The sequence below is a fragment of the Sphingomonas sp. S-NIH.Pt15_0812 genome, from assembly GCF_003951315.1.
In the GTDB taxonomy this organism is placed as follows: domain Bacteria; phylum Pseudomonadota; class Alphaproteobacteria; order Sphingomonadales; family Sphingomonadaceae; genus Sphingomonas.
Genome location: NZ_QLJH01000027.1, coordinates 1 through 42,941 on the forward strand (window position 1 = coordinate 1; position 42,941 = coordinate 42,941).

Consider the following 42,941-nt stretch of genomic DNA (forward strand, 5'->3'; position numbering starts at 1 on the left):
GGGCGGCGGGGGCGGTGCGCCGTCCCGCAGTTCCTGCGCCTCGACCATGGTCGGCCGCGTCGCGTCGCCATAGCTCGGCCAGCCGGCGAGCACGTCGGTGCGGCAGACGCGCGCGGTCGGATCGATGATCTTCACCTGACCCAGTCGCGTGCCGCTGGCCTCGGCCGCCGTGCGGGCGCGGCGGGTGGCATCGCGGATCGCTTCGTTCGCCAGCGCCGAGCGGGTCTTGTTGTCCGGCTCCAGCGTGAAGAACACCGTGCCGACCGAGGTCGGCTGCGCCGCCAGCACGTTGTTATAGGTGGATTCGAGCGCGGCGATATCGCGCACCTCGATCTCGATCGCGGCCGTCACCTCGTAACGGTCGATCCGGTCGGCGCGTTCGTTGTCGACCATATTGCCCGCCTTGTCGCGATACTGGTCGTAGAGCGGCCGGGTGTCGACCGTGGTGGTCAGCCGCACCCGGTCCGCGCCGGTGGCCCGCAGCGCCGCATCGAGGCTGGCGACCTTGCGCATCGCGGCGGCGGCGGCGCTGGCCGAATCGCGATCGACCGCGCTGAACCGGGCGGTGAAGCGCGCACGGTTGGCGGGCAGGTCGACCCGCACCGCCCCCAGCGAGGCGATCACCGGCTCGCGCATCCACCAGGGCGCGGGGATGTAGCGCGATCCGATCTCGGCGGGGGGCGGCTGGACCTGCGCCAGGGCCGGGGCCCCGAGGCCGGACAGCGAGCCGATCCCCATCATCGCCGCCGCTTCGATTCGCCGCATCGCCATGTCCCTCCTGATGATCCGGCGAGACTAGGCAAGCGCCTAGCCGCCGCCTAGCGATTTCATGGCTGCCGCGCGGCAACCCCTGGCCTATGATCGCGTTGACCTATGATAACAGGAGGACCCGATGACCCGTTTGCTCGTGCCCGCCGCCGCCCTGCTGATGCTGAGCGCCTGCGGATCACCGCAGCAGAATACCGCCGTGGCGACGAACACCATCGCCGCACCCGAGGACGACTATGTCGCCAAGGTCCGCGCCTTGCCAAAACGCCAGCAGCAGGGCGTCTTCCTGCGCGCGATCCGCGACGACGGCCGCGACTGCCAGGACGTAACCGCGGCGCAGGAAGTCGGCACCATCGACAGTGCCCCGACCTGGGCGGTGACCTGCGACAAGCAAACGCGCTGGCTGGTCGCGATCAAGGCCGACGGCATCGCCACCGTCATCGCCCCTTCCGAATTGCCGCCCACCCAGCCCAAGGACTGAGCCGGGGTCAGTCGAGGCGTTCCAGGGCGTTGATCCCGCGATGGATCAGCGCCTCCGCCTCGCGCCGTGGCAGACCGGCGGGCACCGCCTCGCCATAGCGGAGCGTGATGACGCCCGGCCGCTTCAGCCCCTTGCGCGGCCAGCATAGCCCGCTGTCGGTGGCGATGGGCACGCAGGGCAGGTCAAGCGCGCCGTAGAGGCCGGCGAAACCGGGTTTCAGCGGCGGCGTCTCGCCCGGTGCGACGCGGGTGCCCTCCGGGAAGATCAGCACCGAGCGCCCGTCCGCCTTGGCGTGGCGCGCAGCCTTGATCATCTGGCGCAGCGCCCCGGCCGAGGCCTCGCGGTCCACGGGGATCGCGCCATAGCGCAGCGCGGCCCAGCCCCAGACCGGGATGTTCGCCAACTCGCGTTTCAGCACCATCGCCGCACCGTCCAGCCGCATCTGCAACTCCAGCGTCTCCCACATCGCCTGGTGCTTGGCGGCGTAGAGCACGGGGCTGGCCGGCCGCACGCCCTCCACGGCCACGCGGATGCCCAATATCCAGCGGACCATATGATGGTGGAACCGCGTCCAGGCGGTGGCGTGGCGGATCATCGCGCGCTGCCCGAACAGCGCCGACACCGGCGCCAGCCCGACGATCACGAACGAGCCGATGCCGAAGAACAGGGTGAAGAGGAGATTGCGCAACAGGATCACAGGCCGATCCATAAGGCGATGCGGCGCAGGAGCAATTTGTTATATTCGTTGACCAGCGTGGCGAGGCGCGGCGTCCCCGGCACCCCGTCGCCCAGCACCACGACATTGCGGCCGAGCGCCGCGGCCAGCTCCATCCTGGCGCGCGGCAGATGCCAGTCGGAGGTGACCAGCCGGATGCTGCGATAGCCGTGCCGCCGCACCCAGCCGGACGTTTCCTCGGCATTGGAGCGGGTGTCGACCGCCTCCGCGCCCAGATCGACGCAACAGGCGAACAGCGCCGTCGATCCGGGATAGGTGCGCGCCAGGTCGACGGCGCGGACGCCGGGGGCGACGCCGGTGATCAGCATCCGCCGCGCTTCGTGCCGGCGCATCAGCGCGAGTCCGCGATCGATCCGCCCCGCGCCGCCCGTCGGCACGACGATGGCGTCGGTGGTGTTGCCCTCCAGCGGCTTGGGGAGGAGCAGCATGAACGCCGCGAAGCCCAGGCACCAGCCGATCGTGGCGAAGGCGAACAGCCGCGCGATCACAGCGTCCGCCGCAACGCCCGGGTGACGGTCCAGCGCGCCGCCAGCGTCGCCACCCCCATGAACAGGAAGGGTAAAGTGGCGAGCAGCGCCCAGTCGAGTGGCGCCAGCAGGATGCCGCCGAGCAGTTCGGAGCCGAGCCGCGACAATTGCCCACCGACCAGCGCGGCCATCCCCATGGCGGCGGCGGTGCCGACCAGTCCGCCCAGCGCCGCGTCGCGCACGATCCGCCGCTGGAACAGCCGGGCGACCTGGATATCGGTGGAGCCGAGCATATGCATCACCTCGATCGTCGCGCGATGCGCCTCCAGCCCGGCGCGCGCGGTCAGCACCACGACGATCGCGGTGGCCAGCGCGAGCAGCGCGACCAGCGCCGCCGCCAGCCAGGTCAGCGTCCGCATCAGCCCGCTGACCGGCGACATCCAGCTCTGGTGCCGGTCGACGCGCGCCAGCGGGCTCGCGGCGCGAACCCGATCGGCGACTCGCGCCACGCTGGCGTCGGTCGAATCGCGCAGATCGACATCGATCATCGCCGGCACCGGCAATTCCCCATCGTCCGCCGCCTCGCCCAGCCAGGGGCGGAGCAGCTGGACCAGATCGGCGCGGGGCACCGGCACGGCGCGCGTCACCTCCGGCATCCGCCGCAGTCGCGCCAGCACCATGGTCGCGGCGGCATCGCTGGCGCGCGCATCGCCGCCGACCAGCTGCACGGTCAGCCGCCCGGCCAATTGCCGGTCGAGCAGCCGCCCGGCGCTGGCGGTGCCAAGACCCAGGGCCGCGGCCAGCACGGTCAGGAACAGCATGATCGCCATCACCCAGACCATGGCGCGCAGGCCGCGCGCCTCGTCCAGCACCCGCGCGGTGCGATTTTCGCTCATGCCGCCGCCGTCGGGAAGCGCAGTACCCCGGTCGGGTCGTGCAGCCGGCCGCGATCCAGCCGCATCATCTGCGCCTGGGGCAGGCGGGTGAGCAGGTGCAGGTCGTGGGTGGCGACGACGACCGTGGTGCCCAGCTTGCCGAGCGAGCCGAACAGATGGATCAGCCGGTCGGCCATTTCGGGGTCGACATTGCCGGTCGGCTCGTCGGCGACGAGCAGTTCGGGCCGGGCGATCACCGCGCGCGCGATGGCGACGCGCTGCTGCTCGCCGCCCGACAGCGTCGCCGGCCGCGCCTCCGCCCGGTCGGCGAGACCGACCCAGGCCAGCATCTCGCGCACCGCCTCGTTGATCTCGGGCACGGGCATCCCGGCGACGTGCAGCGGCAGCGCGATATTGTCCCAGGCGGACAGATGCGGGACCAGCCGGAAATCCTGGAACACCACGCCGATGCGGCGGCGAAAGCCGGGCAGCCGGTCGCGCGGCAGCACCACCGCATCCTCGCCGAACAGGCGGATGATCCCCCGGCTGGGCCGCTGCGCCAGATATATGAGTCGCAGCAGCGAGGTCTTGCCCGCGCCGCTGGCCCCGGTCAGGAAATAGAATGCGCCGGACTGCAGCGAGAAGCTGACGTCGCTCAGCGTTTCCGCGCCCGAGCCGTAGCGCAAGCCGACATTTTCGAACTGCACGATCGTCGCCATGGGTGGAAAGGGCCATTACATGCCCGTGGCGAGGCTTCAAGCCGGTGGCTGCGCTGCTTGAACGCTTGCCACGCGCGGCACGGGCATGGCACATCGGCCGGATCGTGCCACGGGGGGTGGCCCATCGGCGAAGCGTGCATCCATAATGATCCTCGAATGTCCCGAATGCCGCACCCGTTACCTGGTGCCCGACAGTGCGATCGGGGCGGAGGGGCGGACCGTCCGCTGCGCCAATTGCCGGCACAGCTGGTTTCAGGAATTGCCGCCGCCCGATGCGCCGCCATCGCCACTGGTGCCCGACCTGATCGCGGCCACGGCTCCGGGGGCGGGCGATTCGGAGCCGCAGGGCTATGCGCCCGCGCCAGCGATCGCACCGGGCAGCGAGACCTGGACCGCGCCGGCCCCGACGCGTCCCTTCTCGCCGCCGCCGCCGATCGTGCCGCCGCCCGGCGGCTATGACGCGCATGTCCAGCGGCCGCAGCCCCGCCGCCCGCGCCGCAACCCGGCGCGGCGCTGGACGATCCTGGCGGTGCTGGCCGGCCTGTTGATGCTCATCGGCGCGGGGGCGATCCTGTGGTCGGGCGCACCGGGCCTCGCCAGCCGCATCGGTCTCGCCTTCGGGACGGATCAGACGCCGCTGCGCTTCGTGCGCGGGCCGGTCGAGCGGCGCGAGCTGGAGAACGGCTCCGAATTGTTCGCGGTCAGCGGGCAGGTCATCAACCCGACCGGCAGCGAACAGCGCGTCCCCGACATCCTGGTCGAACTGAAGGACGCGCCCGGCACCAAGGGGCGCACCGTCTATAGCTGGACGATCACGCCGCAGCGGCGGATGCTCGCCCCTGGCGCCAGCCTGGATTTCAACTCCGCCAAGCTCGACGTGCCGGCCAATTCGCGCCAGCTCGACCTCAGCTTCGTCGGCGACGGCAGCTGAGGCCCCAAGAAAAACGCATTGGGGGGAGTTGCGGGGGTGCGGATGCCTTGCTAAAGGCACCCGCCTACCGAATGCCGGGTTGCCCGGTGTTCTGACATGTGCGGTCATGGCGGAATTGGTAGACGCGCAACGTTGAGGTCGTTGTGGCCGAAAGGCCGTGGAAGTTCGAGTCTTCTTGACCGCACCATCGCCCCGCATGACGGGGACGCCGGCCGGGCCGGATCGTCACAGTGATACACGCAGTTCGACAGCGCGCCGGATGGGGCGTGGCGAGTTCCGGCAGGTCGTCATGCTATGAAGCGGCTGGTCCCGTTGCGGCGGATGCGACGCCCCGGATCGCTCCGCCATGCGCGCGGAGGCGATCCGCGCTGAGGGGGGCAGACGCTATCGCATCAGCCCCGCCGCCCGCAGCGCCTGTTCGATCGTCGCTTGGACGCCGCTCGCGACCGGCGCCGGATCGACTTTCCGTGCACCGGGCCGGGGTGCGGCCCGCTCCATTTGCGCGCTGGCGGCGGGGATCAATCCCCAGTCCCGCGCCAGCCGCGCGGTGCTTGCGACACCGACATCGATCATGTGCGGTCCGGCCGCGCCCAGTTCGTCCGGTCCATGCGGGTCGATCGGCACGCCATGGCCCAGGCCGGTGATCGTCCACTCCTCGACCAGCGGTTTGCCATCCGGCCCGGTCCAGGTCCGGTGCGACCAGTTGCGATCGGCCTCCACCGTGGCCGGGGCGGGCGGCAGCTCATAGGCGGCCAGCCATTGCCGGGTCAGCGCGTCGCGATTGGCGAGCACCACGGTCGAATCGCTGGTGCCATGCCAGATCGCCACGCGGGGCCGCCGCACGGGGCGGGGGGCGGCCCCGCGCACCGCGGCCCCGGCCGCCGCGTCGCCGGGCAGGCCGTGGCCGCGCATCCGGTCCAGCGCCTGCGGCACGGTGGCGGCGGTGGCATGGGGCAGGCCGGCGAAGATCGCGCCGGCCACGAACAGTTCCGGCCAGGCGGCGAGCATGGTGGCGGTCATCGCCCCGCCAGCGGACAGGCCGGTGACATGGACGCGGGCCGGGTCCAGTCCGTGCCGCAGGATCATCGCCTGGATCATCTGCGCGATCGATTCGGCCTCGCCGCCATGCCGGGCGATGTCGGACGGCACGAACCAGTTGAAGCAGAGATTGGCATTGTTCTCGCGTCGCTGCTCGGGGAACAGCAGGGCGAACCCGGCCGCGTCCGCCAGCGTCGACCAGCCCGTGCCCCGGTCATAGACGCTGGCGGACTGGGTGCAGCCATGCAGGCACACGACCAGGGGAGCACCCGGCGGCAAATCGGCCGGCACATGGCAGCGCGCCCGTAACGCGCCAGGATTGCTGCCGAAATCCGTCATATCGGTCAGGTGGTCGCCGCCGGTGTCCCCGGGCATGGTCATGCCGGATTGTCGCGCCAAGCGCGAAAGCGTATCGGATAGGTTGCGCATGACAGTCTCCTCGACCGGCCAGCCAGGGTGCATCGCATCGGCCCGCCCAATCAAAGGATATGGGGCTTATGCTGCGCTGCACAATAGCCGCAGCACGATGTCATGATGGTGCTCATGGACTCGGGGCCATCCGACGGGGTGTGTCGGACCTCCATATCCTGTCGTGATGATCCGATTCGAGGGCAACAGATCGCAGGACGTCGGCGACGGGCGGACGCACCGCTCTTCCAAGCGTCACCCAAGCTGGTAAGGATCGTGATCGATCGCCCGCCCCCGTTTCCGGAGTATCCCTTGGCCCAGAGCCCGATTGCCGACCCTGCCGCCGAGGATGCGGTGCGGGCGCGGTTCCTGCAGCAGATGCGGTTGGTGCCGGGGGCCGTGGCGATCGTCGCGACCGCTTTGGGCACGCGGCGGACCGGGCTGGTCGCGACCGCCTGGAACTCGCTCTGCGCCGATCCGCCGATGCTGCTCGCCTGCATCAACCGCCGCTCCAGCGCGCATCCGATCGTCGCCGATGCGCGGGCGTTCAGCATCAACCTGCTCGCCGCCGATCATGCCGAGACCGTCGCGATCTTCTCGGCCCGGCGGGGGCTGGACGGCGCGGACCGCTTCGTGCCCGGCGCGTGGACGGACGGGCCGGGCGGGCAGCCGCTGCTCAACGATGCGGTCGCCGCGTTCGAATGCGAACTCGACGACCTGCATGATTATGGCACGCACAGCATCCTGATCGGCCGAGTCGGGGCGATGCGATCGCGCGCCGATGCCCCGGCCATGCTCTATCTGGACGGCGGCTTCGCCTCCGCCGTGCTGGCCCCGCGCGATTGACCATTCCACGTTGAAATCTTCGCAACTGCGGCAAGAATTGGATCGGAAGGCGGATTGCCCCTGATCGGCACTCTATTGCGCCAGCGAAGATGAGGAGCCGTTATCCGTCTCGGCCAAGATTTCGTCAGACTCCGCTTGCCAGTCGGACAATTTACGCGCAGCATCCCCATTCCAACAGAACCAATGGTTCGGGGGAGAGGATTGCCCATGATCTATGTCGAGATCCTGATCGGATGTCTGGCCGCCGCGACGGTGCTGACCCCGGTGGTGATGGCCGTGACGATGAAGAAGGCGGACAAGGCGGGAACCCGCCCGATCCCCTGATCCCCGGTCAGCGTTGCGCCAGGGTGCGCGCGAACAGGGCGAACATCCAGCCGGTGGCCTGCGCGAACAGCGCCGGGTCGTAGCGCGGCCCTTCGTCGCGCAGAAAGGCGTGGGCGGCGTTCACCTCATGCCATTCATAGCGGGCCTCGACCGCCTCCAGCCGTGCGCGAATCGCCTCTCGGCCGGGGAAGGGCACATGCGGGTCCTGTCGCCCCCAGACGAACAGCGTCTCGCCGCTCAGCTCGCCTAGCCGGGCCAGGCTGTCGTCCTGCTTGCCCGCGCCGAGCGTGCCGGAATGCACGTCGGTGGGATAGAAGAGCGCCGCCGCCCCAACGCGGGGGTCGAACGCGGCCCGCAGCGCCAGATGTCCGCCCAAGCAGACGCCGACGCTGCCCAGCCGCCCGGTGCAGGCGGGATGCCGGGCCAGCAGGTCGAGCACCAGCGCCGCGTCCGCGTCGAACCCGGCGACGGGCTTCGTGATCTTCAGCGCATTGCCGCGATCCGTACCCGGCTGGTCATAGGCGAGCACGGTGCCCGGCGCTTCATATTCATGATAGACTTCGGGCACCGCGACGACGAAGCCATGGCCGGCGATATAGGCGGCCAGCCGCCGGATCGGCGCGGTCACCTGATAGATTTCGGAGAACAGGACCAGCCCCGGAAACCGGCCGGGCAAAGCGGGGCGGAATAGATGCGTCCGCATCACCCCGCCATCGCCGGTGGGGACATCCTCATGTTCGTCGCTGCGCAGGATCATGGCCGTACTCCTTGTGGTGGGGAAGCGGGGCCGGCCCCTACAGCACGCCCGGATAGGCGCCGCCATCGATCAGGATCGACTGTCCGGTGATATAGCCGGCCTGGTCCGAGCAGAGGAACGCGCAGGTCGCGCCGAACTCGTCCGGCTCCCCCAGCCGCCCGGCCGGAATGGCGCGGCGGCGGCGCTCCAGCGCTTCCTCGGGCGAGATGCCGGCGGCGTCGGCGGCGGCGCGATTGAGCGTGTCGATCCGTCGCGTCGCGAAGGCGCCGGGCAGCAGGAAGTTGATCGTCACGCCCGATCCCACCACCTGCCGCGCCACGCCCGCCAGGAATCCGGTCAGCCCGATTCGCGCGCCGCTTGACAGGTCGAGCCCGGCGAGCGGCTGCTTCACCGAGGCGGAGGTGATGCACAGGATGCGCCCCCAGCCGCGTGCCGCCATGCCGTCGACGGTGCGGCGGACCATGTCGATCGGCACGACCATATTGGCCTCCACCCCGGCATGGATCGCCGCGCCGTCGAGCTGGCGGAAGTCGCGCGCGGGCGGCCCGCCATTGTTGTTGACCAGGATGTCGACCGCCCCGCCCGCCGCCTCGACCAGCGCGGCGCGGACATCGGCATCGCCCAGGTCGCCGGGCACGAAGGTGACGGTCGCGCCGGTGTCGGCGCGGATCGCGGCGGCGCTGGCCGCGCCGTCATCGGCATCGCGGCCATTCACCACCAGCGTGCAGCCCGCCCGGGCGAGCGCCGTCGCGCAGGCACGGCCCAGGCCGTGGCTGGAGGCGCAGACGATGGCGGTGCGGCCGGCAATTCCCAGATCCATGATCGCTCCTTGGTCAAGCTCAACCTGCCTTGGCGCAATCCCGCAGCCGCGACCAGCCATGGCGCGAAATCGCGATGCCGGAGCCTGCTCGGCGCCGCAGCCCGACCAAAGACCTTGTCCCAATTTGAAGCAGAATCGGGAAGGGGTTCGGTTAAAAATTTCCGGCATGTTGATGACGGGCGGCGCGTTTTCAGCGTGGCAGAAATACGTGTCCATTTTCAGTGACATGGAATAGTTGTCTACCAAGATGGATCTTGGCATTCAAAGGTGCCGAGCGCTAAGGAATTGATAATACGCCGTTTCGGAAATGCGGCTGATCCGGGTTCGACTTGAACCGCATGACAATAGTATGACGTTGTTTTCGCGACATTTCCTAAAAACAACAGCACCATTGAGCGGTCAATGTGAGGAGTCCAATCGGGACGCCAGGGATGCTTGACATGCGTTAGGTAAGATGACTTATTTCGATCGCAGAGCAGAATTGGAAGTTCGGGGGCATTCTTCAGGTCGAGGGGGGTGAGGACAAGACGAGACTCGGACATTGCCGCTTGGATACAGGTGATGATCAATGTTGACGTCCGTATTGTCATAGGGCCGTGAAGAGAAATACTGGATAGATCGGAAATCGATCCATCATATGCGAGGTCAAATTGGTTCTTCGGAGCGATGCTGTCGCTCCGATCGGATCGGTGCGCGCCAACGTCGCGCGTCGCACCGGTCTAGCATCAGGTCCACGAGGATTCAGCGCAAGGAAGTGTATTGATGACGACGCACACGACATCCGCCGTAAACATCGGCGACATCGATCCGCCAGCCGGCATCAGCTATGACGCCAACACGGGCAAGGCCATCGCGTTGGACATGAATCTTTATTCGCCGGGTTTCTATAGCAGAGAGGCCGGCTCGATGTGGCACCTTCGCTATCTGGGCGACCTGACCAAGATCTGGGCGGACTATACCGGCCGCGGCGTCAGCGTCGCCGTCTATGACACCGGCATCCAGGGCGAGCATTGGGATGTCGCCGCCAACATGGACACGTCCAAGGAGATCGTCGACAAGAGGGGCAATCGCCTCAGCGGCGAGCCGGTCTTCACCTCGGGAGATCCCGATGATCAAGCGCACGGCATATCCTGCGCCGGTCTGATCGGTGCCGCGCGCAATGGCCGTGGCGGCGTCGGCGTAGCCTATGATGTCAAGCTGACCGGCGTGAACATCTTCGACAGGACCTCCGACGCCTCTGATCTGCCCTTCTCGATCGGGCAAGGCGGCAAGTTCGACATCCTCAGCAACAGCTGGGGCTTTGGCATGGTGACCGCCGGCCTGGGCAACTCGCGCGACACGGAGGGCGGCGAGTTCGCGGCCATGGCCAAATCGGTCGAGCACATCGCCGATACCGGGCGGGATGGGCTCGGCTCGATCTTCGTCAAGGCGGCGGGCAACGACAGCCGCGACGGTACAGCCGACGCGATCAACGGCGCCCGGCACGTCGTGACCGTCGGCGCCTACCGGCAGGTCGATGGCATCGCATCCTCGTATAGCAACAACGGGTCCTATCTGCTCGTATCCGCCCCGTCGAACGACTCGGCCTATCTCGGCGGAACCGGGCTGTTCGCGGCCGATCTGCTCGGCTGGCGGGGTTATAATTTCAGCGGGGATCCCGGTGCGCCCGCCGACTATACCGACAGTTTCGGCGGCACGTCGGGCGCGACGCCGATCGTGGCCGGCGTCACCGCGCTGATGCTCGACGCCAATGAAGGGCTGGGCTGGCGCGACGTGCGCAACATCCTGGCCGCCTCCGCCAAGATGCCGATCTCGTTCGACACCGGTCCGGTCTTCATCAACACGGTCCTTAACAGCGGCGTCTACTACACGTCGATGAACGAGCAGTCGTTCAAACTGGCCGGTCATGCGGCCAATTGGAATGGCGGCGCGATGCACTATAGCAATGATTATGGCTATGGCGCTGTCGATGCCTATAGCGCCGTGCGGCTGGCCGAGGTGTGGTCGCTGTTCGGCCCGGCCAAAGTGTCAAGCAACGAAGCCCATGCGGCGGTCTCCGCCAATGTCGGCCTGACGGCGACAGGCACCAACGCACCGGTCGATATCGACTGGTATTACCGGCAGCACGACTTCATCAACAAGCCGGTCCGCTTCCAATTCGAGGTCAAGGACGCCATCGATCTCGAACATGTCGATTTGGCGATCGATTTCACCCAGCTGACCAACTGGTCCGGGAGAGAGTCTTTTACCGACTTGTTCAACGTACAGTTGAAGTTGATCGCTCCCGACGGCACCGAGTCGTTCACGTCTCTCGGTGAGATTGGGACTTTGGAGAGCTACAAGGATAATCATTTCCAGTTCGGATTTTCGAATTTCCATGGTGTCGATAGCAAGGGCGTGTGGACGCTCGAATTCTCAGCCTTCAATGTCGAAATGTATGGGGAGGCATATAATTCTCTCACCATTCACAGCCTGAAGATGGATATGTACGGGTCGACGCCATCGAACGATGATGTCTACACCTACACCAACGAGTTCTTCAAAATGGCTGCGATCGACGGTGAGGGTGCGCGCCGCACGTTGGTCGACACCAATGGCGGCGCCGACTGGATCAACGCGGCAGCGGTGTCGAAGGACGTGGTGATCTCGCTGGTGGGCGGCCAGACCGCGACCTTCGGCGGCAAGGCGGCCTTCACCATCGATCGCACCAGCGTGTTCGAGAATGTCGTGACCGGCGACGGCAACGACACATTGGTCGGCAATCGCGGCAATAATACCCTGGTCGGGATGCGCGGCAACGACGTGCTGAACGGCGGCATGGGCGACGATATCCTGTTCGGTGGCGCCGGCGGCGATCGCTTCGTGTTCGATGCGCGCAGCGGCCATGACACGATCGTCGACTGGACCAGGAGCGACATCATCCAGACGGTCAAGGCGCTGAAGGGCGTCGGGTCGGACGGCACGCTGATCGTGGGGGCGAACGCCACCCTGCTGCTGGACGGCACCGCCAACGGCAACACCGTGCTGCTGAGCGCCGAGTCGGGCGCGAAGCTTCAGTCGATGGGCCAGAAGGACGGTTATTACTGGTACGCCTATGTCGCCGATGCGGCAGCGAATGCGGGCAAGGTGGTGCAGGAGTTCGCCAGCAGCCCTGCCGCCGCCGCCGCCAGCATGGTCGACCACATGGTCGCCTCCGCCAGCGGCGCGGTGGAGGACGGTGCCGCGGCCTTCGGCGCATATGACGCGGCGTCGACGGCGCATCCGACCGACACCGGCTTCTTCCTCTACGACGCGATGGCCGGGTCGATGAACGGCGGCGTCCAGCTCTTCGCCTGAACCTGCGGAGCGGCCCGTGCTGGGGGGCGCGGGCCGCTCCCTCCTCCATGATTGCTAATCGAAAGACCGTGACATGACCGTCCAAACGTCTCCTCTGCCCGGTTTCCAATTACCCAGGAACGTCTCCTTCGACATGCGGACTGGGCAGGCGGTGACGCTGGCGATGCCCATCCATGATCCCGGCGCGGTCGACGCCGAATATGGGGCGCAATGGCATCTGAGCTACCTGGGCGACATCGCCAAGGTCTGGCAGGACCATACCGGTAAGAGCGTGAAGGTTGGCCTGTTCGACGACGGCGCGCAGGGCCGGCACTGGGATTTGGCGGCCAATTACGATTATTCCAACAATCTCAACGTCAACGGCTGGGTTCTCGGGGGCAGTTGGGACGGTCCGTATCACGGCACCGCGTGCGCGGGAATCATCGCCGCGGCGAAAAACGGCCGGGGCGGAATGGGTGTCGCGTATGACGCCAAGCTGACGGCGGTAGCGATCTATGCGAACTGGTCGCCCGCCTATGTCGATGGTCCCGACTTCTGGTTGGCGCTGAAGGCGGCAGCCTATCAATATGATGTCGTCAACCACAGCTGGGGCGGCGGCGACGTCCCCATCACCACCGTCTACTCGCGATCCGTGGACAGCTATGCTGCTCGCTATGCGAAGGGCTTCGCCGCGCTTGCCGAACTGGGGCGTGGCGGGCTCGGTACGATCACCGTGAAGTCGGCGGGCAATAGCGCGGTCGACAACCAGGGCAGCGGCGAGGACATCACCCGGCACACGATCGTGGTCGGTGCCTATCGCCAGGTCGATGGCGTTGCATCCAGCTATAGCAATTGCGGCCCCAACCTGCTGGTCACCGCGCCGTCGTCCGATCGCGCCTCGATGGGGGGCACCGGGGTCGTGACGACGGACATACTGGGGGCCGGCGATGACGGGATCAACTGGTGGGACGATCTGAACGACGCCAGTCCCAATGCCGAAAAGTCGGATTACACCAACTGGTTCAGCGGCACCTCCGCCTCCGCGCCGATGGTGTCGGGCGTCGCCACGCTGATGCTCGACGCCAACGAGGGGCTGGGCTGGCGCGACGTGCGTACGATCCTGGCCCAGTCCGCCATGATGCCGATCGCGTTCGAGACAGGGCCGGTGGCCTATAAGGGCTTTATCGCGGGTGCCGAGCGCACGGTGCTGATGAACGAGCGCCAGTTCGCAATCGGCGGCGTCGCCGGTCATGTGAACGGTGGCGGGCTGCATTACAGCAATGATTACGGATACGGCGCGGTCGACGCCTATAGCGCGGTGCGGATGGCCGAGGTGTGGTCGCTGTTCGGCCCGGCCAAGACCTCCGCCAACGAAGCCCATGCCGCCGTGCAGACCGATATCGGCCTGACCGCCCATGCCGACACCAGCATCCTGTCGGCGGGACGCGACGCGCAGATGGGCTTTGTCGGCACGCCGGTGCGCGTCACCTTCCAGGTGGGCGATGCGGTGGACCTGGAGCATGTCGACCTGACGCTGCGCTTCTCCAGCATGGCGATGCTCGACACAGGCGACCATTCCACCACCCGCTACGCGTCCGACATGAGCAACGCGCAATTGCGGCTGATCGCGCCCGACGGGACGGAGGCGTTCACCACCCAGCCCGGCCAGCGTCAGGGGGCCGATGGCGTGCAGGAATTCACCTTTGGCTTTGCTGGGTTCCAGGGGGTGGAGAGCAAGGGAACGTGGACGCTGGAGTTCGCCACCTATGCCCGGTCGGTCACCGTCGATGGCAAGCCCGCGATCCTCAGCACCGAGCTGACGGTGCACAGCCTGACGATGGACCTGTACGGCTCGGCCCCGACGAACGACGATGTGTACAGCTACACGAACGAGTTCTTCACCATGGCGGCGATCGACGGCGAGCAGGGCCGGCGGGTGCTGAGCGACACCAATGGCGGCACCGACTGGATCAACGCGGCGGCGGTGTCGAAGGACGTGGTGGTGTCGCTGGTCGGCGGCCAGGCGACCAGCTTCGGCGGGAACAAGGCCTTCACCATCGATCGCGCCGCGCTGATCGAGAATGTCGTGACCGGCGACGGCGACGACGTGCTGATCGGCAACCGCGCCGGCAACAGGCTCTACGGGATGCGCGGCGACGACGTGCTGAACGGCGGCATGGGGGACGACATGCTGTTCGGCGGCACCGGCCGCGACCGGTTCGTGTTCGATGCGCGCAGCGGCCATGACACGATCCTCGACTGGAGCCGGGGCGACATCATCGCGACCGTCCGGGCACTGAAGGGCGAGGGGGCGGACGGCACGCTGACGGTGGGCGCGAATGCCACCTTGCTGCTCGACGGCGCCGCCAACGGCAATACCGTGCTGCTGGAGGGGGCCTCGGGCGCGACGCTCCAGGCGCTGGGGCGGCAGGACGGCTATTTCTATTACGCCTATGTCGCCGACGCCGCCGCCGATGCCGGGCGGGTGGTGCAGGAGGCGGCCGGTCAGCCGGGCGTGGTGGCTGCCGGCCTGGTCGACCAGCTCGTTGCCGCGTCCGGCGGGGCCGCCAGCTTCGATGCGCAGGGGACGCATACACCGGCGAACGACGTGGAGGCGGGCTTCTACCTCTACGATGCCATGGCCGGATCGATGAGCGGGGGCGTGCAGCTGTTCGCGTGATCCCGAGCCTGCAATCCTGGATCATGACAACTGTGCCATTTTGGTAATGTAAAATCCATGATCCAGGATAATTTTCGTTGATCGTTGCGATGCAGCGCCATAACCTTGCTCCAGATCAATGAGGTTGACGACGAGCTTCTGCTTAGATCGTCTTGCTTATCCGCTTTCGTGGAGGTGTATCCTTGCTCCGAGTCCTTGGCGTTGCTTCGATCCTGCTCTGCGCGACCACCCCGGTCCGCGCCGAGACATTGGTCGATGCGATTGTCGATGCCTATCGGAACAGCCCGCAGCTCCAGGCGCAGCGCGCCCAGTTGCGGGCCCTGGACGAAAGCGTGATCCAGGCCGGGGCGCCCTATCGGCTGAGTGTCGGCATCACTGCGACGATCGGCTATAATGACCGGCTGCAGCGCAGCGCGATCGATCCCGGTTTCGCGCAGTTCCAGCAGCGTTCGATGGGCACGTCGCTGTCGGTGGGCCAGTTGCTGAGCAGCGGCGGCCGCACCGCCGCGCAACTCTCCGCCGCCGAGGCCGATGTGCTCGCCGGCCGCGAACGGCTGCGCCAGGCCGAGAACGAGATCCTCTACCAGGTGGTCGACGCCTATATGGCGGTGCTGCGCGACGGCGATCTCGCCGACATCCAGGCGCGCTCCGTCGCATCCTATGAGCGGCAGGTCGCCCAGGCGCGGGCGCGCGAGGCGGAAGGCGACCTGACCAGGACCGACATCGCCCAGGCCGAGGCGCAGCTGCTGATCATCCGCGCCGCCCTGGCCCAGACCCAGGCCAGCCTGGAGCAGAGCCGGTCGCGCTTCGCGGCCCTGGTCGGGCGCAATCCCGGCATGCTGGTCGCGCCGCCGCCATTGCCGGGCCTGCCCGCATCGATCGACGCCGCCTATCATGCCGCGACGCAGGACAGCCCGCTGCTGTGGCAGGCGGTGCTGGCCGAGCAGGCCAGCCGCCACCGCATCGCCGCCGAACGCGCCGAGCGCAATCCGACGATCAGCGCGCAGGGCAGCTATGGCTATGTCAATCCGCTGGGTTTCCAGACCCGCGACCTGGGCCGCACCTTCTCGGGCGGGATCACGGTGACCATGCCGATCCTGGGCCAGGGCGTGATCGGATCGCGCGTCCGCGCCGCGATCGCCAACCAGCAATCCGCTGAATTCCAGGTCGAGGACACGCGCCGCTCGGTCGCCGCCGGGCTGCTCAACGCCTGGAACCAGACCGTCACCGCGCAACGCCAGATCGCCCGCGGCGAGGCGGCGGTGGCCGCCGCCCGGCTGGCGCTCGACGGCGTGCGGCGCGGCTTTGCCGAGGGATTCCGCTCCAATTTCGAGCTGATCGATAGCGAACAGCGGCTGCTCAACGCGCAGGTGCTGCTCGCCAATGCCCGGTTCGGCCTCTACACCGGCCAGGCGCTGCTGCTGGCGCAACTCGGTCGGCTCGATGCCGCGGCGCTGACCCCCGACGCCCCCCGCTACGACGCCGGGGACAATCTGCGCCGGCAAAAGGCCGCACAGGTCGGGCCGTTCGTGCCGATCGTCCGCGCCTTCGACCAGCTTCAGGTGTCGAGCGGCCATTCGCGCCCCGCACCCGTGCCCGCCATCGGGCCGGACGTCCGTTTCGCCCCCGCATCGCCCGCCGCGCCCAGCGATGGCGGCGCGCTGGCCCGGGGCCTGCCCTTTCCGGCCGATGGCCGGTCTGATCGCTGAAATTGGGTTCAAAAAAGGAGGAGAAAGCCATGAAGTACAACCTGACGCTCGCCGCAGTCGCCGCGCTCGCTTCGGTCGCTTGCCCCGCCGCCGCCTCGGCTGCCGACTACAAATTCGCCCTGACCGGTGATTACACCGCCAGCTGGATCCTGTCGGACGCCCCGGAACTGGTAGCCGCATCCGACCAGGGTCTAAGCATCGCCGATGTCACCGGGACCTTCCCAGGTTCGACCGCGGGCAGCGCCTATCTGGAATTCTTCTCGGCGGGCAATGGCGGCGGCCTGAGCATCTTCGACAACGACTCGCCCGCGCTTCTGGCGAGCCTGGCGGGCACGCAGCTCTACACCGGGATTTACAACGGGGCGGACTGGAAGCCGACCTGGAAAACCGGCAGCTTCACCATGGCCAGTGGCATCGGCGCGGGTGCCTATACGCTGACCATCTCGGCGGTGCCGGAGCCGTCGACCTGGGCGCTGGCGATCCTGGGCATGGCGCTGGTCGGCGGCGCGCTGCGCAGCCGCCGGACGCGGGTCAGCGTCCGCTACGCCTGATCGGCGGACTTCGATCGGGGGCGGCACGCGTCGCCCCCGGCACCCCGGCGGACCGCTCTTTGGATCAGACACGCACCATGAATCACGTCCTCGGCCGCAACCATCCGGTCGACTCCGCGCTCGGCGCCGCGCGCCGGCATCTGGTCTATGCCGCGGTCTTCAGCGGGCTGCTCAACCTGCTCTATCTCGCCCCGACGATCTTCATGCTCCAGGTCTATGACCGGGTGGTGCCGACGCGGGGAACGACGACGCTCTATGCATTGATCGTGATCCTCGCCGTGTCGCTGATCGTGCTGTCGCTGCTCGACCTGGCGCGTATGCGCCTGCTGCTGCGCGCCAGCATCCGGCTGGAGAAGCGTGCGGCCGAACCGATCCTGCACCGCATCCTGGGCGCGACCACCGCCAGTGCGGGCGAGCGGTCCGCCGCGATCCGCAATCTCGACACGCTGCGCAGCGTCATGACCGGCCCGGCGATCCTGGCGCTGTTCGACGCGCCCTGGGCCCCCGTCTACATCATCGTCTGCGTCCTGCTGCATCCGGCGCTGGGGGCGTTCGCGCTGTTCGCCTCGCTGCTGCTCGCCGCGATCGCGCTGGCCAGCGAGCATGCGACCAAGCGCGGCGCGGCCGAGGCGCAGATGCGCGCCGGCATCCAGACCCGCATCCAGGATTATGCGATCCAGACCGCCGAGGTCGCCCGCGCGCTGGGGATGCGCCAGGCGGTGGTGCAGGTGCAGTTGCGCGACCGCGCCGACCTGGTCGGACGGCAGGCGCAGCTCGCCGCGACCTCGGGCGGCTATCTGGCGGTGACCAAGTTCCTGCGCCAGCTCTTCCAGTCGCTGGCGCTGGGCCTGGGCGCGTGGCTGGCGGTGCGGCAGAGCATCTCCATGGGATCGATCTTCGCCGCCTCCCTGCTGGTCGGGCGGGCGCTGGCCCCGGTCGAGCAGATCCTGGGGTCGTGGAAGAACGTGCTGGCGGCGCGCAGCGCCTATGCCGGCCTGTCCGACTTCCTGCGCCGGCCCGATGATACCGCGCCGCGCACCGCGCTGCCGACGCCCAGGGGCCATCTGAGCCTGAGCGGCGTCAGCGTCCAGGCGCCGGGCAGCGACCGGATGCTGCTGCGCGACATTGATTTCACCGCCACGCCGGGCGAGATCGTCGCGCTGGTCGGCCCGAGCGGGGCCGGCAAGTCGACGCTGCTGCGCGTCATGGCGGGCGCGTTGGCCCCCGACAAGGGCGAGGTTCGGATCGACGGCGCCAGCCTGACCGACTGGGACCGCGAGGCGCTGGGCCGCGCGGTCGGCTATATGCCGCAGAGCCCGTCGCTCTTCCCCGCGACCGTCAAGACCAACATCTCGCGTTTCGCCGCCGTGCATCTTGGCGTCGGGCCGGAACTGGACGCGATGGTGGTCGACGCCGCGCAACGCGCCGGCGCGCATGAGGTGATCCAGCATTTCCCGCAAGGCTATGACACGATGCTGGCGATCCGCGAGGCGGGCGGCCTGTCCGCCGGTCAGCGGCAGCTCGTGTCGCTGGCGCGGGCGCTGTTCGGTCGACCGTCGCTGCTGCTGCTCGACGAACCCAATGCCCATCTGGATGTGAATGGCGAGGCGATGCTGATGAAGACCCTGGCGGCGCTGCGTGCGCAGGGGACGACGATCATCGTCTCCACCCATCGCAACAGCCTGCTCCAGGTCGCCGACCGGATGCTGCTGCTGCGGGACGGTGCGATCGAGGCGGTGAATGCCCGGCCGCCGGCGGCGAATGCGGGCGGGGGTGGGGTGCCCGGCGGGATCGTGTCGAGCCTGTCGCCGGTCGCCGCCTCCGGGGAGGCGCGGGCATGACCGCCGCGACGCTCTCCGCGCCCCAGATGACGCCGCGGCCGGCGGGCCCCGTCCTGGACGATTCGCCGCGCCGAGCGCTGCTGCTCGGCGGCATCACCGCCTTCCTGTTCTTCGTGGTGCTGGGCGGCTGGGCGGCGCTGACCCGGCTCGATGCCGCCGCCTTCGGGCAGGGGCAGGTGACGGTCGCCGGCAACCGCCAGCTGGTCCAGAACCGCGCCGGCGGCAATGTCGAGGCGGTGTTGGTCCATGACGGGCAGTTTGTGAAGGCCGGGCAGGTGCTGCTCCGCCTCTCCGCCGCCGAGGCGGTGGCGACCGAGCGGGCGCTGGCGGCGACGGTGATCGACCTGCAAGCACAGCGCGCGCGCCTGGAGGCGGAGCTGGAGGGGCGGCCGATTCGCTGGCCCGCCGAATTCTCCAACGTCGCGTCCGCCGATCGTCCGCTGGTCGAGCGCGCCGAGCGGCTGCAACTGGCCCAGGCGCGGGCGCGTCAGGCGCTGCTCGGCGCGACGCGCGGCGTGCTGCGCAAGCAGGAGGACCAAGTCGCCCAGCAGGCGCGCGGCTATGCGGCGCAGGTCGATGCGACCTCGGTCGAGCGCGCCTCGCTGCGCGCCCAGCTCGACAGCACGCGGCGGCTCGCCGAACAGGGCGTCGTCTCGCGCAACAGCGTCCGTGCGCTGGAACGCTCGATCGCCGAGCTGGACGGCAGCAATGCCGATTTTGCCGCCCGCACCGCCGCGATGCGCGAGCAGATCGCCGGCGCCGAGCAGCAGGTGGCGGAAACCGCGCGCCGGTCGATCGACGATGCCGCGCAGCAATTGCGCGACACCCAGTTCAAGCTGAACGACGCGCTGCCGCGACTGGCGGCGGCGCGCGACCAGGTGGAACGCACGCTGGTCCGCGCGCCGGTCAGCGGCCGGGTGGTCAATCTGCACCTCTTCTCGCCGGGCGCGGTGGTGACGCCGGGCCAGCCGATCCTGGAGATCGTGCCCGACCATGTGCCGCTGATCGTCACCGCGCATTTCGCGCCCGACGACATCGACGGCGTCCGCGCCGGTCTGGCGGCGGAGGTGAAGTTCCTGTCGATCCACCAGCGTGACCTGCCGATCCTGACGGGCCGGATCCGCACCGTCTCCGCCGACAGCCTGCGCGACGAAGCCAGCGGCGCCAGCTACTTCACCGCCGAGATCGTCGTGCCGGACAGCCAGCTCGCCTTGCTGCGCCGGGTCCGGGGCGGGGATACCGGGGTACGGCCGGGCGTGCCGGTGCAGGTCACGGTGACGCTGCGGCCCCGCACCGCGCTCGATTACCTGCTCGAACCGCTGACCGAGGCGACGACCCGCTCCTTCCACGAGCGATAGGGTGAGGGACGGGATGGCGTGCACCGAGCGGCCATCCCGTTCCGATCGGCCGCTTGCGTCCGTCGCCGCGCGTCGTCTCTGGCGCCACGACCTACCCGGTGCGCGGCGTGCCTCTTCCTTCAGATCGAATGTATCGATGGTTCCGGATCGACCTCAACGGAGCTCCATCGAAATCGATCGCGGCGGCCTCCGAATCGGCTTCCACCCTTGCCGCACCGCCCATGCATGTTAGGGTGGCGTCATGTTGAAGACACGAATGAAGCGGCTGAACATCAGCCGTGAGCGCGCGGCGGCGCAACTCACGGCGATCGAGACTTCGATAATCGCGCTGGCCGATGAAGATTTGCTTGATTTTGCCGATATCTTTCGGTCCAAGCCGGATTCGGTGCTTGGCCAATTGGCCTTGGCCGAAATGAAGAAGCGCAATATCAGGCTTTGATCGCGCCGACGACTTTCGCGACGACAACATGAGTATGATGCATGAGTGATGAACTGAACGCCGTCGAGCTCGCCACCGAGCTGACCATCGCCTGGCTGGGCAATCCCAACACCCGCACCACGCCGGACGATGTCCCCGCCTTCCTGCAATCGATGCACGAGGCGGTGTCGAAGCTGGCGACCCCGGTCGAGCCGGTCGCGGAATCGGGCAGCCAGGAGCATGTGCCGGCGGTGAGCGCCCGCAAGTCGCTGGCCTCGCGCGAGCACATCATCTCGATGATCGACGGCAAGCCGTACAAGACGCTGCGCCGCCATCTGGCGACCCATGGCCTGACCCCGGACGATTATCGTCAGCGCTATGGCTTGCGCGCCGATTATCCGATGGTCGCGCCCGCCTATAGCGAGAGCCGCAGCGCCATGGCCAAGACCATCGGCCTGGGCCGCAAGAGCAGCCGGTCCGACGAGGCCGGCGAGGCGTAAGATCGTCGATTTCCTGCGGCAGGGCTGATCCCTGCCGCGCGGTCGGGAGCGGTCGGATGGGAAGCCACCGGCCGCACCGACATGCGGGCACTCGGTCGGCGTCCGCACAGGGCCTTCCCGCCGGTCCGGTTTGACTGCCGGGGGCGGATCGATCCTGTCGACAGGGGCACCGTGGCCGGGGTGCTTCAGTTCGCGTTGCTATTCCCGCAATGCCGTGTCTCTTCGGTCCGGTTCCGCAATAGTGCCGCATGCCGCGCTTCGTCGTGGTTCTCTGCGATATTCGGGCGGCCATTCCTGCCTCTGATCGTCTGGCCACCTTCGCCATGCATCTAATCCACCACAATCGGCGACGTGAAGCGGTCGCCGATCCCGTCGCGTTCGGAGCAACGCCGGACATGACTAGGCTTGGAACGCAGAGGATATAGGACCAGTCCGATGGGGGCAGACGTTCAGCCCCAACGCGCCGATGCAAGTCGCTCCGATCGAGATCAACAGGCTGTTCGCCACGGCTCGAACCAATGATCCCACCAGGCACGCCTTTGTCGAGCTGGCAAGCGGCGCCCGATCGTGAGCAGCGCAGCGGATATGGGCTTGTATCGTCGACGTTGCCTCCAACGTCACTCGTCAAATCGCTACCTGGCACCCGAAGCAGGATCGCGACGCCGGACCATCGTCCCACCATCCCCTATGCCACAATTCAATATGAACAGCGACATATACGCGGCAACACGGCGAAATTTGCCAATAAATGACCGCTACATTCAGGGGGTAAGGATCAATCAAACTTGGTCTGAAATTTTTCGGACAGTAAATCATTCATTCTCGATAATCGGAGGATTCGCGTAAAATGCCTCCGTGGCAGAGATGGCGATGAATCTTGCGCGATTGATATCGAAATCATGATCCGATTGGATCAGCATGTTGACCGATAGATTTCCCCCGATGCTACTGGTGTCCACCCTCAGCCTGCCTGCCTCGGACTTGGAATTTCGAATGGGCATGGTTCCGCCCCGTATTGGGAAACTGGAAAAGGGCAATTGCATCGTTGAAGACGGTTCCGTGGGGAGCGAGTAGTCGGAGGTCATCATTTGAAGCGTATAATCTCCACATATGTAGAGTATCGAATAGCCATTCGGTTTCCCATCGGGATCGCGTGGAACGCCGCGGGGATGCATCGCCGCTTGACTGCAGCCTTCCAGGAAAAGCGTATCGGGGGATACATAGCTGAGGAATCCAGCCTCTGCCGCTGCTTTGCTGATTCTTCTATATCTATCAAAAATGGACTGACGATTTTCTATCGAATCGCTGGTTGCAATAGTTGGTCGATTGACGTCCTGTGAAGGTTAATATTTTGGCAATTGGCGTGAAGCCATTTCTGCCTGTGTGCGTTCAATAAAAATTTATTGCTCGAAAAGTTAGGTCATTGTGCGGCTTGAGACAAAAACGATGCATGTGACATTGCTGATCCTCCGATTGCGTTAAACCATCCTTCCCTATTCATGCAGTCATACCCCTGACTTGTTCGGCAAAAATATACTATCATTTGCATTTTACATGTGTAATGGTGCCTGTTGATGCTATGAGGTTGTGTCATACGTTACCTCATTTGCAACCTGTTCGAGCAAAATCACCGGTCAATACATTTCGGATATCAATACAATATTGCTACCGTTATGTATTATTTACAGCACACGGATGCCGTTTGCGTAAAGGCTGATCACGCTGCAGGGCTATCTCATGGACTCACAGATGTTGTCCGATAGTCTACGTCATTTACGGTTCGCGCTGAACCTGCTCGATATATAGATTGCTGGTATGGTGATTCGTCACGTTAAGTGGTGTCAAGCTCTCGGCGGTGCTCTTCTGGGGCAAGGATGGTCGAGACAGCAGGGGCGGCCGCCAGCCAACCGCTCGTTCGCACCAAGACAGCCAGACTTTTCATCCGTTTCCAGCGACTGCCATCCCGGTCGATCCCGCCTTATCCAGGCCACGCTCTTCCCATTTCCATGACCGGCCACAATCCGGCGTGCCGGGGACGTGCCGATCGATAGCCGCACGTTGAACACGATTCCGTCTTCGACATGCTTTCACGCGTCTGCCGCATCCCTCCTGCGCGGCGGGGCGGAGGGCATGTCAGGAATAAAACCTCCGCAATGGATGTATCGCCCAAACGCTGTTTCTGTATCACCGGGGGACGGTTCCTTGTCGCGACTTGAGGGCCGACGTGGATATGATCCAGCGCGAAGTGCTGAGGTCTCGTGGCGCGGCGCTATCACGCCTGCCCGCTAAGCTGTTCGTGAAAAAGGGGTTAGCCGCGCCGTCAGCAACGCGACGACGCGGCCGTGCCGTGCTTGGACCGGCACCGATCCCGAAAAGGGGGAGGGATCCGGACTTGAACGCGCCACCATCGCTTTGGTTCTCGCCAGACTCCGTTTCGGACCGGTAATGATCCATCGCGGACCGGAAAGCCTTGGGGACAGGCTGGTCGGCGGAGGGCGGCATGATGGATGCGATCGGTGCGCTTGACCGCGTGCTGCAGGAACTGACGCTGTTCGCCGCGGTCGGCCTGGCCATGGGCGGCGTGGACGAATTGCTGGTCGATCTGATCGCGCTCTGGCGGTGGTGCGCATCGCCGCCGCCGTCCCCGATCGCGAGCGAGCGATACGCCTGGGGCCGGATGGCGGTGTTCGTGCCCGCCTGGGAGGAAAGCGAGGTGATCGGCGCGATGCTGACGACCGCGCTGAACCATTATGACCATCCCGATTATCGCCTCTATGTCGGGGCCTATCCCAACGACCCGGCGACGATCGCGGCGGTGCGCCGGGTGATGGCGCGGGACGATCGGGTGCGGCTGGCGATCAATTCGCGGGATGGCCCGACCACCAAGGCCGATTGCCTCAACATCCTGTGGCACCGCTTGCTCGCCGACGATCGTGAAACCGGGACGTCGACCCGGGCCGTGGTGCTGCACGATGCCGAGGATGTCGTCCATGCCGATGAGTTGCGGCTGTTCGACGCGCTGATCGAGCATTGGGCCGTGGTGCAACTGCCGGTCGTGCCGCTGATCCGGCGCGATGCGGGGGTGATGGGGGCGTTGGTCTCCGGAACCTATGCCGATGAATTCGCGGATGCGCATCGCCGGGTGATGCCGGTGCGCACCTTTCTGGGGGCGGCGATGCCGCTGGCGGGTACGGGATGCGCGATCGACCCGGCGATGCTGGCCCGGATCGCCGCGGCGCGCGGCGGTGATCCGTTCGATCCGGTCAGCCTGGTCGAGGATTACGAACTGGGCCTGCGCATCGCCGAACTGGGCGGGCGCGGATGTTTCGTGCGTCGGCGCGATGCCAGTGGACGGCTGATCGCGGTGCGCGCCTACTTCCCGCATCGCGTCGCCGATTCGGTCCGGCAGAAGTCGCGCTGGCTGGCCGGCATCGCCTTTGCCGGCTGGGATCGGACCGGCTGGGGGCGGGCCCGCGCGATTGGCGAGAACTGGATGCGGATGCGCGACCGTCGCGGGCCGCTCGCCTTGCTCATCCTGCTCGCCAGCTATGTCGCGCTGCTCGGCTGGGGCGCGCGCTGGTCGCTGGATCATTTGATCGGGCTCGCGGCACCGGCTCTTCCCGACGGGCTGATAGCCGTGCTGGCGGTGAACGGGATGCTGCTGGGCTGGCGGCTGGTGGTGCGGGCGTGGACGACCGGGCGGGGCTATGGCTGGCGGCAGGCGCTGCTGTCCGCGCCGCGCCTGTTCCTGGGCAATTATATCGCGTTGCTCGCCGGGCGGGCAGGGGCCGTGCGCTATGTCGGGATGCTGCGCGGCGCGGCCCCCGCCTGGGGCAAGACCCGGCACGACTTTCCGGCGGTGGCCGAGCGGTGACGGGCGGCCGGCCGTTCCGCTTCCTGGCGACCACGCTCGGCCTGTGGATCGGCGGCCGGGTGCTCCTGCTCTGGCCAGAGATCGACTCGGTCGCGAAGCTGGTGGAGGCGATCGTCCCGCCCGTCGCGGCGCTGGCGATCGCACCGGAACCCTCGATATCCACAGCCCGTCCTTCCACGTCCGCCAAGAGGGACATGCAAAAGTTATCCACAGCTTTTCCCCAAGAAATACCCACGGCGCCGATGGTGGCGCAGTTAGCCGGCGACCCGACGCCCGGACCGCCGGTCATCGAGCCGCCCAGGCCCCTGCTATTGCCCGAACGGCCGCTGCGGCATGTCATGGCGGCCTCGCGCTGGACGGGGAGCGGCTGGCTGATCCTGCGCGGCGGTGCGCCGCTGGCGAATGCCGCCCAGCTCGGCGGCGCACAGGTCGGCGGGCGGATCGGCTATGCCATGGACCGGGACCGGCACGTCGCGCTGTCGATCCGCGCCATGGCCCCGTTGCATGGGCGCGGAGCCGAGGTCGCGGCCGGCCTCGACTGGCAGCCGACGCCCGCGCCGGTGCATGTGCTGGCGGAGAAGCGGATCGCGGTGGATGGCGGGCGCGACGGCACGAGCCTGACGCTGGTCGGTGGGCTAGACCCGACCCGCATTCTCGGCGACTGGCGGATCGAGGGCTATGGCCAGGCGGGGATGATCGCCCGCCACGGCACGTCGGCGGAGGGCTTCGCCGATGGCGCGGTGCGATTGAGCCGACCGGTGGCGGAGCGCGGCGCCACCGGGTTGGACCTTGGTCTCGGCTTGTGGGGCGGCGTGCAGCGCGGCGCGGGGCGGCTGGACCTCGGCCCCAGCCTCGCGTTGATCGTGCCGGCGGGCGAGCGACGGCTGCGGTTCACGCTCGACTGGCGGCAGCGGGTGGTGGGGAATGCGGCGCCCGGTTCGGGGCCTGCATTGTCGGTCGGCACCAACTTCTGATCGCCCGAAAAACCGGCGCAGGGGACGGCGGGGGTTGGGCTGGGCGGCGACCCGCGCTACCAGCACCGGGTGGACCTGTATTTGCCCATCGCCAATCTGTCGGTCAACGCGCTGGTGATCGTGCTGCTGGGCGGCGGCGTCGGCCTGTTGTCGGGGATGTTCGGGGTCGGCGGCGGGTTCCTGACCACGCCGCTGCTGATTGTCTACGGCATCCCGCCGACCGTGGCCGCCGCCTCCTCCGCCAGCCAGGTGACGGGGGCCAGCGTATCGGGCGTCTTCGCTCACCTGCGGCGCAAGGGCGTCGACTTCAAGATGGGCGGCGTGCTGGTCGCGGGCGGCATCACCGGCACCTTCGCGGGGGCGTGGATCTTCCGCCAGCTCCAGGCGCTCGGCCAGATCGATACGGTGATCGCGGTCGTCTATGTGGTGATGCTGAGCTGGATCGGCGGCACCATGGCGCGCGAGGCGACGACCACCATCCTGCTCGCCCGGCGCGCCCAGCCGCCCCGCCCGCGCAAGCGCCGCCACCATCCGCTGGTCGCGGCGCTGCCGCTGCGCACGCGCTTCTATGCCTCGGGCCTCTATATCTCGCCGCTCGCGCCGCTGATGCTCGGCTTCGTCACCGGCATTCTGACCATCCTGCTGGGCGTCGGCGGCGGTTTCATCCTGGTGCCGGCGATGATCTATCTGCTTGGCATGGCGACCAGCGTGGTGGTGGGGACCAGCCTGTTCCAGACGCTGTTCGTCACTGCCATGGCGACGATGGTCCATGCGACGACCACCAAGGCGGTGGATATCGTGCTCGCCGGGCTGTTGCTGATCGGATCGGTGACGGGCGCGCAGGTCGGCGCGCGGTTCGCGACGCGGGTGAAGCCCGAATATCTGCGGCTGGCGCTGGCGGTGATCGTGCTGCTGGTCGGGGTACGTATCCTCCTGGGGCTGGTCTGGCGGCCGGGGGAGATCTTCACGGTTTCGGTGTCGTGACGCGGGGCTGGCCGGGCCTGGCGCTGCTGCTCGCCGCGCCACTGCTGATGGGCCAGGCCAAGCCGGTGCTGGTGCCCGACGTGTCGCAGCGGCAGGTCGACATCGCCTATTCCTTCACCGGCGCGGACCTGTTGCTGTTCGGCGCGATCCTCTATCCCGGCGGCCGCGTGCCGGAGGGTGAGCGGCCGGCGGACATCGTGGTGGTGGTCAAGGGCCCGACCCAGTCGATCCTGCTGCGCGAGAAGGAGAAGGTGGCCGGCATCTGGGTCAATGCGCAGAGCGCGCGCTATCGCTCCGCGCCGTCCTTCTACAGCGTCGCCGCGTCGCGGCCGATCCGGTCGCTGGTCGACGATCGCACCCGCGCCATCTACGAACTGGGGCTGGACAGCCTGCAACTCTCCCCCACCTCGACCGCGCCGCCCGATGTGCAGGCGCGGTTCGGACGCGGGCTGGTCGAGCTGAAGCAGCGCGCCGGCCTCTATGTCGAGGCGCCGCGCGCGGTGGAGATCACCGACGGCGTGCTCTACCGCGCACGCGTCACCATCCCGGCGCGCGTGCCGGTCGGGCGTTTCACCGCCGAGACCTTCCTGATCCGCGACGGCCGGGTGCTGGCGGCGGCGGTGCGCGATATCGACATCCGCAAATCCGGGTTCGAGCGATATGTCGCCCGCGCCGCCGACCGGCACGAGCTGGTCTATGGCCTGATCGCGGTGATGCTGTCGGTCGGGCTGGGCTATCTGGCCGGCTGGGTCGCGCGACGCCTGTAGCGGCGGCGATCCAGCGCCGCGCGCAAGGCCTTCGATTGCTTCGCTGCGCGCAACGACGAAGGAAAGCGTCGGCACGGGCCGTGCGGACACGCTTCCTTTACCTCGGCCATGGCACGGACGCGGAACGCAAATTCCACGCGCTCTGCGAAAGGCCGTCCATGACCCTGATGCCCGGCAGCGATGCCTTCGCCCGCATCGCGCCGTCCGACCCGGAGGCCGCGATCGGCCGGGTGGTCGCGATCGACGGCGCGTCCAGCCGGGTGACGATCGATCCGGTCGCCATCGATCGCCTGGGGGAGGATGCCGACCCCACGCTCGCCGCCGCCGGGCAGGTCGGCAGCCTGGTGCGGATGCGGATCGGCGCCACCTGGCTGATCGCCAATATCCGTGCGCTGCGGCTGGACATGGCGGACGGCGCGATCGTCGCCGATATCGATTTCCTGGGCGAGGGCGACCAGGACCAGGCGACCGGCGCGCTGCATCGCTTCCGGCGCGGCGTCACCCGCTATCCGATGCCGGGCACCCCGGTATGGCCCGTCACCACCGCCGACCTGCGCCAGGTCTATGCCGCCGGCGACACCGCGCAGATCGGCATCGGCACCGTCTATCCGACCGAGGATATCCGCGCCTCGCTGTCGGTCGATGCGATGCTGGGCAAGCATTTCGCGCTGGTCGGCTCGACCGGCACCGGCAAGTCGACCGCGACCGCGCTGATCCTCCACCGCATCTGCGACATGGCCCCGCACGGCCATATCCTGATGATCGACCCGCATGGCGAATATGCCGCCGCCTTTCGCGGCAATGGCGCGATCCTGGACGTCGGCAATCTGCAACTGCCCTATTGGCTGATGAACTTCGAGGAACATTGCGAGGTGTTCCTGACCGCCGCCGGGGCGGACCGGCAGGTCGATGCCGACATCCTGGCCAAATGCCTGCTCGCCGCCCGCGCCAAGAGCCGGCTGGGGCAGGAGATCGGCAAGCTGACGGTCGACGCGCCGGTGCCTTATCTATTGTCCGACCTGACGGCGATCCTGTCGCAGGAGATGGGCAAGATGGACCGGGCGGGCGACACCGCCCCCTATCTGCGGCTGAAGGCGAAGATCGACGAGATCAAGGCCGATCCGCGCTACGGCTTCATGTTCTCCGGCCTGTTGGTGGCGGATACGATGGCGGCGTTCCTGGCGCGGGTGTTCCGCCTGCCGGGCGACGGCAAGCCGATCGCGATCATCGACGTGTCGGGCGTGCCGTCGGACATCACCGCCGTGGTGGTGGCGGTGCTGGCACGGATGACCTTCGACTATGCGATCTGGTCGCGCGCCGAGCCGCGCCGCCCGATCCTGCTGATGTGCGAGGAGGCGCATCGCTACGTCCCCGCCGGGGCCGACACCGCCTCGTCGGTCGGGCGCATCCTGGGGCGGATCGCCAAGGAGGGGCGCAAATATGGCGTCAGCCTGGGGCTGGTGACTCAGCGGCCGTCCGACCTGGCGGAAGGCGTGCTGTCGCAATGCGGCACGATCATCGCGATGCGGCTGAACAACGAGCGCGACCAGGCCTTTGTCCGCGCGGCGATGCCGGAGGGCGCGCGCGGCTTCCTCGATTCGATCCCGGCGCTGCGCAACCGCGAGGCGATCATCTGCGGCGAGGGCGTGACCATCCCCTTGCGCGTCGCCTTCGACGTGCTGGAGGAATCGCGTCGTCCGGCCTCGGGCGATCCGCTCTTCTCCGAATTGTGGCGCGATGTGGGGGGCGAGGAGGGCATCGTCGCCCGCACCATCCAGCGCTGGCGCGCGCAGGGGCGGGGATAGAAAGGCACCACCCGTCGACTTCGCGGTTTCGCGCGTTATGGCAGTCGCATGACCGATCCCCAGCCGACTCCCCAGCCGCCCGTCGCCGCGCAACGCCCGCACAGCTTCACCCGGCACGGCGTCACCATCGACGATCCCTATGCCTGGCTGAAGGACCCGGACTATCCGGAGGTCGGCGATCCCGACATCCTCGCCTATCTGGAGGCGGAGAACGCCTATTTCGAGGCGGTGATGGCGCCGCACCGGCCGCTGGTCGACCGGCTGTACGAAGAGATGAAGGCCCGCATCAAGGAGGATGAATCCTCCGTGCCGCAAAAGGATGGCGACTGGCTCTACTGGGCGGCGTTCGAGACCGGCGGGCAATATCGCAAATGGTGGCGCAAGCCGGTCGCGGGCGGCGCGGACCAGTTGCTGCTCGACGAACCCGCGCTGGCGGAGGGCAAGGAATATTTCAGCCTGGGCGCCTTCGCGGTGTCGAACGACGGCCGCCATCTGGCCTATGCGATCGACGACAACGGGTCGGAGCGGTTCACCATCCATGTCAAGGAGCTGACCAGCGGCGCGCTGCTGCCGGAGACGATCCCCGGCATGTTGTCCGACATCGTCTGGACCGCCGATGACAGCGGCTTCCTCTATGGCCTGGCGAACGAGCAGTGGCGCACCGACAATGCCCGCTTTCACCGGCTGGGCACGCCGGTCGCGCAGGATGTCGAACTCTATCGCGAGGCGGACGAGGGATACCGCGTCGCGGTGGCGGAGACGAGCGACCGGCAATGGCTGGTGATCGGCACCGGCGACCATGTGACCAGCGAGGTGCGGCTGCTGCCCGCGAACGATCCCCTGGCCGCGCCGATCCTGGTCGCGCCGCGCCAGCCGGGCCGCGAATATGATGTCGACGCGCATGGCGGCACGCTGTTCATCCACACCAACGACACCGATCCGATGTGGCGGCTGTGCACCGCGCGCATCGACGCGCCGGGCGAGTGGCAGGAGCTGATCGCACCGGACGCGCGCTTCTACATGACCGGGGTGGAATGCTATCGTGACTTCTTCGTGGTCGAGGGGCGCGAGGACGGGCTCGATCAGATCGCGATCCACCGCTATGACGACCCCACCACGCCGCAACGCATCGTCTTTCCGGAGGCGAGCTATGCCGCAGGGCTCGGCGACAATCCCGAATATGCGGTCGACCGGTTGCGGTTGGGCTATGAGTCGATGGTCACGCCCGGCACCGTCCAGGATTATGACGTCGCGACCGGCGCGCTCACCACGCTGAAGGTGCAGGAGATCCCCTGCGGCTATGACGCGGCGAAATACCGGACCGAGCGGCTGAAGATCGCGGCGCGCGACGGCACCGAAATCCCCGTGTCGATCGTCTATCCGGCCGGCTTCGTCCGAGACGGATCGCGGCCGCTGTTCCTCTATGCCTATGGCGCCTACGGCCATGCCATCCCGCCGGGCTTCTCGACCGGGCGGTTGAGCCTGCTCGACCGGGGCTTCGCCTATGCCATCGCGCATATTCGCGGCGGCGACGATCTGGGCCAGCAATGGTATCGTGACGGCAAGCTGGAAAAGCGCACCAACACCTTCAACGACTTCGTCGACGTGGCCCGGGGCCTGATCGCGGACGGCTGGACCAGTGCCGGGCGGATCGCCACCGCCGGCCGGTCGGCGGGCGGCGAACTGATGGGCGCGATCGTCAACTCGGACCCGGAATTGTGGGGCGCGGTGATCGCCGACGTGCCGTTCGTCGACGTGCTCAACACGATGCTCGACGCCGACCTGCCGCTGACGCCGGGCGAATGGCCCGAATGGGGCAATCCGATCGAGGACAAGGCGGCATTCGACCTGATCCGCGGCTACAGCCCCTATGACAATGTGCGGGCGCAAGCCTATCCGCCGCTGTTCATCTCGGGCGGGCTGAACGACCCGCGCGTCACCTATTGGGAGCCGGCGAAATGGGCGGCGCGGCTGCGCGCCACCAAGACCGACGACAACATCCTGCTGCTCAAGACCAATATGGGCGCGGGCCATGGCGGCAAGTCGGGCCGGTTCGAATCGCTGCGCGAGGGCGCGGAGGAACATGCCTTCGTCCTGTGGCAGCTCGGGATCGAAGGGTGACGCTGCCCGAACTGATCGCCCATTACGGCCTGCCCGCGCTGTTCGTCGGCGCGGCGGTCGAGGGCGAGACGGTGGTGGTCGCCGGCGGGGTGGCGGCGCATCAGGGGTTGTTGCCGCTGGCGGGCGCGATGATCGCCACCGCCACCGGCAGCTTCGCCGCCGACCAGGCCTGGTTCGCGGCGGGGCGGCATTTCCGCGATCATCGCCGCGTGCAGCAGGCGCGCGCAAAGCCCGCCTTCGCCAGGGCGATCCGGTGGCTGGAACGCTATCCGATCGGCTTCATCTTCGCCTTTCGCTTCCTCTACGGCCTGCGCACGGTCAGCCCGATCGCGATCGGCACGACGCGGGTGCCGGCGCGCACCTTCGTGCTGGTCAATGCCCTGTCGGCGGCGGTGTGGGGCGTGATCTTCACGAGCATCGGCTATCTGTTCGGCCAGGCGTTCGAGCAGCTGGTCGGGCGGGTCACCCAGCACTGGCCCTGGGCGGTCGCGGCGCTGGCGGTGGTCGGGATCGGCTTCGCGCTCCTGCGCTGGCGGAAAGGACGACAGGCATGAACCGCTTCACCCAGGTCATCACCGCGCAAGACGCCGACATCGACATCCTCGGCCATGTCAACAATGCGGTCTGGGTGCGCTGGATCCAGGACCTCGCCGGCGCGCATTGGGAAGCGGTGGCGCCGCCCGATCAGCAGGCCGCCTATGTGTGGGTCGTGACCCGGCACGAGATCGACTATCGCGGCAACCTGGCGGCGGGCGAGTCGGTGACGGCGGAGACCTGGGTCGCGTCCCCGCGCGGCGCGCGGTTCGACCGGCATGTCCGCTTCACCGGCATGGACGGGCGGGTGAAGGTGGAGGCGGTGACCACCTGGGCCCTGATCGACCGCGCCACCGGCCGGCTGCTGCGCGTCCGCCCCGAAATCGCCGAACGGTTCCTGTCGGACACATCAGGGACATAATGTGGCAATGCGGATGGTGTAGGGCCGGCTGGCAGTCAGCAACCGCTGCTGTACACATTCATTGTGTCACTACGGGCTACGGGCGACGTCTGCATCCGGCAGGCGTCGCCCGTGGTTTACCCGGGGTGGTGCGGCAGCGGTTTTCGCGAAGTGGCACAGGGCTGCGGGCCAGCACCGTGCCTCTTCTTCCAACCTGTTCCCCGGCGAAGGCCGGGGCCCAGTTGGGAAAGTTTTGGTAACGGAGCGCTGCACGTCGTCATCATCGTCCCCCAACTGGGCCCTGTCCCCCGCCGGGGAGCAGAAGAGGATGGAACCCTTCGCGCAACCCTTCACCCCGAATTGCGCAATCCCGTGGCGATGGCGTTGATCGACAGCAGGATGCCCTCGCCGATCCGCTCGTCCTGCTCGCCTGCGCGATGGCGCTTCATCAGTTCGATCTGGAGCAGGTTGAGCGGCTCGATATAGGGCAGGCGCAGCCGGATCGAGGCCTCCAGCGCCGGGCTCTTCTCCAGCAGGCGCGACTGGCCGGTGGCGGCGAGCAGCCCCGCCTCGGTCAGGCTCCAGGCGTCGCGGATCGTATCGAAATGGCGGCGCAGGCCCGGTTCGACCAGATCGGCATAGCGCGCCGCCACCGCCATGTCGGACTTGGCGAGCACCATCTCCAGATTGGCGAGCGTCGCCGCGAAGAAGGGCCAGCCCGCCGCCATCTCGGCGAGCAGCGGCTTGTCCTCGAACGCCGCGATCGCCTGCCCGACGCCGTACCAGCCGGGCAGCATCACCCGTGCCTGCGCCCAACTGAACACCCAGGGGATGGCGCGGAGATCCTCGATCCGGTCCGACTTGGTGCGGCTGGCCGGGCGGCTGCCGATCTTGAGATTGGCGATTTCCGCGATCGGCGTCATCTGGCGGAAGAAGGTGCGGAAATCATCCGAGCCATAGACCAGCTCGCGATAGTGGCGGAACGCCGCGCCCGACAGGCGGTCCATCGCGTCGGCGAAGGTCGCGCTCTCGCGCTCCGAAAGCTGCGGCGGCTCCAAGCTGGCGAGGATGGCGGCCGAGGCCATGGCCTCCAGGTTGGTCATGGCGCTTTCGCGCGTGCCATATTTGGCGGCGATCACCTCGCCCTGTTCGGTGATGCGGATGCGGCCCTGCACCGTGCCGTGCGGCTGCGCGCGGATCGCGGAGAAGGAGGAGCCGCCGCCACGCCCCACCGCGCCGCCACGCCCGTGGAACAACTGCATCCGCACGCCGGCCTCGGCAAAGACGGGGGCCAATGCGGTCGACGCCTTGGACAGGCTCCAGGTCGAGGTCAGATAACCACCGTCCTTGTTGCTGTCCGAATAGCCGATCATCACCTCCTGGTTGCCGCGCCGGCGGGCGAGCGCTGCGACCTCGGGCAAGGCGAACCAGCCGGCCATGATGCCGGGCGCGGCCTCCAGATCCTCGATCGTCTCGAACAGCGGCACCGCCATCACCGCCGCCTGCGGGGCCTCGCCCGCCGCGCCGGGGCGGTAGAGGCCCGCCTCCTTGAGCAACAGGTGGATTTCGAGCAGGTCGGACACCGACTTGCCCATCGAGCAGATATAGCGCGCGATGCAGGCCGCGCCGTAGCGGGCATGGGCGGCCCCGGCGGCGCGCACCACGCCCAGTTCGGACGCGGTCTCGTCCGAATAGCCGTGATAGGGATCGGTGAGCGGCCGGGGCGAGGCGAGCTCGCGACGGAGCAGCGCGACGCGCGCCGCCTCGTCCAGCGCGGCATAGTCGCGTTCCACCCCCGCGACCGACAGCAGTTCGGCGACGACGCGCTCGTGGACGGCGCTGTTCTGGCGCAGGTCGAGCGTGGCGAGGTGGAAGCCGAAGATGTCGACCGCGCGGATCAGCCGGCCGAGCGCGCCGCTCGACCCCAGCGTCCCGCCGCCGCGCGTCGCCAGCGCTCGCGCGATCGCGACCAGATCGGCGCGGAACGCCTGCGGGTCGGGATAGCGCGCGCCCGTCAACGCGCCGGGGCGGGGCGGGGCGTTGCCGGTCAGCGCCTGATAGGTGGCGGCGAGGCGGGCATAGATGCCGGAAATGGCGCGGCGGAACGGCTCGTCCTGGCGGCTGGCGGCGGTGTCGCCGCTGGCATCGGCCAGCGCCAGCACCGCCGGGTCGACCTGCGCGCGCAAGGAAGAGATGGACAGTTCCGCGCCCAGCGCATGGAGCGTATCGAGATAATGGCCGATCACCGTCTCGGCCGCGCGGGCCAGCGCCAGCGTCAGGCTGTCGGCGGTGACGTTGGGATTGCCGTCGCGGTCGCCGCCGATCCAGCTGCCCGGCTTCAGGAAGCTCGGCACCCGGCCGCCCAGTGCGCGGTCCCAGCGCTGGTAGAGCGCGGGCATCGCCGGCAGGAACACGTCGCGCAGATAGGAAAGCGTCGTCTCCACCTCGTCCGCCACGCCCAGCCGTTCGCGGCGCAGCGCGCGCGTCTGCCACAAGAGCGCGACCTGGCGCTGGATCGCCTCGTCCACCGCGTCGCCGTCCGTCGTCTCGGTACGACCGGCATCGCGCATCGCCATCAGCTCGGCGATGCGGTTGCGATGGTCGATCATGCTCTTGCGGCGCACCTCGGTCGGGTGCGCGGTCAGCACCGGCATCACCAGGGCTTCGGACAGGAGCGCGGTCACCTGCGCGCGGTCGATGCCCTGACCGGCCAGCCGCTCCAGCGCGGCGGCGACATCGGCTCCCTGTTCGGCGGCGATGCCCTGGCGATCCTCGGCCAGATTGGCGAGCATCGAGAAGAGCATGAAGCCGCGCACGAAGTCGATCGTCTCGTCCAGGTCGAGCCGTTCGAGCTGGAGGTCGACCGTCGCGCCGTCGCCGCCATTGCGATGCCGCTCGACCGAGGCGCGGCGGATCGTCTCCGTCGCCTCGAACAGCGCCTCGCCGCCATAGTCGCGGATCACGTCGCCAAGCAGCGTGCCGAGATAGCGGATGTCGGGGTTGTTCGCGATCGAGGGAAGACTGGCCATGGCGCCTCTGCTGCGCTGCGGTGAAAGTCAGGTCAAGCCACGATCGCGCGCTTACACGAACAATTGTTACGCATACCTATGCAGCGGTGACAGATTCGTTCGGTTGCGCTCAGGGAACCGGAATCACCGACCCGGTAGGCATGGGAGCCGGTTGCGGGTTGCGGCGATAGGTTTCGCGCTCCTCCGACGTCACCGTACCGTCCCGGTTCAGGTCCATCCGGTCGAACCGCGCCAGCATCCCTTCGGAAAATTCGGTCGCGGTGATCTTGCCGTCGTGATTGCGGTCGAGTTCCAGAAGACGCGAATTGTTGCGCGGCATCTCCGTCCGGTCGATCACGCCGTCGCCGTCGCGGTCGAGCGCGTGGAAGCGGCGCTCCATCATCCCGCCGAAATCGAGCCGCGACGTGACCGACGGCGGGGTGAAGCCGGCGGCGGCGGCCTGGTGATCGGCCTGTGCCATCTTATGTTCCGGGTCCTTGCCGCATCCACCCAAAGCCAGCGCTGCCAGCATCGTGGCCGTCGCCAATCCCCCGTTCGTCACCCGCATCAATGGCTCCCGTTCCTGTTAGGCCTGCAACTCAACGTCCCAATAGAGCCAGTCGTGCCATGTCTCGTGCAGGTAGTTGGGCGGGAAGGCGCGGCCATGTTCCTGGAGATGCCAGTTGGTCGGCCGGATCGGCTCGACATGCAGCGGCATCGCCGCCTCGCGCGGGGTGCGGCCGCCCTTTTTCAGGTTGCACGGCGCGCAGGCGGTCACGACATTCTCCCAGGTCGTCCGCCCGCCATAGGCGCGGGGGATGACATGGTCGAAGGTCAGGTCGCGGCCGACCCCGCAATATTGACAGGCGAACCGGTCGCGCAGGAACAAGTTGAAGCGGGTGAAGGCGGGAAATTGCGACGGCTTCACATATTGCTTCAGTGCGATCACCGATGGCAGCTTCAACGCGAAATTGGCGCTGCGCACCTCCCGCTCGTAATGGGCGACGATGTCGACGCGGTCCAGGAACACCGCCTTGACCGCCGTCTGCCACGGCCAGAGGCTGAGCGGATAATAGGACAGCGGCGTATAGTCCGCATTGAGCACGAGCGTGGGGCAACTATCGGGATGTCGGATCAGGTCGGGATGAAACACGGGCCCTCCCAAGCAAAACCGGAAGTGCTTTGGCCGACCGGCGTGACACAGTCATGACAATGGACGACAAGACAGCACGGACCGTGATGCCGGGTCAAGTGCGGACACGATTTGCCCCTTCCCCGACCGGGGCGCTGCATCTCGGCCATGCCTGGTCCGCGATCCTGTCCCATGACTTTGCCGTAACGCACCAGGGCGCGTTCCTGTTGCGGATCGAGGATATCGACGGCACCCGCTCGCGGCCCGAACATGTCGCGGGCATATTGGACGACCTCGCCTGGCTGGGGTTGCGGTATGACGGGCCGGTCTTCCAGTCGGGACGGCTGGCCGGCTATGCCGCCGCGCTCGACCGGCTGAAGGCGATGGACCTGGTCTATCCCTGTTTCTGCACGCGCGCGGAGATCGCCGCCAGCCTGTCCGCGCCGCACGGGGCGACCGCCGCCTATCCGGGCACCTGCCGCCGCCTGACCCCGGCCGCGGCGCGGGCGCGGATGGGCGAGCCGCATTGCTGGCGGCTGGACTTGGCGCGCGCGATGGTGCTGGCGGGACCGCTCGACTGGTCCGATCACGGCCGGCGCATCGCGGCCGATCCCGGCCCCCAAGGCGATGTGGTGCTGGCGCGCAAGGATGCCCCGGCCAGCTATCATCTGGCGGTGACGCTGGACGATGCCGCGCAAGGCGTCACCGATATCGTGCGCGGGCTCGACCTGTTCGACGCGACGCATGTCCACCGGCTGCTCCAGGCCCTGCTCGACCTGCCGACGCCCCGTTACCACCACCACCCGCTGCTGACCGGCCCGGACGGGCGGCGGCTGGCCAAGCGCGACGGCGCCCCCAGCCTCGCCGCGATGCGCGCCGCCGGGCAGGACGGGCGGGCGCTGGCGGAGGCGTTGCGGAACGGTGAATTGCCCGCTGGTCTTTCGCCGGCAAAGCCTTAAGTTACCCGCATGAACACCTTCCTCACCCTGCTGCTCATCGCCGCGATGATCGCGACGGTGGTGGCGCTCGTGCGCGGGGTGATCGCCTTCCTCCAGGAATCCACCGCGCAGGTGAAGAAGGGCGAGGGACCGAGCCAGGCATCGCTGAAATCCAACCGGATGATGCAGCAGCGCGTCTTCTTCCAGGCGCTGGCCATCCTGATCGTGGTCGTGATCCTGTTCGCGGCCGGGCGGACCTGATCTGGTCAAGCTGACGAAAATCTACACGCGCACCGGCGACGACGGCACCACCGGGCTGGTCGATGGCAGTCGCGTGCGCAAGTGCGACGCGCGCATGGAAGCGATCGGCGACGTCGACGAGGCGAACAGCGCGATCGGCGTGGCGCTGGTGCCGGTGCCCGCCGGGCCGATCCGCGACGCGCTGCTGCTGATCCAGAACGACCTGTTCGACTTGGGCGCGGACCTCGCCACCCCGGCCGGGGAGGGCGAGGATTTCGCCCCATCGGCGATGGTGCTGCGCATCGTGCCGGCCCAGGTCGATCGGCTGGAGGCGGCGATCGATGCCGCCAATGCCGATCTGTCGCCGCTCCGCAGCTTCATCCTGCCCGGGGGTTCGCCGGCGGCGGCGGCGCTGCATCTGGCGCGCGCGATCACGCGCCGCGCGGAGCGCGCGATGGTGGCGGTCGATGCGCCGATCAATCCGGCGGCGCTATCCTACATCAACCGTTTGTCGGATTTCCTGTTCGTGGCCGCCCGGGCGCTGAACCAAAACGGATCAGGGGACGTTCTTTGGGTTCCGGGGGGAGCGCGCTGATCGATCGTCGGCCGTGCGCCTGGACAGGAGCAGGTGGATGGCGACGGCGGTTTTGGCAATCGATGCAACGCTGGAGGCGCGATTCGCGCATGTCCGCGCACTAAGCCTCGCGCTGACCGATCGCCTGTCCGATGCGGACGCCACGGTCCAGTCGATGCCCGACGCCTCGCCGGCCAAATGGCATCTGGCGCATACCACCTGGTTCTTCGAGACCTTCGTCTTGCGCGACCATGTGCCCGGCTATCGGCTGCACGACGATCGCTGGCCCTTCCTGTTCAACAGCTATTACGAGGCCGAGGGACGCCGCCACGCCCGCCACCGACGCGGGATGATCACCCGCCCCGACCTGGCCGAAGTGCGGGCCTATCGCGCGCATGTCGACGCCGCCCTGACTCAGGCGCTGCCGACCCTGTCGGCGGCGGCGCGGGACCTGGTCGCGCTCGGCTGCCATCATGAGGAGCAGCATCAGGAACTGCTGGTCACCGACCTGATTCATCTCTTCAGCGAGAACCCGCTGGAACCGGCGCTCTATCCGCCCGCCCGGCGCGGCCCCTCGGCCTTGCCCGCCGAGACCGGCTGGTGGACGCATCCCGGCGGCATCGTGCGGATCGGTCATGCTGGCGACGGCTTCGCCTTCGACTGCGAGGGGCCCCGGCACGAGACGTTGCTCAGCGCCCACAAGCTCGCCGACCGCACCGTCACCAATGGCGAATGGGCCGCCTTCATCGCCGATGGCGGCTATCGCGAACCGCGCTGGTGGCTGGCCGATGGCTGGGCCTGGGTGAAGGCGGAGGCGATCGAGGCGCCGCTCTACTGGCAGCAGGGCGCGGAGGGCTGGACGCAGTTCGGGCTGGACGGTCGCCGACCGGTCGATCCCGCCGCGCCCGTGACTCATATCAGCTTCTTCGAGGCCGACGCCTATGCCGCCTGGGCCGGCGCCCGCCTGCCGACCGAGGCGGAGTGGGAGGCGCATGCCGCCACGCAGGACTCCCTCGGCGGACGGCAGCTGGACGCCGCCGGGGTGATCGAGCCGGTCGCCGCCGCCGGCGCGCCGATGTTCGGCAATGTCTGGGAATGGACCGGCAGCGCCTATCGTCCCTATCCGGGCTTCCACGCCGCCGAAGGCGCGGTCGGCGAATATAATGGCAAGTTCATGAGCGGACAGTTCGTGCTGCGCGGCGGTTCCTGCGCGACGCCGCGCGGCCATGTCCGCGCCTGTTACCGCAACTTCTTCTACCCCCATCAACGCTGGCAGTTCACCGGCCTGCGCCTGGCAAAGGATCTCTAGATGCTGAAACCCGAGGGTGAGGACGGTCTGCGCAGCCTGACCGACCCCGCATTCCGCGCCGATGTGCTCGTTGGGCTGGAGCGTCGCCCGCGCGCGATCCCGGCGCGCTGGTTCTACGACCGGCGCGGGTCGGAACTGTTCGAGGCGATCACCGACCTGCCCGAATATTACCCTACCCGGACCGAGACGGCGATCCTGGAGACGATCTGCCCGACCCTGCACGATCTGGTCGGGACGGGCCGGGCGGTGGTGGAGTTCGGCTCCGGCTCCTCGACCAAGACGCCGGTGGTGCTGCGCTGCGTCGAGCCTTCGGCCTATGTGCCGATCGACATCTCCGGCGATTTCCTGCGCGAATCGTCGCGCGCGCTGGCGGCGCAGTTTCCCGATCTGACCGTGTTGCCGTTCGAGGCGGATTTCCTGAAGCCGCTGACGCTGCCGGCGGCGGTGGCGGACCGGCCGAAGCTGGGCTTCTTCCCCGGCTCGACGATCGGCAACATGACGCCGGCCATGGCCTGCGACCTGCTGCGCGCGATGCGCTCGTCGCTGGGCGAGGGGGCGATGCTGCTGATCGGCATGGACCGGATCAAGGACCCGGCCGTGCTGGTCCCCGCCTATGACGATGCGGCGGGCGTGACGGCGGCGTTCAACCTGAACCTGGTCGAGCGGATCAACCGCGAACTGGACGGCACCATGCCACCGGCCGGCTTCCGTCACCGCGCGATCTGGAACGACGACCGCGCGCGGATTGAGATGCATCTGGAGGCGGTGCGCGACATCGCCTTCACGGTCGACGGCCGATCCTTCGCCATGGCGGCGGGGGAGACGATCCACACCGAGAACAGCCACAAATACGGCCCCCGCGACGCGCGAATCCTGCTGCGCACCGGCGGCTGGACGCCGGTGGCGGAATGGACCGATCCCGACGGGCTGTTCGCGGTCTATCTGGCGGAAGCCCAGGCGGAGCGGGTCGCGCCGTAAGGCTAGTTCACGCGGAGGCGCCAAGACGCCGGGATGGTGCGTGCGATGTGATCGGCGATCCCGACCCCACGCTCGTGGACGGCATATGGCCGCCGTATCGTCTCCGCGTCACCAGCGTGATCTGACCCCTATTGCGCGGGTACGTGCATCGATCAGTCCCGCACCACCCGCGTCCGCCAGGTGGTGAGGTAGTTCGGATTGCCCCGGCACTCGCGCATCTCGCTCTGTTCGGTCAGGCGCAGGCGGGTGCCGTCCCATACCAGGCTCTGCACCAAGCCGCAGTCGCCCAGGCCGCGGCCCTTGGCATAGCCGGTGAGCACGCCGTCCTTCCAAACGGCGTTGACCAGTTCGGGCACCGGGCCGTCGCCCTCCGCACCGGTTTCCGCGAAGCCGATCGGTGCATCCACCCGGACCGGCGCCCAATCCCGGCCCTGCGAGACGAAGAGCGCCGCCAGCAGATTATACGCCCCCATCGAGCAGGGCACGATCAGCAGCGTGCGGCCGCCACCCAGCGCATGGGCTTCGGGCGGCAGCGTGCCGGCGGGATTGTCGGCGGGCACGTCCATTGCGCACCCGGCCTGCTTGCGCAGCCGGTCGAGCGTCGGCGCATCGATCGCGGCGGGCCGGCCGGCCGGCCGGACCATGCGGACGACCGGCAACGGCGCGGCGGCGGGGACGTTGGTCGCCGGCGCGTCGCCCTTGGCCATCACGGCGGTGACCGTGCCGGCGCGGCCCTGCTCGGCATCGATATGGCGCAGCGCCGCCGCGGCGCCGCGCAACGACACGGTGGCCAATGTGCGCTGCCCCGACAGGATCGCCAGCCGCTTGGCATCGGCCATGGCGGCGACGATCGCGGCGGCGGGCGCACCGGACAGCCCGCCGGCCAGCGACAGGCGGCGGCCGTCGATCGACACCGCATCGGGGGCCGGGCTGTGGTCCGCCAGCGCGTCGAAGGCGAGGTCGAACCCGCCCCGGGGGCCGGGCGCGCGGGAGACGGTCATCGTCAGCTTGGGCCAGTCGACGCCGAAATCCTCGCCCAGCGAGGTCATCGCGCAACGGCGGACATTGTCGCAGCCGACCGCCCAGTCGCCAAAGGTCTTGAGGGCGCCGGGATGCGGAGTCACCGGCGCGTCGCGCGTCGTCATCGATGCCGGCGCGGTGGCGGTCGGCTTCGCGCCATTGTCCGGCGTGGCGGCGACGCCGTCCGGTGCGCTCGCCTGCGTGCAGGCAGCGAGGCCGACCGTGAGAAGAAGAATGCGCTTCAGGTCGACCTCCCAGGATTTCGGAGGATCAGTGGGCCGTCGACTCGGCCGTATCCTCGCCCGTCTCGGCCCCGTCGGCGGGGCGTTCGAACCACGCCTCGACCGGGCCGTTCAGCTTGATCGTCAGCGGCCGGCCCTGGCGGTCGACCTTCTTGCCGAGCCCGACCCGGATCCAGCCCTCGGAGATCGAATATTCCTCGACGTCGCGGCGCTCCGCACCCTTGAAGCGGATGCCGACGCCACGCTCCAGCGCGGCCTGGTCGAAGAAGGGGCTGTCGGGGTTGATCGCGAGATGGTCGGGAGGCGTATCGGTCATGCCCGGCGCTTAGCGCAACCACCGCCGGCTCGGCCACAAAAAAGCGGCGTGGGAAGACCCACGCCGCCGATCGCCTTACTGGCAGACGCGTACGGGGACGCGATAGCCATATTGGTCGTAACGCCACTGCGTCCAGCATTGCGGCTGGTAGTAGTTGTCGTAGTAATAGTCGCGATAGACGGG

General features: G+C 67.9%; 38 protein-coding genes and 1 tRNA gene. 25 read left to right on the forward strand and 14 right to left on the reverse strand.

The annotated features are described in order from the left end of the window. Nucleotides 1-771 (reverse strand): SIMPL domain-containing protein (locus tag BRX43_RS15455; RefSeq protein WP_125995995.1); only part of this gene is annotated, 771 nt, incomplete at its 3' end. A gap of 121 nt (nucleotides 772-892) precedes the next feature. Between BRX43_RS15455 and BRX43_RS15460 the strand changes: the two genes are divergently transcribed. Beyond that, entirely contained in the window at nucleotides 893-1,249 is a 357-nt protein-coding gene (locus tag BRX43_RS15460; protein WP_125995996.1) for a hypothetical protein, read from the forward strand. Between the two features lie 7 nt (nucleotides 1,250-1,256). Here BRX43_RS15460 and BRX43_RS15465 read toward each other — a convergent pair whose 3' ends face one another. The 4 genes from BRX43_RS15465 to ftsE are packed head-to-tail and all read right to left on the reverse strand — an operon-like array spanning nucleotide 1,257 to nucleotide 4,046. After that, nucleotides 1,257-1,946, reverse strand: a complete 690-nt coding sequence (locus tag BRX43_RS15465) for a lysophospholipid acyltransferase family protein (RefSeq protein WP_241214991.1) — start codon at nucleotides 1,944-1,946, stop codon at nucleotides 1,257-1,259. Then, on the reverse strand, nucleotides 1,943-2,473 hold the full coding sequence (locus BRX43_RS15470) for a YdcF family protein (RefSeq protein ID WP_125995998.1): 531 nt from the start codon (nucleotides 2,471-2,473) through the stop codon (nucleotides 1,943-1,945). Before BRX43_RS15470 ends, BRX43_RS15465 begins: the two co-directional genes overlap by 4 nt. Then, nucleotides 2,470-3,348: an FtsX-like permease family protein gene (locus tag BRX43_RS15475; protein ID WP_125995999.1), complete on the reverse strand. Its 879-nt coding sequence runs from the start codon at nucleotides 3,346-3,348 to the stop codon at nucleotides 2,470-2,472. Before BRX43_RS15475 ends, BRX43_RS15470 begins: the two co-directional genes overlap by 4 nt. After that, nucleotides 3,345-4,046 carry a cell division ATP-binding protein FtsE gene (gene ftsE / locus BRX43_RS15480; protein WP_125996000.1) on the reverse strand — a complete coding sequence of 234 codons (702 nt, stop codon included), beginning with the start codon at nucleotides 4,044-4,046 and terminating at the stop codon, nucleotides 3,345-3,347. Before ftsE ends, BRX43_RS15475 begins: the two co-directional genes overlap by 4 nt. 145 nt (nucleotides 4,047-4,191) lie before the next feature. On the opposite strand from ftsE, the gene BRX43_RS15485 reads away from it, so the two are divergent. Then, entirely contained in the window at nucleotides 4,192-4,977 is a 786-nt protein-coding gene (locus BRX43_RS15485; protein WP_125996001.1) for a zinc-ribbon domain-containing protein, read from the forward strand. Nucleotides 4,978-5,077: 100 nt separating this feature from the next. Then, nucleotides 5,078-5,164, forward strand: a tRNA-Leu gene (locus BRX43_RS15490). A 197-nt stretch (nucleotides 5,165-5,361) separates the two neighbouring features. On the opposite strand, the gene BRX43_RS15495 is transcribed toward BRX43_RS15490, so the two are convergent. Continuing rightward, nucleotides 5,362-6,396 (reverse strand): PHB depolymerase family esterase, encoded by a 1,035-nt coding sequence (locus tag BRX43_RS15495; RefSeq protein ID WP_241214992.1) that lies wholly within the window; start codon nucleotides 6,394-6,396, stop codon nucleotides 5,362-5,364. A gap of 339 nt (nucleotides 6,397-6,735) precedes the next feature. Between BRX43_RS15495 and BRX43_RS15500 the strand changes: the two genes are divergently transcribed. Beyond that, entirely contained in the window at nucleotides 6,736-7,269 is a 534-nt protein-coding gene (locus BRX43_RS15500; protein WP_206433243.1) for a flavin reductase family protein, read from the forward strand. A 331-nt stretch (nucleotides 7,270-7,600) separates the two neighbouring features. On the opposite strand, the gene BRX43_RS15505 is transcribed toward BRX43_RS15500, so the two are convergent. Continuing rightward, nucleotides 7,601-8,350, reverse strand: a complete 750-nt coding sequence (locus BRX43_RS15505) for a dienelactone hydrolase family protein (RefSeq protein ID WP_125996003.1) — start codon at nucleotides 8,348-8,350, stop codon at nucleotides 7,601-7,603. 37 nt (nucleotides 8,351-8,387) lie between these two features. Next, on the reverse strand, nucleotides 8,388-9,170 hold the full coding sequence (locus BRX43_RS15510) for an SDR family oxidoreductase (RefSeq protein WP_125996004.1): 783 nt from the start codon (nucleotides 9,168-9,170) through the stop codon (nucleotides 8,388-8,390). A gap of 762 nt (nucleotides 9,171-9,932) precedes the next feature. Between BRX43_RS15510 and BRX43_RS21180 the strand changes: the two genes are divergently transcribed. From BRX43_RS21180 to BRX43_RS15550, 8 genes are all read left to right on the forward strand, one after another. Continuing rightward, the gene (locus BRX43_RS21180) at nucleotides 9,933-12,506 is read left to right on the forward strand and encodes a S8 family serine peptidase (RefSeq protein ID WP_125996005.1); all 2,574 of its coding nucleotides are present in this window, start codon (nucleotides 9,933-9,935) and stop codon (nucleotides 12,504-12,506) included. Between the two features lie 133 nt (nucleotides 12,507-12,639). After that, nucleotides 12,640-15,165 (forward strand): S8 family serine peptidase, encoded by a 2,526-nt coding sequence (locus BRX43_RS15520; protein WP_164523631.1) that lies wholly within the window; start codon nucleotides 12,640-12,642, stop codon nucleotides 15,163-15,165. A 182-nt stretch (nucleotides 15,166-15,347) separates the two neighbouring features. Further along, entirely contained in the window at nucleotides 15,348-16,874 is a 1,527-nt protein-coding gene (locus tag BRX43_RS15525; protein WP_164523632.1) for a TolC family outer membrane protein, read from the forward strand. A gap of 29 nt (nucleotides 16,875-16,903) precedes the next feature. Next, nucleotides 16,904-17,425 (forward strand): PEPxxWA-CTERM sorting domain-containing protein, encoded by a 522-nt coding sequence (locus BRX43_RS15530; protein WP_125996008.1) that lies wholly within the window; start codon nucleotides 16,904-16,906, stop codon nucleotides 17,423-17,425. 77 nt (nucleotides 17,426-17,502) lie between these two features. Continuing rightward, nucleotides 17,503-19,266, forward strand: coding sequence for a type I secretion system permease/ATPase (locus BRX43_RS15535; protein WP_125996009.1), 1,764 nt, complete (start codon nucleotides 17,503-17,505; stop codon nucleotides 19,264-19,266). Next, nucleotides 19,263-20,624, forward strand: coding sequence for an HlyD family type I secretion periplasmic adaptor subunit (locus tag BRX43_RS15540; RefSeq protein ID WP_125996010.1), 1,362 nt, complete (start codon nucleotides 19,263-19,265; stop codon nucleotides 20,622-20,624). The genes BRX43_RS15535 and BRX43_RS15540 overlap by 4 nt, the downstream gene beginning before the upstream one ends. A gap of 256 nt (nucleotides 20,625-20,880) precedes the next feature. Then, on the forward strand, nucleotides 20,881-21,063 hold the full coding sequence (locus tag BRX43_RS15545) for a hypothetical protein (RefSeq protein WP_125996011.1): 183 nt from the start codon (nucleotides 20,881-20,883) through the stop codon (nucleotides 21,061-21,063). 41 nt (nucleotides 21,064-21,104) lie between these two features. Then, nucleotides 21,105-21,542, forward strand: coding sequence for a MucR family transcriptional regulator (locus BRX43_RS15550; protein WP_125996012.1), 438 nt, complete (start codon nucleotides 21,105-21,107; stop codon nucleotides 21,540-21,542). Nucleotides 21,543-22,354: 812 nt separating this feature from the next. Here the strand turns inward: BRX43_RS15550 and BRX43_RS15555 are convergent. Continuing rightward, nucleotides 22,355-22,630 (reverse strand): hypothetical protein, encoded by a 276-nt coding sequence (locus BRX43_RS15555; RefSeq protein ID WP_125996013.1) that lies wholly within the window; start codon nucleotides 22,628-22,630, stop codon nucleotides 22,355-22,357. A gap of 1,412 nt (nucleotides 22,631-24,042) precedes the next feature. Here BRX43_RS15555 and BRX43_RS15560 point away from each other — a divergent pair. The 8 genes from BRX43_RS15560 to BRX43_RS15595 all read left to right on the forward strand — a co-directional run bounded on the left by BRX43_RS15560 (nucleotide 24,043) and on the right by BRX43_RS15595 (nucleotide 33,022). Beyond that, nucleotides 24,043-25,416: a glycosyl transferase family protein gene (locus tag BRX43_RS15560; protein ID WP_125996014.1), complete on the forward strand. Its 1,374-nt coding sequence runs from the start codon at nucleotides 24,043-24,045 to the stop codon at nucleotides 25,414-25,416. A gap of 245 nt (nucleotides 25,417-25,661) precedes the next feature. Continuing rightward, a complete protein-coding gene (locus tag BRX43_RS15565; RefSeq protein WP_241214993.1) occupies nucleotides 25,662-26,390 on the forward strand; it encodes a hypothetical protein in 729 nt (242 codons plus the stop codon). Nucleotides 26,391-26,459: 69 nt separating this feature from the next. Further along, on the forward strand, nucleotides 26,460-27,374 hold the full coding sequence (locus BRX43_RS15570; protein WP_125996016.1) for a sulfite exporter TauE/SafE family protein: 915 nt from the start codon (nucleotides 26,460-26,462) through the stop codon (nucleotides 27,372-27,374). Between the two features lie 47 nt (nucleotides 27,375-27,421). Beyond that, nucleotides 27,422-28,141, forward strand: coding sequence for a TIGR02186 family protein (locus BRX43_RS15575; RefSeq protein ID WP_125996030.1), 720 nt, complete (start codon nucleotides 27,422-27,424; stop codon nucleotides 28,139-28,141). Between the two features lie 158 nt (nucleotides 28,142-28,299). Beyond that, nucleotides 28,300-29,946 (forward strand): DUF87 domain-containing protein, encoded by a 1,647-nt coding sequence (locus BRX43_RS15580; protein WP_125996017.1) that lies wholly within the window; start codon nucleotides 28,300-28,302, stop codon nucleotides 29,944-29,946. Between the two features lie 48 nt (nucleotides 29,947-29,994). After that, on the forward strand, nucleotides 29,995-32,067 hold the full coding sequence (locus BRX43_RS15585; protein ID WP_125996018.1) for a S9 family peptidase: 2,073 nt from the start codon (nucleotides 29,995-29,997) through the stop codon (nucleotides 32,065-32,067). After that, nucleotides 32,064-32,621 carry a DedA family protein gene (locus tag BRX43_RS15590; RefSeq protein ID WP_125996019.1) on the forward strand — a complete coding sequence of 186 codons (558 nt, stop codon included), beginning with the start codon at nucleotides 32,064-32,066 and terminating at the stop codon, nucleotides 32,619-32,621. The genes BRX43_RS15585 and BRX43_RS15590 overlap by 4 nt, the downstream gene beginning before the upstream one ends. Beyond that, nucleotides 32,618-33,022 carry an acyl-CoA thioesterase gene (locus BRX43_RS15595; protein WP_125996020.1) on the forward strand — a complete coding sequence of 135 codons (405 nt, stop codon included), beginning with the start codon at nucleotides 32,618-32,620 and terminating at the stop codon, nucleotides 33,020-33,022. The genes BRX43_RS15590 and BRX43_RS15595 overlap by 4 nt, the downstream gene beginning before the upstream one ends. 329 nt (nucleotides 33,023-33,351) lie before the next feature. On the opposite strand, the gene ppc is transcribed toward BRX43_RS15595, so the two are convergent. From ppc to BRX43_RS15610, 3 genes are all read right to left on the reverse strand, one after another. Next, on the reverse strand, nucleotides 33,352-36,030 hold the full coding sequence (gene ppc, locus BRX43_RS15600) for a phosphoenolpyruvate carboxylase (RefSeq protein WP_125996021.1): 2,679 nt from the start codon (nucleotides 36,028-36,030) through the stop codon (nucleotides 33,352-33,354). Between the two features lie 109 nt (nucleotides 36,031-36,139). Further along, nucleotides 36,140-36,577 (reverse strand): hypothetical protein, encoded by a 438-nt coding sequence (locus tag BRX43_RS15605; RefSeq protein ID WP_241214994.1) that lies wholly within the window; start codon nucleotides 36,575-36,577, stop codon nucleotides 36,140-36,142. Nucleotides 36,578-36,595: 18 nt separating this feature from the next. Continuing rightward, entirely contained in the window at nucleotides 36,596-37,162 is a 567-nt protein-coding gene (locus tag BRX43_RS15610; RefSeq protein ID WP_125996022.1) for an HNH endonuclease, read from the reverse strand. An 86-nt stretch (nucleotides 37,163-37,248) separates the two neighbouring features. Here BRX43_RS15610 and gluQRS point away from each other — a divergent pair, with 86 nt between their 5' ends. The 5 genes from gluQRS to egtD are packed head-to-tail and all read left to right on the forward strand — an operon-like array spanning nucleotide 37,249 to nucleotide 41,180. Further along, nucleotides 37,249-38,100, forward strand: coding sequence for a tRNA glutamyl-Q(34) synthetase GluQRS (gene gluQRS / locus BRX43_RS15615; RefSeq protein ID WP_125996032.1), 852 nt, complete (start codon nucleotides 37,249-37,251; stop codon nucleotides 38,098-38,100). Nucleotides 38,101-38,109: 9 nt separating this feature from the next. Continuing rightward, nucleotides 38,110-38,340, forward strand: coding sequence for a twin transmembrane helix small protein (locus BRX43_RS15620; protein WP_125996023.1), 231 nt, complete (start codon nucleotides 38,110-38,112; stop codon nucleotides 38,338-38,340). A gap of 1 nt (nucleotide 38,341) precedes the next feature. Further along, on the forward strand, nucleotides 38,342-38,914 hold the full coding sequence (locus BRX43_RS15625; RefSeq protein WP_125996024.1) for a cob(I)yrinic acid a,c-diamide adenosyltransferase: 573 nt from the start codon (nucleotides 38,342-38,344) through the stop codon (nucleotides 38,912-38,914). Nucleotides 38,915-38,951: 37 nt separating this feature from the next. After that, nucleotides 38,952-40,202: an ergothioneine biosynthesis protein EgtB gene (egtB, locus tag BRX43_RS15630; protein WP_125996025.1), complete on the forward strand. Its 1,251-nt coding sequence runs from the start codon at nucleotides 38,952-38,954 to the stop codon at nucleotides 40,200-40,202. Further along, nucleotides 40,203-41,180: an L-histidine N(alpha)-methyltransferase gene (gene egtD / locus BRX43_RS15635; protein WP_125996026.1), complete on the forward strand. Its 978-nt coding sequence runs from the start codon at nucleotides 40,203-40,205 to the stop codon at nucleotides 41,178-41,180. A gap of 152 nt (nucleotides 41,181-41,332) precedes the next feature. Here egtD and BRX43_RS15640 read toward each other — a convergent pair whose 3' ends face one another. Both BRX43_RS15640 and BRX43_RS15645 read right to left on the reverse strand, forming a co-directional pair. Further along, on the reverse strand, nucleotides 41,333-42,325 hold the full coding sequence (locus BRX43_RS15640; protein WP_125996027.1) for a DUF1176 domain-containing protein: 993 nt from the start codon (nucleotides 42,323-42,325) through the stop codon (nucleotides 41,333-41,335). Nucleotides 42,326-42,470: 145 nt separating this feature from the next. After that, the gene (locus tag BRX43_RS15645) at nucleotides 42,471-42,758 is read right to left on the reverse strand and encodes a DUF3297 family protein (protein ID WP_125996028.1); all 288 of its coding nucleotides are present in this window, start codon (nucleotides 42,756-42,758) and stop codon (nucleotides 42,471-42,473) included. Between the last annotated feature and the right edge of the window lie 183 nt (nucleotides 42,759-42,941).

What these genes read in the sequence shown, in the direction of transcription:
- BRX43_RS15555 (WP_125996013.1), bottom strand. Translation starts at nt 22,630, where the DNA reads ATGATGACCTCCGACTACTCGCTCCCCACGGAACCGTCTTCAACGATG.
- BRX43_RS15510 (WP_125996004.1), bottom strand. Translation starts at nt 9,170, where the DNA reads ATGGATCTGGGAATTGCCGGCCGCACCGCCATCGTCTGCGCCTCCAGC.
- BRX43_RS15560 (WP_125996014.1), top strand. Translation starts at nt 24,043, where the DNA reads ATGATGGATGCGATCGGTGCGCTTGACCGCGTGCTGCAGGAACTGACG.
- BRX43_RS15550 (WP_125996012.1), top strand. Translation starts at nt 21,105, where the DNA reads ATGAGTGATGAACTGAACGCCGTCGAGCTCGCCACCGAGCTGACCATC.
- BRX43_RS15585 (WP_125996018.1), top strand. Translation starts at nt 29,995, where the DNA reads ATGACCGATCCCCAGCCGACTCCCCAGCCGCCCGTCGCCGCGCAACGC.
- BRX43_RS15620 (WP_125996023.1), top strand. Translation starts at nt 38,110, where the DNA reads ATGAACACCTTCCTCACCCTGCTGCTCATCGCCGCGATGATCGCGACG.
- ppc (WP_125996021.1), bottom strand. Translation starts at nt 36,030, where the DNA reads ATGGCCAGTCTTCCCTCGATCGCGAACAACCCCGACATCCGCTATCTC.
- BRX43_RS15575 (WP_125996030.1), top strand. Translation starts at nt 27,422, where the DNA reads ATGGGCCAGGCCAAGCCGGTGCTGGTGCCCGACGTGTCGCAGCGGCAG.
- BRX43_RS15540 (WP_125996010.1), top strand. Translation starts at nt 19,263, where the DNA reads ATGACCGCCGCGACGCTCTCCGCGCCCCAGATGACGCCGCGGCCGGCG.
- BRX43_RS15605 (WP_241214994.1), bottom strand. Translation starts at nt 36,577, where the DNA reads ATGCGGGTGACGAACGGGGGATTGGCGACGGCCACGATGCTGGCAGCG.
- BRX43_RS15505 (WP_125996003.1), bottom strand. Translation starts at nt 8,350, where the DNA reads ATGATCCTGCGCAGCGACGAACATGAGGATGTCCCCACCGGCGATGGC.
- egtB (WP_125996025.1), top strand. Translation starts at nt 38,952, where the DNA reads ATGGCGACGGCGGTTTTGGCAATCGATGCAACGCTGGAGGCGCGATTC.
- BRX43_RS15545 (WP_125996011.1), top strand. Translation starts at nt 20,881, where the DNA reads ATGAAGCGGCTGAACATCAGCCGTGAGCGCGCGGCGGCGCAACTCACG.
- ftsE (WP_125996000.1), bottom strand. Translation starts at nt 4,046, where the DNA reads ATGGCGACGATCGTGCAGTTCGAAAATGTCGGCTTGCGCTACGGCTCG.
- BRX43_RS15460 (WP_125995996.1), top strand. Translation starts at nt 893, where the DNA reads ATGACCCGTTTGCTCGTGCCCGCCGCCGCCCTGCTGATGCTGAGCGCC.
- BRX43_RS15580 (WP_125996017.1), top strand. Translation starts at nt 28,300, where the DNA reads ATGACCCTGATGCCCGGCAGCGATGCCTTCGCCCGCATCGCGCCGTCC.
- BRX43_RS15535 (WP_125996009.1), top strand. Translation starts at nt 17,503, where the DNA reads ATGAATCACGTCCTCGGCCGCAACCATCCGGTCGACTCCGCGCTCGGC.
- BRX43_RS15640 (WP_125996027.1), bottom strand. Translation starts at nt 42,325, where the DNA reads ATGACGACGCGCGACGCGCCGGTGACTCCGCATCCCGGCGCCCTCAAG.
- egtD (WP_125996026.1), top strand. Translation starts at nt 40,203, where the DNA reads ATGCTGAAACCCGAGGGTGAGGACGGTCTGCGCAGCCTGACCGACCCC.
- BRX43_RS21180 (WP_125996005.1), top strand. Translation starts at nt 9,933, where the DNA reads ATGACGACGCACACGACATCCGCCGTAAACATCGGCGACATCGATCCG.
- BRX43_RS15485 (WP_125996001.1), top strand. Translation starts at nt 4,192, where the DNA reads ATGATCCTCGAATGTCCCGAATGCCGCACCCGTTACCTGGTGCCCGAC.
- BRX43_RS15520 (WP_164523631.1), top strand. Translation starts at nt 12,640, where the DNA reads ATGCGGACTGGGCAGGCGGTGACGCTGGCGATGCCCATCCATGATCCC.
- BRX43_RS15530 (WP_125996008.1), top strand. Translation starts at nt 16,904, where the DNA reads ATGAAGTACAACCTGACGCTCGCCGCAGTCGCCGCGCTCGCTTCGGTC.
- BRX43_RS15645 (WP_125996028.1), bottom strand. Translation starts at nt 42,758, where the DNA reads ATGACCGATACGCCTCCCGACCATCTCGCGATCAACCCCGACAGCCCC.
- gluQRS (WP_125996032.1), top strand. Translation starts at nt 37,249, where the DNA reads ATGCCGGGTCAAGTGCGGACACGATTTGCCCCTTCCCCGACCGGGGCG.
- BRX43_RS15595 (WP_125996020.1), top strand. Translation starts at nt 32,618, where the DNA reads ATGAACCGCTTCACCCAGGTCATCACCGCGCAAGACGCCGACATCGAC.
- BRX43_RS15495 (WP_241214992.1), bottom strand. Translation starts at nt 6,396, where the DNA reads ATGACCATGCCCGGGGACACCGGCGGCGACCACCTGACCGATATGACG.
- BRX43_RS15475 (WP_125995999.1), bottom strand. Translation starts at nt 3,348, where the DNA reads ATGAGCGAAAATCGCACCGCGCGGGTGCTGGACGAGGCGCGCGGCCTG.